Annotated in this window: 40 protein-coding genes (1 of these 40 running past the window's edge); 20 read left to right on the top strand and 20 right to left on the bottom strand. The window is 61.4% G+C overall.

Annotation, left to right across the window (positions count from 1 at the left end; genetic code table 11):
- Positions 1-126: 126 nt before the first annotated feature.
- Entirely contained in the window at positions 127-651 is a 525-nt protein-coding gene (locus SH292x_RS01320) for a response regulator transcription factor (RefSeq protein ID WP_442483771.1), read from the bottom strand.
- Positions 652-770: 119 nt separating this feature from the next.
- On the bottom strand, positions 771-2090 hold the full coding sequence (locus tag SH292x_RS01315; RefSeq protein ID WP_442483770.1) for an ATP-binding protein: 1320 nt from the start codon (positions 2088-2090) through the stop codon (positions 771-773).
- A gap of 276 nt (positions 2091-2366) precedes the next feature.
- Here SH292x_RS01315 and SH292x_RS01310 point away from each other — a divergent pair, with 276 nt between their 5' ends.
- Positions 2367-4679 carry a DUF1592 domain-containing protein gene (locus tag SH292x_RS01310; RefSeq protein ID WP_442483769.1) on the top strand — a complete coding sequence of 771 codons (2313 nt, stop codon included), beginning with the start codon at positions 2367-2369 and terminating at the stop codon, positions 4677-4679.
- A gap of 172 nt (positions 4680-4851) precedes the next feature.
- Positions 4852-6168: a DUF1552 domain-containing protein gene (locus SH292x_RS01305; RefSeq protein WP_442483768.1), complete on the top strand. Its 1317-nt coding sequence runs from the start codon at positions 4852-4854 to the stop codon at positions 6166-6168.
- Positions 6169-6241: 73 nt separating this feature from the next.
- On the opposite strand, the gene SH292x_RS01300 is transcribed toward SH292x_RS01305, so the two are convergent.
- Positions 6242-7333, bottom strand: coding sequence for a glycosyltransferase (locus SH292x_RS01300; RefSeq protein ID WP_442483767.1), 1092 nt, complete (start codon positions 7331-7333; stop codon positions 6242-6244).
- Positions 7334-7368: 35 nt separating this feature from the next.
- On the opposite strand from SH292x_RS01300, the gene SH292x_RS01295 reads away from it, so the two are divergent.
- On the top strand, positions 7369-8148 hold the full coding sequence (locus SH292x_RS01295; protein ID WP_442483766.1) for an alpha/beta hydrolase-fold protein: 780 nt from the start codon (positions 7369-7371) through the stop codon (positions 8146-8148).
- Between the two features lie 6 nt (positions 8149-8154).
- On the opposite strand, the gene SH292x_RS01290 is transcribed toward SH292x_RS01295, so the two are convergent.
- The 5 genes from SH292x_RS01290 to SH292x_RS01270 all read right to left on the bottom strand — a co-directional run bounded on the left by SH292x_RS01290 (position 8155) and on the right by SH292x_RS01270 (position 16188).
- A complete protein-coding gene (locus SH292x_RS01290; protein WP_442483765.1) occupies positions 8155-10389 on the bottom strand; it encodes a hypothetical protein in 2235 nt (744 codons plus the stop codon).
- A gap of 302 nt (positions 10390-10691) precedes the next feature.
- Positions 10692-12998, bottom strand: a complete 2307-nt coding sequence (locus tag SH292x_RS01285; protein WP_442483764.1) for a PEP-CTERM sorting domain-containing protein — start codon at positions 12996-12998, stop codon at positions 10692-10694.
- A gap of 388 nt (positions 12999-13386) precedes the next feature.
- Entirely contained in the window at positions 13387-14592 is a 1206-nt protein-coding gene (locus SH292x_RS01280; protein ID WP_442483763.1) for a molybdopterin molybdotransferase MoeA, read from the bottom strand.
- Positions 14593-14934: 342 nt separating this feature from the next.
- Positions 14935-15576 carry an MOSC domain-containing protein gene (locus SH292x_RS01275; protein WP_442483762.1) on the bottom strand — a complete coding sequence of 214 codons (642 nt, stop codon included), beginning with the start codon at positions 15574-15576 and terminating at the stop codon, positions 14935-14937.
- Positions 15577-15606: 30 nt separating this feature from the next.
- The gene (locus tag SH292x_RS01270) at positions 15607-16188 is read right to left on the bottom strand and encodes an anthranilate synthase component II (RefSeq protein WP_442483761.1); all 582 of its coding nucleotides are present in this window, start codon (positions 16186-16188) and stop codon (positions 15607-15609) included.
- Positions 16189-16613: 425 nt separating this feature from the next.
- Here SH292x_RS01270 and SH292x_RS01265 point away from each other — a divergent pair, with 425 nt between their 5' ends.
- A complete protein-coding gene (locus tag SH292x_RS01265) occupies positions 16614-17813 on the top strand; it encodes a M20/M25/M40 family metallo-hydrolase (protein WP_442483760.1) in 1200 nt (399 codons plus the stop codon).
- 187 nt (positions 17814-18000) lie between these two features.
- On the opposite strand, the gene SH292x_RS01260 is transcribed toward SH292x_RS01265, so the two are convergent.
- Positions 18001-18267: a DUF4404 family protein gene (locus tag SH292x_RS01260; RefSeq protein WP_442483759.1), complete on the bottom strand. Its 267-nt coding sequence runs from the start codon at positions 18265-18267 to the stop codon at positions 18001-18003.
- Positions 18268-18436: 169 nt separating this feature from the next.
- On the bottom strand, positions 18437-19243 hold the full coding sequence (locus SH292x_RS01255; RefSeq protein WP_442483758.1) for an AAA family ATPase: 807 nt from the start codon (positions 19241-19243) through the stop codon (positions 18437-18439).
- A 105-nt stretch (positions 19244-19348) separates the two neighbouring features.
- On the opposite strand from SH292x_RS01255, the gene SH292x_RS01250 reads away from it, so the two are divergent.
- From SH292x_RS01250 to SH292x_RS01240, 3 genes are read left to right on the top strand one after another with little or no spacing between them, the layout of a single operon-like run.
- A complete protein-coding gene (locus SH292x_RS01250) occupies positions 19349-20059 on the top strand; it encodes a 16S rRNA (uracil(1498)-N(3))-methyltransferase (protein ID WP_442483757.1) in 711 nt (236 codons plus the stop codon).
- A gap of 20 nt (positions 20060-20079) precedes the next feature.
- Entirely contained in the window at positions 20080-20571 is a 492-nt protein-coding gene (locus SH292x_RS01245) for a PIN domain-containing protein (RefSeq protein WP_442483756.1), read from the top strand.
- Positions 20552-20752 (top strand): hypothetical protein, encoded by a 201-nt coding sequence (locus SH292x_RS01240; protein WP_442483755.1) that lies wholly within the window; start codon positions 20552-20554, stop codon positions 20750-20752. Before SH292x_RS01245 ends, SH292x_RS01240 begins: the two co-directional genes overlap by 20 nt.
- Before the next feature lie 118 nt (positions 20753-20870).
- Here the strand turns inward: SH292x_RS01240 and SH292x_RS01235 are convergent, their stop codons facing one another.
- The 5 genes from SH292x_RS01235 to SH292x_RS01215 all read right to left on the bottom strand — a co-directional run bounded on the left by SH292x_RS01235 (position 20871) and on the right by SH292x_RS01215 (position 27437).
- Complete coding sequence (locus SH292x_RS01235) at positions 20871-21380, bottom strand: hypothetical protein (RefSeq protein ID WP_442483754.1); 510 nt, start codon at positions 21378-21380, stop codon at positions 20871-20873.
- An 82-nt stretch (positions 21381-21462) separates the two neighbouring features.
- A complete protein-coding gene (locus tag SH292x_RS01230; RefSeq protein ID WP_442483753.1) occupies positions 21463-22215 on the bottom strand; it encodes a hypothetical protein in 753 nt (250 codons plus the stop codon).
- A gap of 254 nt (positions 22216-22469) precedes the next feature.
- Positions 22470-23633: a GTPase gene (locus SH292x_RS01225; RefSeq protein WP_442483752.1), complete on the bottom strand. Its 1164-nt coding sequence runs from the start codon at positions 23631-23633 to the stop codon at positions 22470-22472.
- A gap of 192 nt (positions 23634-23825) precedes the next feature.
- Positions 23826-24650 carry a type III pantothenate kinase gene (locus tag SH292x_RS01220; protein ID WP_442483751.1) on the bottom strand — a complete coding sequence of 275 codons (825 nt, stop codon included), beginning with the start codon at positions 24648-24650 and terminating at the stop codon, positions 23826-23828.
- A gap of 126 nt (positions 24651-24776) precedes the next feature.
- Positions 24777-27437: a M1 family aminopeptidase gene (locus tag SH292x_RS01215; protein ID WP_442483750.1), complete on the bottom strand. Its 2661-nt coding sequence runs from the start codon at positions 27435-27437 to the stop codon at positions 24777-24779.
- A gap of 778 nt (positions 27438-28215) precedes the next feature.
- Here SH292x_RS01215 and SH292x_RS01210 point away from each other — a divergent pair.
- The 3 genes from SH292x_RS01210 to SH292x_RS01200 all read left to right on the top strand — a co-directional run bounded on the left by SH292x_RS01210 (position 28216) and on the right by SH292x_RS01200 (position 33201).
- Complete coding sequence (locus SH292x_RS01210) at positions 28216-28512, top strand: hypothetical protein (RefSeq protein WP_442483749.1); 297 nt, start codon at positions 28216-28218, stop codon at positions 28510-28512.
- A 225-nt stretch (positions 28513-28737) separates the two neighbouring features.
- Positions 28738-30570 carry a hypothetical protein gene (locus SH292x_RS01205; protein ID WP_442483748.1) on the top strand — a complete coding sequence of 611 codons (1833 nt, stop codon included), beginning with the start codon at positions 28738-28740 and terminating at the stop codon, positions 30568-30570.
- 129 nt (positions 30571-30699) lie between these two features.
- Positions 30700-33201 (top strand): hypothetical protein, encoded by a 2502-nt coding sequence (locus tag SH292x_RS01200; protein ID WP_442483747.1) that lies wholly within the window; start codon positions 30700-30702, stop codon positions 33199-33201.
- Between the two features lie 198 nt (positions 33202-33399).
- Here the strand turns inward: SH292x_RS01200 and SH292x_RS01195 are convergent, their stop codons facing one another.
- The 3 genes from SH292x_RS01195 to SH292x_RS01185 form a co-directional block, all read right to left on the bottom strand.
- A complete protein-coding gene (locus tag SH292x_RS01195; RefSeq protein WP_442483746.1) occupies positions 33400-34953 on the bottom strand; it encodes a hypothetical protein in 1554 nt (517 codons plus the stop codon).
- Between the two features lie 1242 nt (positions 34954-36195).
- Positions 36196-36681 carry a hypothetical protein gene (locus tag SH292x_RS01190; protein WP_442483745.1) on the bottom strand — a complete coding sequence of 162 codons (486 nt, stop codon included), beginning with the start codon at positions 36679-36681 and terminating at the stop codon, positions 36196-36198.
- A gap of 145 nt (positions 36682-36826) precedes the next feature.
- The gene (locus tag SH292x_RS01185; protein ID WP_442483744.1) at positions 36827-38263 is read right to left on the bottom strand and encodes a cytochrome P450; all 1437 of its coding nucleotides are present in this window, start codon (positions 38261-38263) and stop codon (positions 36827-36829) included.
- A gap of 297 nt (positions 38264-38560) precedes the next feature.
- On the opposite strand from SH292x_RS01185, the gene SH292x_RS01180 reads away from it, so the two are divergent.
- From SH292x_RS01180 to SH292x_RS01160, 5 genes are all read left to right on the top strand, one after another.
- On the top strand, positions 38561-39868 hold the full coding sequence (locus tag SH292x_RS01180) for a UDP-glucose dehydrogenase family protein (protein WP_442483743.1): 1308 nt from the start codon (positions 38561-38563) through the stop codon (positions 39866-39868).
- A 242-nt stretch (positions 39869-40110) separates the two neighbouring features.
- Positions 40111-42342 (top strand): aspartyl protease family protein, encoded by a 2232-nt coding sequence (locus SH292x_RS01175; RefSeq protein WP_442483742.1) that lies wholly within the window; start codon positions 40111-40113, stop codon positions 42340-42342.
- 94 nt (positions 42343-42436) lie between these two features.
- Positions 42437-43804, top strand: coding sequence for a hypothetical protein (locus tag SH292x_RS01170; protein WP_442483741.1), 1368 nt, complete (start codon positions 42437-42439; stop codon positions 43802-43804).
- 127 nt (positions 43805-43931) lie between these two features.
- A complete protein-coding gene (locus SH292x_RS01165) occupies positions 43932-47417 on the top strand; it encodes a beta strand repeat-containing protein (RefSeq protein ID WP_442483740.1) in 3486 nt (1161 codons plus the stop codon).
- A 78-nt stretch (positions 47418-47495) separates the two neighbouring features.
- Positions 47496-49073 (top strand): GH25 family lysozyme, encoded by a 1578-nt coding sequence (locus tag SH292x_RS01160; protein WP_442483739.1) that lies wholly within the window; start codon positions 47496-47498, stop codon positions 49071-49073.
- On the opposite strand, the gene SH292x_RS01155 is transcribed toward SH292x_RS01160, so the two are convergent.
- Positions 49018-49896 (bottom strand): ion transporter, encoded by an 879-nt coding sequence (locus SH292x_RS01155; RefSeq protein ID WP_442483738.1) that lies wholly within the window; start codon positions 49894-49896, stop codon positions 49018-49020. The genes SH292x_RS01160 and SH292x_RS01155 overlap by 56 nt on opposite strands.
- Before the next feature lie 152 nt (positions 49897-50048).
- Here SH292x_RS01155 and SH292x_RS01150 point away from each other — a divergent pair, with 152 nt between their 5' ends.
- Both SH292x_RS01150 and SH292x_RS01145 read left to right on the top strand, forming a co-directional pair.
- Positions 50049-50312: a hypothetical protein gene (locus SH292x_RS01150; protein ID WP_442483737.1), complete on the top strand. Its 264-nt coding sequence runs from the start codon at positions 50049-50051 to the stop codon at positions 50310-50312.
- Positions 50302-50883, top strand: coding sequence for a nucleotidyl transferase AbiEii/AbiGii toxin family protein (locus tag SH292x_RS01145; RefSeq protein ID WP_442483736.1), 582 nt, complete (start codon positions 50302-50304; stop codon positions 50881-50883). The genes SH292x_RS01150 and SH292x_RS01145 overlap by 11 nt, the downstream gene beginning before the upstream one ends.
- A 19-nt stretch (positions 50884-50902) precedes the next feature.
- Here the strand turns inward: SH292x_RS01145 and SH292x_RS01140 are convergent, their stop codons facing one another.
- Complete coding sequence (locus SH292x_RS01140) at positions 50903-54547, bottom strand: proline dehydrogenase family protein (protein ID WP_442483735.1); 3645 nt, start codon at positions 54545-54547, stop codon at positions 50903-50905.
- A 273-nt stretch (positions 54548-54820) separates the two neighbouring features.
- Here SH292x_RS01140 and SH292x_RS01135 point away from each other — a divergent pair, with 273 nt between their 5' ends.
- From SH292x_RS01135 to SH292x_RS01125, 3 genes are all read left to right on the top strand, one after another.
- Positions 54821-55669 carry an RDD family protein gene (locus tag SH292x_RS01135; protein WP_442483734.1) on the top strand — a complete coding sequence of 283 codons (849 nt, stop codon included), beginning with the start codon at positions 54821-54823 and terminating at the stop codon, positions 55667-55669.
- A gap of 126 nt (positions 55670-55795) precedes the next feature.
- Positions 55796-57085: a DUF1570 domain-containing protein gene (locus tag SH292x_RS01130; protein ID WP_442483733.1), complete on the top strand. Its 1290-nt coding sequence runs from the start codon at positions 55796-55798 to the stop codon at positions 57083-57085.
- A gap of 48 nt (positions 57086-57133) precedes the next feature.
- Positions 57134-57671: the 5' portion of a stage II sporulation protein M gene (locus tag SH292x_RS01125; protein WP_442483732.1), read on the top strand. It continues 470 nt past the right edge of the window; 538 of the gene's 1008 nt are visible here — the first part of the coding sequence; the start codon lies at positions 57134-57136; the stop codon falls past the right edge of the window.

Genomic DNA, 57671 nt, shown 5'->3' with positions numbered 1-57671 from the left:
AGCTTTGTGGGGAGCCGGATGGTCATCGACATCCAAATTTTTGGCAACGCACGACGAGCCAGCAGTGGCACCCGGTAAGTTCGGCGAATCGGCCTCGGAGAGGCCTCCCACAGCTTTGAGGTCGGCCTACGGGGCCAGCTTCTTTAGTTTGCGTTGTAGCGTTCTTCGCGGGATACCCAGGAGCGCGGAGGCGCGGCTTAGGTTGCCGTCGCAGTCGGCGAGGACTTGTTGGATGTGGTTCCACTCGGCTTCGGCTAGCGACGGCGGGTGGAACTCTTCGGTCGTTTCAGCGTGCAGCGCTGGCGAGGCCTCGAAGGCGGCGAGCACTTGGTCGGCGTCGGCGGGTTTGGTGATGTAGCCGACCGCTCCTTCGCGCATCGCGTCGACGGCGTTGGCGATGCTGCCGTAGCCGGTGAGCATGACGACCTTGGTGTCGGGCGAGCGTTCGCGGAGCAGTCGCAATAGCGCGAGGCCCGAGCCGCCGGGCATTTTGAGGTCGAGCACGGCACGGTCGGGGCGGAGGGTTTCGAGCTCGGCGGCGGCTTCGTCGTAGCTGGCGGCTTCGATGACTTCGTGGTCGCGCGCGGCGAGGGCGCGGCCCATGCGTTCGCGGAGCATTTCGTCGTCGTCGACTAAGAGTAGGGTGGGCATGGTTTTGGGGTGCTGGGCGGTTGTTGAATGCTCCCTCTCCCCGTCCCTCACCCGGGACGGGGAGAGGGAACAGTCAGGCGGGGAGAGGGGACATTCAAAGAAGACTCGCTCCTCTTACTTTACAGGCGGGCGGGGAGCTCGACTATGGCTTGGGTTCCGAGGCCGGGTTTGGATTCGATGATTAACTTGCCGTCGAGGCGCTCGACGACGCTGCGGGCGAGGAACAGGCCGAGGCCCATCCCTTCGCCTGGCTGCTTGGTGGTGAAGAATGGCTCGCCGGCACGCGAGAGGACGTCGGGGGGCATGCCGGGGCCGCGGTCGGTGAACGTGAGGCGGACGCCGGCGTGGAGTCGCTCGGAGGTGATGGTCACTTCGTGGTCGGAGGCGTCGAGGCCATTCTGCACCAGCCCGCGAAGTGCCTGGGCGAGCGCGACACGTGGGACGCGGAGCAGGATTTCCTCGGCGTCGTCGCCAAGGTCGATGCGCACGCGTTCGTCGCTCGCCAGTTCGTCGACAATCACGTCGACGAAGTCGGCGAGGCTCATTTCGGTGAGGGCTTCGCCAATCCATTGACCGGCGTCGAGCGACATGCGATTCAGAATCGAGCGGCAGCGTTCGAGCTCGCGCCGCACGAGCGCGAGGTCCGCAGCGATGCCCTCGGGCAGATCGCGGCCGGCGAGTTCGCGTTCGACTTCCGTGGCGACGACAGCAATCGTGGAGAGCGGTGTCGCGAGTTCGTGCGCGGCACCGGCGGCGAGCGTGCCGAGGGCTTCGAGTTTCTCGGCGCGGGCGCGTTGTTCTTCGGCGTGGCGCTGGGCGCGCTGGCTGGCGCGGAGTTCGCTAGTGAGGCGGGTCATGAACGCGACGATCACGCCCGACCCGGCGACGACGGCGACAAACTCTCCGACGCTGGCGAGCGGCAGCTCTTGCTGCGAAGCGACGCTGGTGAGCCGCGCGGGGTCGGTGAGCACGGGGATCGAACGATGGTGCCAGAACAACAGTGCCATGCCCCCACACGCGGCGACTTCGAGCAGCCACGCGAGTTTTGGTTCGAGCAGCACTCCCGCGAGCGCGAGGTTGACGAAGTAGAACACCAGGAAGGGATTGGTCTGCCCGCCGGTGAGGTAGAGCATGACAGTGAGCATCACCAGGTCGAACGTCATGACCGAGGCGATGACAATCGACGCGGTGTTCGGCGAAGTGTGCCCAGTGCGGAGTGCGCGGCGAACCCACCAATCGAGCGACAAGTTGGTGGCCGCCGTGGCGATGAGGGCAGCCATCAAGGGCTCGAACGGCAACTCGACGCCAAGTCCAAAGTGGACGTAGGAGATGGTGACCAGCTGCCCGACGATGGCAACCCACCGGAGCTTCACCAGCCACGGCCCGTTGACGGCAAGCCGCGAGGTGGGGAGATCGGCGGTGTGCGGCGAAGTGGACAAGAAAGGTTGGATGAGTGAAGTGGCGTGGAAAGCCTTCATTATGCTCTGCGTGATGAAGCGGGACGAGATGCGGGAAGCGATGGCGAATTCGCGGAGGGCGTGGCCCTCCGGCTATTGAAGGAGAAAAGCAGAAGAGGAGAAGTGGAAAAGGTGCTATTTGCCGCCGTTTGCGAGATTGGTGCGGTGATCTGTGTTTGCTTCTGCGCACGGAATGCGTCAGAATAAGGGCATCCCCCCTGCCCCGGCTTTCGGCCCTCCCCTCCGAAGGTTCCCGCCGTGCAACTCTTCCGCAAAACGCTTGTGTACTGCATTGCCCTGGTGGCCACCGCTGCGCCCACGCTGCTGTGGGCCAATGACGCGGGCATGGAACTGTTCGCCAATCAGTGCGTGCGTTGCCATGGCGACGCGGGCGCCGGGACCACGGACTATCCGACGCCGCTCGCCGGTGAGTTGTCGGTGTTGCAGCTTGCCGAGCAGATTCGCGTGACGATGCCCGAGGACAACCCCGAGTCGCTCACGCGGGAGCAAGCGCAGGCGATTGCGGAGTACATCCACGGGGCGTTCTATTCGTCGATCGCCCAGGCACGCAACGAACCGCCGACGATTGAGCTCGCGCGGCTCACCGTCAATCAGTACCGGCAGGCGACGACGGACCTCGTGGGTAGCTTCGGCTGGCAAGCGAACTGGGATGGCGGCGGCGGGCTGAAGGGGGAGTACTTCGACACTCGTTATTTTTGGGAAGCAAAAGACAAGGCGGTCGAGCGAGTTGATCCGACGATTGATTTTGATTTTGGTTCAACACCACCGGTGCCCGAGATCAAGGACCATCATCAATACAGCATCCGCTGGACTGGGTCGCTACTCGCGCCCGAGACCGGTTGGCATGAGATTGTCGTCGAGACCGAGCACGCCGTGCGGCTGTGGATCAACAACAACCAGACCGAGGCAATCGATGGCTGGGTGAAGAGCGGCGACGACGATGTCTATCGCGCGCGGGTTTATCTGTTGGGTGGTCGGCCCTATCCGCTGCGGCTGGAATTCTCCCGCGCGACGCAGGGCGTGGACGATCAGAACATTCAGGACAAGAACCGCAAAGACGAGCCGACCAACATTCACTTGCGGTGGGTGCCGCCGGGGGGTGCCGAGCAAGTGATCCCCGCGCGGAACCTTTCGCCCTCGCCGGCATCGGATACGTACGTCGTCACCACCCCTTTCCCGCCCGACGATCGCAGTTATGGCTGGGAGCGCGGCACGGCGGTGTCCGAGGCGTGGTTCGAAGCGGTGACCGCCGCGGCGATTGAAACGACCGGTTACGTGGTCGAGCATCTCGACAAACTGTCGGACTCCAAAGCGGACCAAGGCGATCGTCGCGAGAAGCTGCAGAAGTTCTGCCAGACGTTCGCCGAGCGAGCGATTCGCCGGCCACTCGATGACGAGCTTCGCACGCGGTACGTCGAACAGCAGTTCGCGAATACGGACGATTTGGAGAATGCGGTGCGGCGGTCGCTATTGATGACGCTCACGTCGCCTCGGTTCTTATTTCGCGAAGTGTCGGGCGGAAGCGAGATGGCGGACGTGGCGGCGCGGATGTCGTTTGGTTTGTGGGACAGCATGCCGGACAAAGAACTTTGGCGAGCCATGGGCGAAGGGCAGCTCGCCAGCGACGACCAGCTCCGCCAGCAGGCGACGCGAATGCTCGCCGACCCGAGGGCGAAGTGGAAGCTGCGGCAGTTTCTGTTCGCGTGGCTGCAGATGGACACGGGCGTCGACTTGAGCAAAGACCGCGAGCGCTTCCCCGAGTTCGACGCCCACACGCAAGCCGATTTGCGGACGTCGCTCGATTTGTTCCTGGACGAAGTGGTGTGGAGCGACTCGTCGGACTACCGGCGACTGTTCCTGGCGGACGAGGTGTTCCTGAACCAGCGACTCGCGCAGTTCTACGGGCTGGGGAGCGAGGTGTCGGGAGAGTTCGTCAAGGCGCGGCTCGATGATGGCCGCCGTGCGGGAGTGCTGACGCATCCGTACGTGATGAGCAAGTTCGCCCATGTCGACGTGACTTCGCCGATCCATCGCGGCGTGTTCCTGGTGCGTGGCGTACTCGGCCAACCGCTCAAGCCGCCGCCCGAAGCCGTGGCCCCGCTGCCGGCGGACCTGCATCCGGAGCTCACCACGCGCGAACGGGTGACGCTGCAAACCAAACCCGCGGCGTGCATGACTTGCCATCACGTGATCAACCCGCTGGGCTTTACGCTCGAACGGTTTGACGCGGTAGGTCGCTATCGCGAGACCGAGCAGAACCAAACGATCAACGACCAGGGCGAGTACCAACCACCCGACGGCCCCCCGGTGAAGCTGGCCGGCGCGCGGGACCTCGCTAAGTTCCTCGCCGAGAGCGACGAAGTGAGCGAGGCATTCGTCGAGCAGATGTTCCACTATATGGTGCAGCAGTCGCTCGAAGCGTACGGACCCGAGGTGCGGACACATTTGCAGCAATCGTTCGTCGACAGCGGCTACTCGATCCGCAACCTGGCGATTGAGATCGCCGTGGCGTCGAGCAAGACAGGAAGACAAGGCGCGCCGGGCCCGTAAGGCCTGTGGTAAGTTAAAACTAGAGATGGAATCAGAGATCCGAAGCTGCTGAACAGCAAGCAACACGCAAAACCTGTGGAAAGCGTCTCCGACACCCAGAATCGGGCTCGGAGAGCCCTCCTACAAAAGAGTTCCATCACACGCAATTTCATTGGCGGTAAGGACAACGGACATGGCCAGATTCAACACGCGTCGCGAGTTCTTGCGGACGATGGGACTGAGTGCGGCGGTTGCGCCGTTTATCATGAACCGCTCAAGCCTCGCGTTCTCGAACACCGAGGCGCGCAAGCAGCGGCTCGTGATCATCTTTTCGCCCAACGGCGTGGTGCCGCAGACGTTTTGGCCGGACGAGGAAGGAGCGGAGTTCAAGTTCAAAGAGAGCCTTTCGCCGCTCGAACCCTACAAGAATCGCTCGCTCATTCTCCACGGCGTCCGCGATGCGGTGACCGGGGATGGCGACGATCACATGCGGGGCATTGGCTGCTTGCTGACGGGGACCGAGCTGTTCCCGGGCAACGTCCAAGGTGGCGGCCACACGCCGGCGGGTTGGGCGAGCGGTCTGTCGATCGACCAGGAACTAAAGAACCACTTGCAGAAGAGTGAAGCCACGCGGACGCGGTTTGGTTCGCTGGAGTTCGGTGTGATGGTGCCCGAACGTGCCGACACGTGGACGCGGATGTGCTACGCGGGACCGAACAAGCCAATCGCACCGATCGACGATCCGTACCAGATGTTCTCTAAGCTGTACGGCGAAATGAAGGACCGCGAGAACATGGTGAGCATTCTCGACGACATGCGCGAGGATCTTGCTGCGGTACGAGGTTTGGTGAGCGCCGAGGATCGCCAGCTTCTGGAGCAGCAAGAGACGTTCGTCCGCGAGTTCGAGAAGACACTGAAGGCCGAGGGTGAAAGGGCTCCCAACCACGCCGAGCCGGAGCTACCGCCGGGTGTGGATCGTCAGAACGACAACATGCCCAAGCTGACGGAGATGCAGATCGAGCTGATGGTGCATAGCTTTGCGAACGACTTCTCGCGGATCGCGACTTTCCAGTTCACAAACTCTGTCGGCCAGGCGCGGATGAAGTGGATTGGCATCGAAGAGGGTCACCACACGCTGTCGCACGAGCCCGACAGCAACGTCGAGGCGATGGACCAACTCACGAAGATCAATCGCTGGTACTGCGAGCAGCTCGCGTATCTCGCCAAGCGGCTCGACGAAACGCCGGAGCCCGGCGGCGAGGGTTCGATGCTCGACAACACGACGATCGTGTGGACGAACGAGCTGGGCCAAGGGGCTTCGCACACGCACGACAACACGCCGTTCATCCTGGTGGGCGGCGGGCTCGGTTTTCAGATGGGCCGGTCACTCAAACTGGGTCAGGTCCCTCATAACCGCCTGCTGATGTCCATTGCTAGAGGCTTTGGGCACGACCTGAAGACGTTTGGGAATCCCGACTACTGTGGCGAGGGGGCGCTGGAGCTGGGTTAGTGCAATTGTCTTGTAGCTGGACTCGCAAGAGTTCAGGTGCCATCGAGGGCGGCCCGAATTCTTGCGAATCCGGCTACGATGCGAGCTCTCGATACAACTTCGCGAAAGCTTCGACGCGCGTGGCGAGTGAGAATCGCTCGGCAATCGTTCGACGCGCAGCGAGCGAGATTGTTTCGCGGTGCGCGGGGTCGGTGAAGAACTGATCGGTCACGCGGGTTCGCTCCGAGCGGCCGTCAAACGGCACCAAGTGACCATTCTGGCCATCGGCGATCCACTCGGCGTGCTGCGGCGTGTTGCTGGCGACGACGGGAACGCCGGCGGCCATCGCTTGAAGTGGTTCGGTGGTGCTGAGTTTGCCCGGCTCGGTTCCCTGCCAGTAGACTTCGAGGTGAGGCACGATGTCGGCCCAGTCGGCGATGTTGCCGAGGAACACAATGTTCTCGGGCTCCGCGGCGGTGCGGCCGAAGCGTTCGAGATTCGCCCGCTGTGGTCCGTCGCCTGCGATTAAGTATCGAAGCTTGGGATGAAGCACGCGAACCATGTCAGCGGCCCAGATGAGCTCTTTGACGCCGCTGTTCGCAGTAAGCGGACACGCGGTGCCGACGAGCCTCGCGCCCTCGGGAAGGTTGAGCTTTGACCACAACTCTTCGCGTCTGAGACGACTTTCGACATCCAAGGACACCCCGGGCGGAATGACCGCGATCTTGTAGAGTTGGACACGGAGCGACGCGGTCAGTCTGTCGGGGTCGCTAGCCACCACCCAGCGATCGGGACGGCCACGTCGCGATGTGGGACCAAAAAGTTGGAACCCACGCCGCTCCTTGGGCGACCACTCGGAAACCATCCGCCACGCACTACCACCGGCAACGGCGGTGACGTACTGACGACTTGCATCGTCCCACGTGTGAATAACACTTGGCGTACGTTTGCGAAGCTCGGCCGACAGTCGGGCGAGTGCCGTGGGGTCGAGTGACCATCGCTGATCCACGCACACCACTTCGATTCCCGCGTGAGCCGCGACACTCTTCAGGGGCCCGCGACCATCGAGCACCACGATCGCCTGTTCGAACTCGTCCGCGGGCAAAGCCCGGGCGAGCGCGAGCATTTCGCTCGCTCGCGTGTAGCGGTCTAACGAACGGACAACATGCAGGATACGATGGGGCATTCGACGAACAACGGTGGCGGAACTCGGAGACACGCATGGTACAAGAAACTTCGCCCGATGGCGCGTGGGCGAGCCTCGACATCGCGGGCCACCCGGCAAGCGTGTTCGAACCCCAAGTGCCGAATCCGCATGGATTTACGGTGTTGTACCTGCATTCGGTCGGGGGCGAGACGCTGGCCAGCGATGCGGTCTTCACGGCCGAGTTCGCTCGTCACGGCTTGCGAGTGGTTGCCCCGCAGGTGGGCGAGAGCTGGTGGAGTGACCGCCCGTTCGAGGCGTTTGATGCCGAGCGAACCGCTGAGCGGTACGTGCTAGACGACGTGATGTCCGCGATCGCCACACGGTGGAACGTCGTGCCGCCGAGGATCGGGCTCTTGGGAATCAGCATGGGGGGCCAGGGAGCACTGCGGCTCTCGTACAAATACCCCGATCGGTTCCCGGTGGTGGCGGCGATCTCGCCCGCCATCGACTACCACCAGTGGTTCGAGCGCCCGACGGCCCAAACCAATATCATCCCCGCGCTACGCAAGCTCTACCGCGATGCCGAGGACGCAAGGCAGGACACGGCGACCTTGCACATCCATCCTTTGAACTGGCCGCGGCATCAGTTCTTTGCGAGCGACCCCGCCGACCACTGGCACGAGGGAGCCGATCGCCTGGCGATGAAACTTTCGTCGCTTGGCATTCGGTTCGAGTGCGATCTCGAATCGACGGCCGGCGGTCACGGCTGGGACTACTTTCACCAAATGGCGTCGCCCGCGGTAGAGTTCATCGCCGCCTCACTCGAAAGAGAGCGGCTGCGACTCCCCGTCTAGTACCATCTAACGCTTCATCACGCGCTGGCCGGTCGGCCGCTGCTGCGTGTTGTTCGCCGTCGACATCCGACGCTGCGGATTGGTCGAAGCGGTGCCGGCGGCCGGGTTGGTCTTGGCCTGAACCTTGTTGTCGGCTTTGGGTGCCGCGTCGGTATCGCTGGCCACTTTCACCGACTCGACGAGCTTGGCGTAACGCTGCGCTTCGTTCAGGTTGCCGAGCTTCTTATGCATTGCCGCGAGGTTGCCGTAGGGCACCGCGAGGTTCTGCTTTTCAATCACGCCGCCGGTGACGGCTTGCTCGATGAGGTCGGCACCCTTCTCGGTGAGCGAGATGGCCCGCTCTTCGTCCTTCTGATCCCAGTAGGAGACGGCCATGCTCACCAAGGCTTCGCCTTCGTGACGGGGCACCAGGAGTTCCGACTGGGGAGCATCGCTCACCAACAGCGGATAGGCACGGTCGTACCACTTGATCGCTTCGGCGTGCTCGGACTGGTGTACTGCGTGCACGGCACCGATGTGGAAGTAAAGCTTGCCGACGACGCGCTCGGTCGCAGGTGACGAACGACGCTCTTCCGCCTGATCGGCCATCAGCTTGATCGCCTTCTCCGAGTACTCGAGAGCCTGCTTCGGCCGACGGCGATGATGTTCGATTTCGAGCGCGTGCTGGTACGCCACGCCGGTGGTCCATTCCAGTTGGGCGATCCACAGCGGATCGGGCGACTGGGATTTGATTTCCTCAAGCGTGTCTTCGATCTCTTTGATCAGCGGCGCGGGATCATTCGAGGGCTTGAAGTTCGCAAGGGCATCGAGTGCCTGTTCCGCCACGCGAATGCGAAGGCCCAGATCACCTTCGTCGTTCTCGATCAACTCTTCGGCGAAGGCCGACGCCCGTGAAGCCCATTGGGCCACGTTGTCCATGTTGTCGCCGGTCTCCCGCTCGGCGACGTCCGTGGCGATGGCCAGGTGCGCCTCGACGAGAATGCGTTTTGCCTCGCGACGGTCACTCGCGTTGTCGCTGGTCGCGAGCTTGTCGGCTTCGGTAATCGCCATGTTCTGGAAGCCCATGGCCTTGCTCGAAATCTCGGCGTCGCCCATCGCGGCCAACAGGCCCATCTGGTGCAAGGCGCGAGCACGAACCAGTGTCGGCACGTTCTGCGCGTCGAGCACTTGGCGAGTCGCAAGCACAGCTTCGTCGTACTGCCCTGCCGCGGCAAGCGCCCGAGCCAGTTGCTCGCGGTACGCCATGTTCTCGCCTTCGATTTCGACGGCAAGCTTGGCTTCGCTCAAAGCCTCGGCCACCTGCCCGGCGTCGGACAACGCCCGCGACAAGAGCCAATGGGCATGGGCTTCACGCGGAGCCAGCATCACGGCTTGCTTGAGATCGGTAATGCGATTGGTGAACTCGCCGTAGCTCCGCTGTTCGGCACGCAGACAGAAGGTCTCGGCGTCGAGCGGCTGGAGCAACATCTCGGAGACGCGTTCGGTCGATTCCGGCGTGATGTCGTCGGGCTCGGCCACGACCATCACGATACCACGCTCGGGATAGGCGTAAGCGGCAACGCGTCCCGTCTCGGGATCGGTAACCTTGACCGCTTCGGTGGGATCGGCGGCGATCTTCTCGGCGAGTTGTTCGGGCGCGGTGGGGGCGTGGAGCGTGATTTTCATCAGCGTCACCAAGCCATTCTCGACGAGCACTTCCACGCCGCGGAAGCTCTCGAGTTTGAACATCATGAGCTGACCGGTTTCGGTGGGCCCGACTTCTTCGGGGCTACCCCACGCATCGATCAGTTGTTTCTTGGTCGACACCCCCGGCTGAATACCATGGAACACGGCCGGCCGGGGCGCGGATGCTTCGGTCGACTCGTTGGTCGTGACCTCGGCGTCCACTTCGGTGCCCACTTCTGTGACATTCGACGCCACCTTCACGGCGGTCTTCGCGGCAGAGGGCGTTGCTGGAGGACCGAGCCGGCCATCGGGATCGGCGAGGCGTGGTTCCTTGTCGGAGATGGTGATGGGCTGAAGCCCTTCGCCTTCCTCGGCGATCATTTCTTCGGCGGTGAGCTTACGCGTGGCGACGACCACCGAACTTTCACGCGTGCCTTCCTCGGCAACGGAACTAGCAATGTCGTCCGCCATCGAAGGCGCGGCCAAAGGCACCAAGCAAATCGTGCCTCCCACCAATGCGAGCCGGAATCCGCGGCCAAGCCGCGTAACGAAGTCGAAGTTGCCGAAAGGACGCATTTGGGTGGTTCCTCCTGAACGCGTGGTGGGCCGCCCAAATGCACCTTCGAGGGATCGGCACCACCAACAATTGGCCTCCAGCGCGGGGCAACTTCCTGTCGCCTCGCTCCGCGCTTATGCGCCATATCGACTACCGCAAATGCACCGCAGCAGCAAAACTTGGCCGAATCGCCACAATCGCGAAAGTCGGCAAGATTTCGCTAGCAGTGACGGCGGAATTTCGTGGTGCGGCAAGCGCACCTCAAGCCTCCGATGCTAGCGGGTTCGATTCGCTGCGGTAGGCAGTCTACTTGCGGCGCACTTTACTTGCGACGCAGCCGCCAAGCGCCGGCCGCCACCGCTCCAAGGAGCAACAGCATCGAACTGGGCTCGGGCACCTGGGCACCACCAGCGAGGCTACCGGGAACCATGGGGGCACCGCCGAGTTGTGCGAGCCAGATGTAGTAGTCGGCGGCGTCGACGTCGCCATCGCCGTCGGCATCGCCCATCGCGCCGGTGGCACCCATCTGCAGGCCGAAGTTCATCTCCCACACGGCAAGGTCGTCTTCGTTGACGATACCATCGCCATTGAAGTCGCCACCGATGGTGATGAGGTCGCTAACGATGAGCGTGACGTCAGAATTGCTGTAATCGATGAGCCACTGCCAAGTCGGATCGGAAAGCGTGGGCAAATCGAGCGCACCAAAAGCGCCGAGCAGCAGCCCGGCTCCGGAGATGAGTTCGAACTCGTCGCCCGGCATGGGGTCGAGCGCCGCGGGGCCAGTGGTGCCGAGGTCGACTTCGAGTAGGCCACCGAGCAGAATGTTGCCGCCCACCATGACGTTGCTCAACTGGAAGCCGGTCGAGCTGGCCCCGATGCTGAGGCTGAGCGTCGAAGTGGGTAGATTGATGAAGTCTCCGAGCACGGTCATGGTGACCGCCGAGCCATCGGCACCGAGTTCGAGCACACCGAAGTTCGTCAGGTCGTTCTCGAACACGGTGTTGGATTCGCCCCGAAGCAAAATGCTGCCCGTGAGGTCGTTCAGCACGTCGCCAGATACGCGATTGTCACCGGCCGTGAAGGCCACGACGGCCTGGTTCGTAAGACCCGAGCGAAAACGCAGCGTGGCGTCCTGGCCGTTAATGACACCGGCCTGAGGACCGGTCAACCCAAAGCCCGGATCGACGCGGTTGTAGAACGTGTCCGTGGGTGCAACCAGGGTGCGCTGGAAGACGAGCTCGCCCCCCTTCACGTCGATCAAACCGGTGTTGGCCATGAAGTAAGCCCCGCCAAGTTCGGTTTCGATTTCGGTGCCGCTGGAAGTAATTTGCAGGCGCTCGCCTTCCCCAACGGTGATAATGCCGAACCGGCGATTGCTGAACGTGCCCACACCAATCTGGCCATGGCCGCCGACAATGCCATCGTTGAGCATGGCGTCGGGCGTGTTGATGCGGCCATTGGTTTCCAGCGTGACTACCGAACCCTTACCGACAATGAAGTCGGCGGGGTCGTCGGAGCCGTCTTCGCTGTTGTCGCGCACCATGTTCAATCGACCGTTGTTGCTGATCGTCAGACGGCTGGTGTTCCCTTCGCCGTTCTCGTAGTTGTTGTAGTCGTTGTAGAACCAACCGACGGTGACACCACCAATGGTGTTGAGGCGCGATCCATTGCCATCGATCTCCACTTCGCCGTAGCCGGTGATTTCGCCAGTGTCGAGCGAGCTGCCGAAGTCGCCGTCGTCGCCATCCTTGATGGCGACACCCAGCGAACCGATACCCACGCCTGCCTGGGCACTGACCAAGCCGCCTTCGAAGATGCGCAGGGCACCGGTGCCCAAAACGCCGATGAGCATCGGATTTGTCTCATCGTCTCCGCTGCCGCTGGTGTCCTGTGTGATGCCGGCCTGCGCGATCACCGAACCAACACCGCTGACGAGCACTTCGCCATTGCTGTTCTCGGCCATGCCAACATACAACGAGTCGCCGATCTCCATACGACCACCATCGAACACCTCGAGCGTCCCAGTACCCGTCAGACCTACGTAGACATCGTAGCCCTGGTCAGTCGGACGAGGTGTGGGGTCCGTGTAAACGGTTAGCGACGCCGGAAGCGTTGCGGGATTGTTGTTGTAGACGGTTCCGGTGCCGGAGATGGTGACGTAGCCGATGCCGGTGTCCGTTCCAGTAAACTCCGTGCCGGCACCATCGAGATTCACGTCGGCCTTGATGCCACCGATCACTAAGTGACCGTATCGCAACATCGATCCGCCGTTGAGCTCCAAGTAACCCACATCGGTACGACCAATCTCAATGTCTACCTTGTTTGTATCCCCTTCTTCCAGCGTGAACTGGTAATTCTGCACCGGACCAGGCGTCGGATCGAAGATCGACACCGTAAACACCTGCCAGACCTGAATGCCTTCGTTCCCTTCCATCACGCCAAAGTTGCCGGCGGGGTCGCGGTTAAAGGCTGCCGTCGTCAAGGGATTGTCGGCTGGTGCGTAATCACCGCTGACGACCAACGCCGCCCCGGCGGGCTGCACGGCCAGTCCCGTGACCAGTAAGCCGGCACAAACCCAGGTCCCCAAGCCAACGAGTGGGCGGGAGAAGATCGACGAGCGATGAATCATTACAAAATGCCTTTTCTCTAACTTCGCCCCAAACAGGGTTGGCTCGCTGGTGCCGCGCGGAGGGTCCTCAGCCGAACCGTCCCGCAAAATTGGCCCGCGGGGCGATGGCCGGCTTGGCTTGGTTTACGATCGAAGGTGGTGACGATCGAACCGATCGACGACGCTGTTCCGTTACCCGACACCACGCGATACCAACGGCGGCGCTCTCCATAGCTCTTCATGGCATCGTGAGCCATTCAGGGCGGACGGCGAGCGCAAACCAGGCAAACTGCGCGGGTCGGACCCCTTCTATAATCATCAACCTGAGTGCGGTTTGTCAAGCATTTTGCACCGGGCGAGACTCGTGGAAAGCCCGGAATTCCCGGCGTTTCGTGCAATTGCCGCCGCATTACGCACCAGGAATCGCGAGATACGCGACTGAATCGCCCGGCTGGAGCTTCACCCCCTCGCTGGGGAGCCGCACTAGGCAATTCGCCGGCACCACGCCGGCGAGGTCCGCGGAGCCGTGCCAATCGAACAGGTGAATCCGGCCCTCTTTGTCCACCCGGGCGGGCCGAAACATCTCCCGGCCGCCCCGGTACTCGAACTCGCCAGCGGCTTTGCCGGTCTGCAGCTCAAGCTCCACCTTGGGGGACACCCCTGCGAGAACCGCCAGCGCCGGGCGAACGAACAACTGGAAACACACCAGACTGCTCACGGGATTACCGGGCAGCCCAAACACCAGCCGTGGCGGGCCACCTTCGCGCGGGGCGATGCCAAACCAAATGGGCTTTCCCGGCTTGAGGGCCACTTTGTGGAACGCCTGGGTGACCCCGGCCGCTGTGAGGGCCCCGGGGACCAAGTCCTTCACTCCTGCCGAAACTCCGCCGGTGACCAGCAGCACGTCAGCCGCCAGGCCTTGGGTCACTAAGCCGGTGAGCTCGGCGAGATCGTCCCGGCCCACCGGTAGCTCCACCGGCGCGGCGTTCGCCTCGACGACGGCGGACACCAGCAGTGGGCCGTTCGAATTGCGAATCTGCCCTGCGGCTGGCCGGTCGTCGACGCTCACCAGCTCGTTGCCCGTCGCGAGCACCGCCACCGCGGGGCGAGGGACGACGCTGACCACGGCCGCCCCCGCCTCGGCGAGCGCGGCCATGACGATCGAATTGACGGTGGTGCCCGCCTTCGCCACGCACTGTCCCACCGCGACGGACGAGCCCTGCTTCAGAATGTGCTTGCCGACCGGCGGGTCGACCCAGCTGAGTCGCACCGTGGTGTCGTCGACAAGTTCGCTTTGCTCCACCGGCACGACGGCGGTCGCCCCGTCGGGCACCGGCGCCCCGGTCATCACACGAGCGACCGTGCCGGGACGTATCGGACGACGAGGGACATCGCCTGCCATGATGCTTTCGACGATCGTCCGCGTCGACGCTCGATCGCTCGCGACGACCGCAAAGCCATCCATCATCGCCTTGTTGTGTGGCGGCGAGTCGATGTCGCTCACCACATCCTCGGCCAGCACCAACCCCAGAGCATCGCGCAGCCGCACACGCGAGGCCGCAAGCCGCGCGGTGTGCGAAGCAATAAGTTCCAGCGCCTGGTCAACGGTTAACATGATGGATCCGATGTGGCCGGACTCGTAAGAGTTCGGGCAACGCTATAAGGCTATTCGAAATCGCGTATTGAAGACGGAGAACAGAAGGAAACGAAGAGAACGAAGGAACAAGACACGATGTTGAGTATAGGCGGCACTGACTCGGTAAGGACAGTTTGATGCACAGGAGGAAACAGAGAGAACGGAGGAGTCAACTGCACTCACTAGTCGTTACTCACCTTCTTCGTTTCCTTTTGTTCCCTTCTGTTCATTCTTCTGCTTTTACCTATTCCCTCCGTTGCCTCCTGGTTCCAATCGCCCGAATTATTGCGAATCCGGCTACTTCAGGAAGACGCCCCAATGCTACCGCCTTTCGAGCGCCGCCCGAAACTCGTCCCGCCATGCTTCTGACAGACCAGAGAGCGCTTCGGCGTGTTCGAGTTGGTCGCGCGTCGCTTTGGGGTCGAATCGCAAGCGGTAGAGTTCGGCGATGGTGATCGAGTTCTCGGCTCTACTTACGCACTCGATATCGTCGCCGGCCGTGAAGACGCCGGGCTCAAGCACGCGGAGGTAAAATCCTGGCCGGCCCGCTTGGTGGAACATCTTGACGATCGTTGGCATCTGCATTTTGATGCCCAACTTAAAACAGGGCTGGCGTGGCTGGGTGATCTCAAACACCGCGGTGCCGATGCGGAAGCGATCGCCAATCTGAACTTCGTCGTCCACCATGCCGCGAACGGTTAGGTTCTCGCCGAGCTCGCCCGGCGGAAGCTCGCGGTCGGGCAGATGCTCGCGCCACCACTGGTAGTTCTCCTCGGCGTAGGCATACACGGCTTTGTCGACGCCGCCATGCACGCTCTTGTCGGCTTGATCGTCGCCCACGAGGCCCAGCTCGGTTGCTTCGACCGGGCCTTCTACCGGTTTCTTGAAGATGGCCGTCGAGACCGTCTCGTTACGGAAACGAACCAGGCGTGGCCGGGCCACGTTAATCGATAGCAGTTTCATCGTGCGCACCAAATCCGTTCGACTCGCCTGTTAGACAGCCAAGAACGCCCGCAACAAATCGAAGCCGCGATGCGTTAGGAAACTTTCAGGGTGGAACTGCACGCCGTACAGCGGCAGCTCGCGATGTTGGATCGCCATGATCTCGCGGCCCCCGTGCGGCTCGTTCGCCCAGGCGGTGACGACAAACTCGTCGCTCAGCGTGTCGGGGTCGATTACCAAGCTGTGATAACGCGTGGCCTGCATCGGGTTCTCGATGCCGGCGAACAGCCCCTCGCCCGTGTGATGAATCTGATCGACTTTGCCATGCATCAAGTTCCGCGCGCGAACGATCGTACCGCCATACACCTGGCCCATCGACTGATGCCCCAGGCAAACCCCCAGCACCGGCACCTTGCCCGCCATGTGCTTGATGGCGGCCATCGACACGCCGGCTTCGTTCGGCGTGCAAGGCCCCGGCGAAACAATCAGCCGCTCGGGCTTCGACGCCTCAATCTCTTCGACCGTCCACTCGTCGTTCCGCACCACGCGAACGTCGAGCGTAGGATCAATCTCCCCCAACCGCTGCACGAGGTTGTAGGTAAACGAGTCGTAGTTGTCGATGACCAGAATCATGCGTGTAAAACAAGTGAGGTAGGTAGCCGGATTCGCCAGAATTCGGGCTGAAGTGGAAAGGACTCAAACAGGAGGAAACGGAGTGAACAGAGAAAGCGCGATTAGAAGAGCTAGAAGAGATTCAGAACAGAAGGAAACGAAGGGAACGAAGGGAACGAAGGGAACGAAGTTGGTAGTCAGACTGCTTTTCTCTTTCTCTTCGTTACCTTCGTTTCCTTCTGTTATCAATTCTTCCTGGCTCTCTGTTTCCTCCGTTTCCTCCTGTTCCTAACCGCCCGAACTCTTGCGGGTCCGGCTACGGCTGGGCTTGCGGTTTGCCTTGTCGCATTTTACTCGCCGCTCGGTGGAGCTACTAGCGTTGTCGAGCTGGGAGTGCTGTAATACTCGAACCTAAAGTCTCCCTCCTTCGCAGACAGAACATCGCCATGGCCAAGACCGCCAAGAAGACTCCCGCCGGCAAGACCTCCAATTCGCCCGAACTCGACCTGGTCATGCAGATGATGGCCATTCCCGGTGTCAGCGGGCAGGAAGCGGCCATCATGGAGTTCATCCGCAAGCGGCTGGTCGCCGCTGGTGCCAAGGCCTCGGAACTGGTCCACGACAACGCCCACACCAAAACGCCCCTCAAGGGACAGGTGGGCAATCTCATCTTTAAACTGCCAGGCAATGTCCGCGGTCCGCGGCGGATGCTGTCGGCGCACGTCGACACGGTGCCGGTGTGCGTCGGAAGCCAACCGGTCCGCAAAGGCAAGTACATCGAGTCGGCCGATCCCAATACGGGTCTCGGTGCCGACGATCGCTCGGGTGCCGCGGTGCTGCTAGTGACGGCAGAGAAGCTGCTCGCAGGTGGCACGCCTCACTTCCCCACGACTTTCCTGTGGACGGTCCAAGAAGAAGTGGGCCTCTACGGTGCCCGCTACGTCGTGCCGTCGAAACTCGGCGGGCCTAAGCTCTGCTTTAACTACGACGGCGGGTGCGCGACGAAGCTTACCATCGGCGCGACGGGTGGTTATCGCATGACCATCGACGTCTACGGCATTGCCAGCCACGCCGGCGCCGCCCCCGAAGAGGGAGTGAGCGCGATCGCCATTGCGTCGCTCGCCATCGCCGACCTGGTAGAGAACGGCTGGCACGGGCTCATCGAAAAACCGGGCGGCAAGGGGACCAGCAATGTCGGCGTGATCCAAGGTGGCTCGGCGACCAACGTCGTCACCGAGCACGTCACGCTGCGAGCCGAAGCACGGAGCCACAACAGCAAGTTCCGCGAACGGATCGTCAAAGAAATCGAGAAGGCCTTCACTCGCGCCGCGGCGAAGGTGAAGAGCTCGCTCGGAAAGAAGGGACGCATCGAGTTCCAAGGGCACTTGGACTACGACTCGTTCCGCCTGCCGGACAACGATCCCTCGATCCAGGCCGCGAAGGAAGCGATCGAAGCCGAAGGGGGCAAAGCCGAACTCTCCATCAGCAACGGCGGCCTCGACGCCAATTGGCTCGCCGCCAACGGTGTCCCCGCCGTCACGCTCGGCTGCGGCCAAAAAGACATCCACACCGTCAACGAAAAGCTCGACATCGAGCAGTATGAATTGGCGTGCCGACAAGCGCTAAGGTTGGTGACAGCGGAGTAAATCGCTTCACCAACAATAGCCGAGGACCTACGCGTCGTCGGACAGAAGCCGTGGAGAGATCCCACCTCGTTCCTACGCTCTGCGTAGGAACACACTGGACGACCGCTCTGCGGTCATTCGTGCGGTAGGGCCGCGAAGCGGCCGAGCATGTGTTCCCACGCGGAGCGTGGGAACGAGGCAACAAAGCCTAAATCCCCAAATTCGCCAAGCCATCCGCCAGACGTCCCAGCGCCTGCGCGAGCTGTGGGTGTTCGGCTTCGAAGTCGGTCATCATTTCGCGGAGGCTGTCGCTCGACGGGGCGTTTTCGCCGGTGGGCTTGTCGCCGGTTAGCAGATGGGCGATGTCCTGCATCACGGTTACCAGCATCTCTTTGGTGGGCGCGTCGACGGTTTCGACGGTGCTCAGCTCTTGATGCAGTTTGGTCAGTTCGCCACGAAGTTTGTCCGCGTCCATCTCATCGCCCTGAAGAAGGTCACTAAGGTATCTAGCTCTATTGTAGCAGAGTTCCGCGGGGCAGCGAAGCAAAGGCGTAGCCGTGGCGAGCCGGGAGCGTTAGCGACCGGAGTTTTAAACTGCTAAAGCGATTTACCTCCGGGCGCTGACGCTTCCGGCTCGCCTGTGATTAACCTGCGACCTTCGTCGGCCAAGCCACTTGGTGGGCCGCACTTTCGACGATGCCGGTGTCGATGATTGCCACGCTCGACGCGGCACCCACCACCATCGCGAAGTCGGCGAGCCTCGCCACTTGCCGCGGCACGCCGTGGGACAGGCTGTGCAGCAGTCGAAGGGCGTCTTCGGTGAAGACTGGCTCCAGACGTCCGGCGGACATTAGGGCGTGTTGCAGGTAGTCGACCGTCGTGTCTTCGTCCCAAGCGTAGAGTTCGATTCGCAGGTCGATCAGCTCGAGCAGCGTGTCGGGCCAGCGCGAAGATTCTTCGGGCGTCGCGGCAAGCACAATGGTCCATGCCGCTCCCGCCATGCCCGCCACCCGGACGAGGCGGACGAACTGCTGGCACAGATCGGGGCCGGCCTGCCCCGCGTCGTCCACCAGCACCATGCCGGTCTCGCGTCGCCAAGCGTGCTCGGCCGCGGTATCCGCCAAACGCTGCCACAGTCGCGAAACGCTATCGCCCAGCGTTGGCTGCGCGTCGAATCCACACGCCACCTGCCACAGCCACTCGCGGGGCGTCATGCCAAACGCATCGACTTCGCCCGTGTAGCGACCATCGCGCACACGCTGACGTTTTGCTTCGCCCAGCACGATCGACTTCCCCATGCCCCGCGGCGCGACCAGCGCACCGAGCGGACGATGTTCACTCGCCAGATAGTCGATTCGCGCGAGCGCCTCCTGCTGAGGCGGGGCGGGATACGCCTCGCCTTCGGGGCGGTACGGCGAGCGATCGAGTTTCCAGTGACGCAGGTAAGACATGGAAGTTGCGATTCGTAGCTGGGGATTGGGATGCGCGCACTCAGTCGTCATAATCGGCCCTCAAAGCAAGCAATCTTCAACCCCATTGTGCTAGCACGCCCCCTCATGTCCGACCGCTACTACCTCGCCACGCCCCCCGCCGATGGCACCGCCACGCTCGACGCCGCCGAGGCCCACCACCTGCTGCATGTCATGCGGGCGAAGGTCGGCACGGCGGTCACACTGTTCGATGGCCGTGGCGGTGAGTACGACGCCACGATCGCGAAGTGTGGCCGGAGCGAGGTACTGCTGTCGGTCGCCGAGCGTCGCGAAGTGAATCGCGAGCTACCCGTCCGAATTACGCTAGGCGTCGCGATTCCCAAGGGGGATCGCCAGAAGTGGCTCGTCGAAAAACTCACCGAACTCGGCGCGGCGAAGCTGGTTCCGCTCTCCACCGAACGAAGCGTCGCCGATCTCAAGGGCAAGTCGCTGGAGAAGCTTGAGCGCAGCGTAATCGAAGCCAGCAAACAGTGCGGCCGCAACACGCTGATGGAAATCACAGAGCCTGTGGCGCTGGGCGAGTTCCTAAGCACCTCTAGCGACCTACGACTCATTGCTCATCCGTCCGGCGAGTCGCTAGCACACTCGAAGCGAGGTGAAGCGAAAGAAGTGGCGATCTTGATCGGGCCCGAAGGAGGTTTCAGCGACGCCGAAGTCGACGCGGCCCGCGCCGCCGGTTGGCAATGCGTCGGCCTGGGGGCGAGCATCTTGCGGATCGAAACCGCGGCGCTGGCGATGGTGGCCGTGGTGGGTTTCGGTATTGGCGGTGCGCGTTAGCCGCGTGCTAGAATACGTATATGCCACTCGTTTACATCGAAACATCGATCGTTAGCCACGCGACAGCTATTCGTAGCTCGGATCCCGCGATGGCTGTGCTCCAGGATCAAGCGAAGCAATGGATGCAGGAACAGTCGAAGCTCTATGACTTAGTGACTTCGCAGTTGGTCTTATCTGAAGCTCGTCGGGGAGATCGAGATGCGGCACGAAGGCGATTGGAGATGCTGGCTAACATACCGGTGCTAGATGATAACCCGGATGTCGAATACCTAGCTGACCAGTTATTGTCTCGTTCGCTAATCCCGAAGAATGCTCGCTTAGATGCTCTACATGTCGCATCCGCAGCCCTGGCAGGCGTACAATACTTACTGACCCAAAACTGCCGGCATATTGCGAACGCCCACGTACTCCCGCGCGTCTACAAGCTGTTGGACGAATTGGGCGTCGCGGGGATGTTAATTGTCACCCCCTTTGAATTTCTTGGTGGAAACGATGACGAATCCAATTCTTGAAGAGCTGTACGAAGCGCGCCGTCAGCTACAAGCTGAACATGGCCAGGACCTCAAGGAGTTTTTGCACGAGGGTCTTCTGGAAACCATCGCATCAGGGCATCCTGTCGCCAAGATAGAGCAAAAACGGCTTCGAACGGCGTGCGAAGAAACGAACCAGCACGAATCCACAACGGCGCGTTAGCGTCAAACCATCGCAGCGCGCCGGGGCGTCCTCGCCCCCAGAAACTCAACAAGCCAAGAGTTCGCGTAGCTAAATCGCCTCACGTCCGGGGTCGGGGAGGACCCGGCTCACACGAAATTTACTCGTCCACCTTCTCTGCTTCAGTCCGCTCGATCGTCCCGAACAGATTCCCACCATGATTCGCGCCGGACCAGTGACCTGCGTAGTGTCCCGCGTGGAACAAGACTCGCGCGCTGTAGGTGCCGAGGCCGGGGAAGCCGATGTTGTCGACCACGATCACCGGCGTGTCGCCCGCCCATTCGACGGGCAGCGTCATTGGCAGCGTGACGTCGTTGTTGCCGTAGCGGATCCGCGACTTGAAGAGCCAGTTGCCTTTGTCGTCCAGCTTGCGGACTTCGACCAAGTCGTAGCGATCGCCCTGCAATCGCGGCGGGCCCTCTGCATCCGCATCGGTGACGGTAAAGAAGCCCTTGAGCGTCGCCCCGGTGAGCGACTTGGCAAACGCTGTTTCGCGATCGTTCATCTCGACCGCGGGCTTCTCGGGCTCTGGCTTAGGAGCCTCTTGAGCGATGGCCGGGCTCCAGCACAATGCTACAACGGCAACCACCAACATCGACAACGGTTTCATCGCTCATCTCCATCGCTCAGGGGATCGATCGCAACATTCTGGCTGCTTTCAATCTACCCCTGTGACGCGTGGCGATCTAGCGCTACCGCAGCTTGCGGATCGGCTGATAGTACCGAGCCGTGTTGTTGTAGTGAGTGCCGTGACCGGTGCCGGGAACGCCGCTTTGAGGCTGAGGAGCCGAGTACGAGGCGGCCCGCACTTGGTACTGCAAATTGTGAATCTGCCGCTCGGCCGAGTTGTTGACCTGCGCCTGATCGAGCGCGGGGCGAACGTACGCGAAGTAGTTTGGCAGCGCTTCGTTCGACTCCTCGATGAACAGATTAAGGTAGGGGCTGATCGTCGGCGCGGCCGTCACTCGGCCTTGGAACGGCTTAACTTGCTGCCGCACGGCGGGCGGAGCCGACACGCCACCACCCGACGGACGCTGCGGCAACTGCGCGAGCGCACGTGCCGAGGTGTTGCCACCGTAGAAATCGACCACGTTGCGAACTTGATTCGGCAGGTGCGCCGTCGACTCGGCCGGCAGTCGCTGCATCGGCGAAGCGGGCGACACCAATCGACGCGGCATCGCTGGCGCGGCTTGCGGGATCGCAGGTGGTACTTGGGCTGCCGGTGCTGCCGGAACCGTCGGTGCCACTTGGACTGGCGGTGCCACGGGAGCCACCGGGGCGACGGCTGACGCCTGCACCACAGGGGCCGAGGCCTCCGCCGATTCTTCGACAATGCGAGCCGTCCAGTTAGGCACCGCGGGTGGAGCGTCGTTGTCCGCCCCCAACGCTAGCGTCCCACCGCCGAGCACCATCGCCACGCAGCATAAAGTCCACTTGGTCGTCACGGCGACCTCCCCACAAGATGAACAAGATGAACAAGATGAATCGAGACAAGCATCCGCGGCACGCCTTGGTGCACCGCTACGGATCCACTAATCGTCACGGTCGGCGTGGAGACTTTGAAGGAGTTTCCGGCTTTCAAAATTTAGAGGGCCCCAGTGAGCCGGGCCGTCCCCGGCCCCGGAATGCTAGAAGCGGGCAAAGCATGGCCTTGGGCAACGTTTCCGGGGGCGAGGACGCTCCGGCTCACTTGCACCAACTAGAGCATTGCTAGCAGCGTCCTCTTCGCCTCGATGCCGTCACCGCTCGCGAGGTAGATGAGCGCCCCATTTATGGCTCGCACCTGTTCGTCGGTGAAGGGCACCGCCGCGCCGACTTCGAACGCCGCGGGAACGACAACATTTGCGATCCGCGCGAGCAAGTCGTCGATCCCTAACCGCGTCGTCGCCGCGGTGAGAACGAAACATTCGTTCGCGCGATCTGCCAGCTGTTCGCACTCTGCCGGAGTGAGCAAGTCGACCTTGTTAGCGACTTCGACCATCGTTTTGCCAGCAGTCCACGCGTCGAACTCGGTGGCCGCCGGTTCGCCAGCGATCCACGTACGCGCGTCGTCCACTCGGAGTACCAGATCGGCCGCCGCGATCGCTTCGCGGGCCAGCTCAATGCCGGCTTGCTCGACGCCACTCGTCGCCAGTCGCAAGCCGGCGGTGTCGACCAGTTCGACGGCCCAGCCATCGATCGCGGTGGTCGCCGTGACTAAGTCGCGCGTCGTGCCGGGTTGGTCGAACACGATCGCCCGCTCGTAACCCACCAACGCGTTGATCAAGCTGCTTTTGCCGACGTTTGGCGGACCGGTGAGTACCACCCGTGCCGGGCGCGTGAGCCGCTGGCCGAGAGACCAGCGATCGCGGAGCGAGTGCAATGCTTCACGAGCTTTCGCGGGCTCGTGGTCGACGAGCGTCGCGATTCGTTCGATCTCCGCCGCGAGCCCTCCGTTCAACTGATCAAGCAGCACCAATGCGGCCTTCTCGGTTTGCACACGACCGAGCATCTCGTGCGCGGCGGCTGCGATTTTGTCCTTCGAACGCCCGGCTAGCCAATCGCGTTGCTCAACCGCCTTGCACCCAGCCGCGACCAGCGAATCGACAATCGCCCGACTCGCCGCCACGCCGCCGTGGCAGTGCACTTCCACTCGACCCTCCAGCCGCGTGATGACCACTTCCTCGCCCGGCTCACCACTCCAGCGCCCAAACGCGATGCGACGCAAAGGTACTTCGCCCAGCCGCCTACCACTCGCCGCGGTGAACAACGGCTCGACCAACTCCACCGCCTCTGCCCCATCGACACTCACCACCGCAATCGCGCCACGCCCCGCGGGGGTCAGCACGCAAACAGTCGTTGGTTTGTTGGAGAGAGAGAGCATGTCGCAAAGAAGACAGAAGAAAGAAAAAGAATGGGACGCGGATCGGCGCGGATTTGGCAGGATGAACGCGGATTTGTAGAAACTAGTAAGCGATTAGACGGCGAGCGACACGAGTATCTTCTTGAACTAGATCCGCGACAATCCTGCCCAATCCGCGTTCATCCGCGTCCTATTCTTTCTTCTTCTTTCTTCCTACCCCGCCGCAATCGCTAACCCAGCCAGTACCAAGTGGGGAATGTATCGCACCGTGTAGTCGGGTGAGCCTAAGAGTCGTGCCATGTCGGGGGAGGTACTGCCGGTGACGAATACTTGGGGCGGATTGACTAGTCCATCACGCTGGCGGGCGATCAGCTCGCGGACCGCGCCGACCGCGCCCCAGTACAAACCGCTTTGAATCGCCGCCGTGGTGTTGGTTCCAACGGGGGGTGGCGACTTGCCTTCTAGCTGTGGCCTTACGGCGGGCAGCGCGTCGGTCTTGGCATGAAGCGCATCCGCTGCCGTACCTACGCCAGGCAGAATCGCTCCCCCTTCGAACGCGCCATCCGCTGACACCAAGTCAACCGTAATCGCCGTCCCAAAGTCAATGACAATCGCGGGCGTGTTTGCGCGGCGGATCGCGTTCGCCGCGACCGCCGTCGCGAGTCGATCGATGCCGACGCGGGCAGGCTCGTCGGTGCGGTTCTCGATCGGGAAGTCACTCCCCGTTAGCTGCCGCAGATGATTCCAAGCCCCACCCGAGTACTCACGCAGGAACTCGGCCAGCACGTTCGCACCAGGTCGATTCACGCTCCCCACTACAAACGGCGTGCCCGGCAACACGAACTCCGCTAGCCAATCGGCCAGCGGCGCGATGTCGTACGTCCCTGGTGCATCGCCCGGCGAAACAGCCAGCGTCTCCACCGGCTCGGGCAACCCGGTAGTACCCACGGCCGAGTTGATAACAGAGTCGCGATCAAACCGCCCCAGCTTCATCCGGCTGTTGCCAATATCGACGGCGACAAGCGACTGGAGTTGCATGCGGGACTAACCACGGGGAGCACGGAGGGAAAATGACCAAGGACGAATTAACAATGACCAATGAAGAGAGAACTGTCTATTCCCCTGCATTGGTCATTGAGCTTTGGACATTGGTCCTTCCGACGCCTAGGCTTTCTTCTCCGCCGGCGCGGCTTCTTCGGCCTTGGGGGCGTCTTCTTGTGCTTCGCCCTTGGCTTTGATGGTGTCGAGTTCCTTGCGGAGCGTCTCCTGCTCCTTCCGCATGTCGCCAATCAGTTTGCGGAGCTCGCGGACTTCGGCGGGGACGAACGGGGCGTCTTCTTCCAGTTTCTTGATCGCACCCTTGGCGACCATCTGGTCCCGGCCAATCCCTTCGCGACTCACAAACGTGGTCAGCGCCGGAATCGACTGCGGATCGCCCAGCTCGCCGAGCGCCTCGATCGCACCTACACGCACGCGGCGTGCCGGGTCTTGCAGCGAGGTTTCGAGCAGCACGCGGACTTGGTCCTTGTCGTCCGATTCCTTCCACAGCTTCGCGAGCACCGACAGCGCCTCGGCGTAGTCGCGATCGACGAACTGCTGGCGGTCTTGTTGCAAAGCACGCAGCACCTTACCGCGCAGCTCGGCATCGCCCGTCTCGCCCAGGGCCTTGATGGCGGCCGAGGCGATGAGGTTGTTGAAACTGTCACGCTCCATCGCGGCCTCGATCTGCCGGCGAACGTCCTCGGCCGGGTACTTGGCCATGCCGCGAATCGCCACGGCGACGATCGCCGGGTTCTTCTCGTTGGCGACCACTTTCTCCAGCACGTCGAGCGACTCGGGGCGATAGATCTTGCCAATCTGCTCGATCACTGCCAAGCGAACGCGGGCGTCCTCTTGCTTGCCACTCGCGGCCAGCGCCTCGAACGACTCGTCGGTGCCAATCTTCTCCAGCGACTTCGCCGCCTGGATCCGCACGCCATAGAACTCGTCGTTGTTCAAAGCTTCCTTGAGCAGCCCCACGGCCTTCTGCGTCTTGTCGTTGCCCAGGGCCTTGGCGGCGAGCAATCGGCCGATCATGTCGTCTTCGAGCACGATCTGCTTCTCGAGCATCGTCATCGGTTTCTCGAAGTCGACGTCCGCCAGCACGGTGTACTCGGGATCGAAACGCACCACCTCGGGCTGAGCCGCGAGCGGCACGAAGAACTCCTGCTTCGCCTTGGTCAACTCGATGGCATGATCCACCGGCTTGCCATCGACGATAAAGCGGAGCTTCGTCGGAATCTCGAACAGGGCACGCTTGTCATTGACTTCCTGCGTCTGCTCGATGGTCACCTGAGCCAGCTTTTCCTTCGGCAGCCAGTTGTAGCGGACCTTCAGCTTCGGCGTGCCGGGACCATAGACCCATTGATCGAAGAACCGATCGAGCTCCTTGCCCGACACTTCTTCGAGTGCCGCGATCAGGTCGGCGGTCACCACGCTCGACTGGCCGTTTTTCTCCAGGTAGTGGCGAATGCCCTTGCGATACAGGTCCTCGCCCAACTGGCTGCGGAGCATGTGCAGCACCCAGCTTCCCTTGGGGTACGCCCGGAAGTCGAACTGCTCCCACGCATTGTCGTATCCGCGGTACACAATCGGCTTGGGGTTGTCGGTCTGCGGCAGGACGTCGTCGGTCGCGTCGCCCCACAGGCCGTAGAGCATCGCGTCACGGCCCAATTTGTGGCCATCGTAAAGGTGCGTGTAGTAGCTCGCGAAACCTTCGTTCAGCCACAGATGAGCCCAGTCCTCGCAGGTCACGTAGTCGCCAAACCATTGGTGCGCCATCTCATGGGCGTCCAGGTTGCGGCTCGAATAAATGTTCTCCGTCTCGTCGGCGAAGATCGTGTTGTGGTACAGCGTCGTGATCGACGTGTTCTCCATACCGCCACTGGTGAAGTCGCGAATCGTCGCCTGGTCGTACTTGTCCCACGGGAACGGCATACCGATCTCGTCTTCGTAGAACTCCATGATCGTCCGCGTATCGAGGAACGCGTTGTCGGCGTGCTCGGCGAGCGTTGGCTGGGCGAAGAAACGCAGCTTCACGTCCTTATGCTGATCTTCCAGCACATGAAACTTGCCGGCCACCAAACACACCAGGTAGCTGGCGTGCGGCTTGTCTTGCAACCAGTGCACGCGCTTCATGCCGTCTTTGGTCTCTTCCGAAACCACCCGGCCGTTCGACACCACCTTCATCTCCTCGGGCACCGTGCAAATGACTTCGGTGGTCGAGCGCTCGTTCGGATAGTCGAAGCAAGGGAACCAGTGCGGCGCCTCGTGCGTTTGGCCCTGCGTCCACACGTGCGTGTCCTCGGCGGGATAGCCAAGCTCGGGCGTGCGGAAGTACAAACCCTTCTGCGGCTCGGCCGTGTAGGTAACGGTCACTTCGACCTTCTTCCCCACCGGCACGGGCTCGGCGAACACCAAGGTGAGCTGATGATCGGTCACCACGTAGTCGGCGAGCTTCTCGGTCGATTCGACCTTCGAAACATCCAGCCGCTCGGCGTCGAGCGTCACTTGCTCCACCGGCTTCGAAATCGGCGCGAAGGTCAGCGTGGTCACGCCCGCGACGGTTCGCTTCTTGAAGTCAGGCACCACGTCGATCTTGATGTGCTGGACGTCCACCACGCGGTCGGGGGCGTACTTCCGCCCACTGGCATGGGTCATCGCCTCGGCGGCGAGCTCCGAATGATCCCGCCCGCAGTACCGGCAGATCATCCCCGTGGCCCCCCAAGCGGCGGAGCCACTCACGAGCACAGCGGCCAACAAACCCAACATCAAACGATTTCGCATCGGTGCAACTCTCGGATTCAAAGTGGCAAGTATTCAAAGCTCCGCCCGAGTGAGGGACACACGAGAGTCCCCTCTCCCCGACCCGCGCTGAGGGTCTGGGAGAGGGGGCTCGAACCTCAGGAGGAACTAGATCAACAATCTCAAGGCAGGACATTCGGCAGGACCGGCGGAACCAACCCGCGCGGAGTCCACCCAGTATATCCTGCCACCCGCCCGGCCGCGACGCGCGGAGCCAGGCACAATTTTGCGCAGCTTCCCAGCAGTTTCCGCCCGCGCCCATGAATTCTAACGAATAGGCCTCCTTCCCCTACGACACACCCCGCCAAGGGGTTCACGCGACCCCAGCGCTCACAGTCCCCTCTCCCCGTCCCGGGTGAGGGACGGGGAGAGGGGACTCGAACCCTGAGGGCCCCAGTGAGCCGGGTCGTCCCCGACCCCGGACCAAGCAGCCACATCCCGAACCAAAACCCACGACTCCCGTCGCGGGCTAACTCGAAATCGCCCTTTCCCCTTCCGCTCCCCCTTTTTCATTCGCCACCCACCAGCTTCGCGTCCCCTCTCCCTCGACCCTCACCGGGTCGGGGGAGAGGGGACTCTGGCTGCCCCCCCGAGTGGAGATTTCCCACTAGCTCCCCGAAGCCCCACGCGTCACGATGACGCTTAGCGCCCCATGCCTCGCGTTAGTGCGAGCCTTGTGGCCAGGTAGGCTGCAACGCGCGTGAGTCGCCCTAGGCTCGCGTCGCTTCACTCTTCTCCTTACTTTTCCAGGAGTCTACCGATGGAAGCCTTAATTCCAATTCTCATCCAACTCGTGGGTGGCGCTGCCGGCGGCAACGTGGTCGCCGCGCTCTTGAAGAACATCAATCTCAATAAGGTGATCGCCACCATCACCGGCCTGATCGGCGGCGTCGCCGGCGGCCAGATTGCCAATGTATTGCCCATGCTAGAGGAACTCATGAAAGGCGACGCCGGCATGGCCGCCAACGGTGGCATCGCCGCCGGCGGCGGTGCACTACTCACCTTCATCGTCGGAATGATCCAAAAGTCGATGGCGGGAGGCACCCCCTCGAACTGATCAAATCCAGCCACCCCTACTTTCACACCACAGCCTGCGACTAAGAGCTAGTCGCAGGCTGTTCTCGTTTGTAATGCCAACTTCACCCTCCCTCCGGGAGGGTCGCGCTATAAGCGCGGGGAGGGAAAAGCTGCGAAGTTTCACGTACAATGTCTGCCGTAACCGTAGGCCGCGATCAAGCTCCGCGCCGATCCGGCACTTAACGCCATGCCCCTTACATTTCCCATGCGCAAACGCCTCCTCATCGCCACCGGCGTCGCCCTCTTGGTGTTCGTCGCGTACTTCGCCTGGCAAATCGCGGGGCCTCCTGCGCCAATCATCGTCTCGCCGCAAACCACCGTCATCACAGCGCCACTCGCCGACGATGGTCTCCCCGACTACTCCGCCTACCTGCTCGGCAAGATGAAACAAGGCGTGACGCCCGAGAACAACGGGGCGATTCCGTTTCTTAGAGCGTTGTGGCCGGCGCAGGTACCGCTTGAGGGACAAGCACCACTGTGCAAAGAACTGGGTATGCCGATCCCGCCGCAGGATGGCATGAAAGAACTAGACATTGACCAGGCTTTCTGCGAGAAGCTCCTGAAGCACTACAAACGGGAATTCGGCCTTAACCAAGGCAGCAACATCGCTGCGAGCGAAGTGCCTCAGGATGAGGAAACGGAAGAAGGGGGCCTCGAAGAATCGGATCCGGAGTCGGATCTCGAAGCCTGGATTCAACTGGACTTGTTTGGGCACATCCAGGATCAGCCATGGTCCGCCGCTGGGATTCCGTTAGTCGCCAAGTGGGTAGAGGATTACGCCAGTGAGTACGATCTGCTCCACCAAGCGGCAGCGAAAGATCACTTCTACTTGCCGCCGACGGAACTGCTCACCGACCCCGAGATTCCCCTCTTCAGCATCTTCGACAGCAGCATGATGTCCGTGCGGACGGCGATGCGCAGCTTGCTAATCCGCGGTTACATGCGATTGGGGTCTGGCGACACGGCCGGCGCTTGGGCCGATTGCAAGGCGATCTACTCCCTATCACAACTTGCTCCAGCTTACTCAGCGAGAATCCGCTTCATTCCGATTGCCTGTGAAATGTGCGCTCACAGACTCACCACAAACATTCTTGCCTCCGACGATCTCACTCCTGAACTTGCCGAACAAATTCATACCTTTTTGATGAGCCTTCCACCCCACGACAGCATGGGCGAAACCATTGACGAGCATGAGCGGTTGCTGTTCGTCACGGGAGTACTCGACTTGGCGGGTGTGCGGAAGTCCAACACCAAGAATCCGGGCAGTCTGCGAAAGAGCTTCGGCCCGTTAGAACCACTCTCGCACCTGGCCATGGACTGGAACACCATGCTCACGCTCGGCAACGAGTGGTACGACAAACTCACCGACAATTTCAAACTGCCTTACCAGGAGCGCAACGCAGCCATTGACGTATTGGAGGCGGAAATCGACGCCGCCGGCACACCCACCGTGGGAGTCGTCGTCACCAGCGCACTGAGTCGCGACGCGCGGTCACGGCACGTCGGCAATGCCATCGCGAGTCTGTTAGTACCGGGCTTCTCTGCAATGGCGGACAGTGTCGATCGCGCCAATGCCGAGTTACAGCTTCAACAAATCGCCACCGCACTCGCTGTCCATCGCGCAACCCTCGGCTCGTATCCTGACTCCCTCTCCGACATCGACAAGTCGCTGCTCGCCCAGCAGACTGTCGACCCTTACGGCAACGCCGTGGTTTATCGCCGCACATCGGATGGCTTCTTGCTCTACTCCCTCGGTCCCAACGCCAAAGACGACGAGGGTTCAAACGGCCCATGGTCGATCTACAAAGGCCACCGCGCCTCCGTCACTGAAGTCGAAGACGATCGCCTCCGCGCTGCGCTCGGCGAACCACCACGCCCCGAGCCCGAAGAGTCTGAAGACGATAGGGAAGCCGACGACCTGTTCGACGCTTCGCCACCCCTCGACTTCCTCACGCCCCCCGAAGACTCCGACGACATCGCCATCCGACTTCCTCTCCTCCCGCGCCCCCTCCCGAAGTTCAATCCGACCACCGAGTGACGGCACCCACTCGCGATTAGTCCCTTTACCCCAAGCGCGCCGGAAAACGTGGACGCCATGAGTCAGGTGGGTTACGATGGTCGCACCACTCGTCGACCCCCTCGCCCGCTCCTATAGAACTTCGGCCACATGCTCCGTTTGCTTTCCGTTCTCGTCGCGCTCGTCGCATTCACTTCTGCGTCCATCGCTCGCGCTCAAAGCGACCCCGCGAACTTCGACACCGTCATCAACCTTCCCGGCGACACGCTGCCCGTGGAGATTGGTTCGTCGACGCAGCTCAACGTCAACGCGGGGGGCGCGCTCCCTGCCGATTTTCTCGCCGGGCTCGAAGATGGCACTAACACCAACACCGAGGTCAACATACTCGGCGGCGACGTCGGTCCCTACTTTGTTTCCATCAACTCGGTGGTCAACATCACCGGCGGAACGCTCTCCGACTTCTTCGCCGGCGGGACGAGCGTCTACAACATGTCGGGCGGCACCATCACCGGCGATCTCGCCGGACTGTACGACGACACGCAGTTCAACCTCTCCGGCGGAACCATCGACCTCTCGCTCGAACTCTACGAGGGGACCGAGATGAACATGACCGGTGGCACCCTACTCGGAGGCGACACCGGCGTCGTGGTCGACACCGGCAGCACCTTTCAAATGTCGGGCGGAGTGCTCGGTCCGGGTGTCCGAGTGGGCAATGGCGGCGAGTTCGAAGTGAGCGGCGGTGCCATTGGCGGACGATTCACCGCGAACAACTCGGCAACCATTCGTATCACCGGCAACGAATTTCGCCGAAATGGCACCGCCTATACCAGCAACACCATCATCTTGAACCCTGCCGACACTTTCACCGGCACACTGGCCGATGGCACGCCGTTCGTCTTCAGCCTGCCGGCGGGTGACGCGTTGTCCACCATCCAATTGGTACGCGTGACACTACCCAGCGCCGGTCCCAGCCCGCAGGTGATCAATGCCGAGAACCCCGTGGGCCCCGCCGGACTCCGCGTTGGTAAAACGCTCACGCTGCAAGAAGGGGGAAGTCTCGGCGGCCTGTTTGCGGTGACCGAAGGCACCCTGAACATCGAGGGAGGCACCGTTGGCCATGGCCTCGAAGTCGCTCGCAGCACGGTGAATATCACGGGTGGCACCATCGGCGTGGGGCCCGAAGTGGACCCCAAGTTTCGTATCATCTCGACCAGCGTCGTCACGATGTCGGGGGGAGTGATTGCGAGCGATGTCGAAACCTACATCGGAAGCCAATTGAGCGTCAGCGGTGGAACGATCACGGGAAATGTCGAAGCCGCAGGGGGAACCATCCAGGTGACCGCAGGAAACTTCAATGAGTTCGTCTTCCGTGGCGGAACCACCGGTACCATTTCGGGTGGCAACTTCGAGAGTGTCTCGGTTGGAGACGCCAACTCCGTGCAGATTAGCGGTGGCAATCTGGGGCACTCGTTCCTTAGTATCGGTGGTGGCGCCCGACTCATCGGCGGCGAGTTCAAACGCAATGGCACCAACTACACAAACTCCAGCGTTGGCATCTCCACAGAGGACGTCTTCACCGCCACGCTCGCCGACGGGACGGTGGTCATCTTCAGCCGCGAAAATGGCGATAATCTAACCAATGTCTTGCTAACGCCCGCCACGCTTCCCCCCATCGATCTCAACCCCATGGTGGTCGACTCACCCACGAGCGTTGTCCCCAAAGGCCTTCGCACGAATCAATCGCTCACCCTCCGCGAAGGTGGCACGCTGCCTCGGCACTTTGCGGCGGTGAGTGCGACGATCAATATCGAGGGAGGCGAAGCCCTTGCCGGCCTTGAAGTCGCATCGTCCGCGGTCAACATCTCCGGCGGCACCGTCACCGCCTTAGCCGCCCACCAGCAAAGCCAAGTCCGCATCTCCGGCGGAACTTTCAAAAGCCCCGACGACTACAACGCCTCGACCTACCTCGCCACCAAGAGCAATACCGTCGTCACCGATGGCGTGTTCGAAGACACCTTCGAAACCGTCGGTGGCACGGTCGAGATTCAAGGGGGCACCTTCGAAGGAATCCTCGATTTATCGTGGGGCACCGTTGCTCGCGTCCGTGGCGGCGAACTCTCGGGCCTCACGGTCGACCAGGACTCCGAGCTCCACCTGATTGGCTCCCAGTTCCTCATCGATGGCGCCCCCATCCCCGGTCTTGTGCTTAACCAGCGGAGAACGATCAATCAGCGGACGGGGTCGTTCACAGCCATTCTGGCAGATGGTTCCGTCATTGATTGGGAGTCGCTGGGACCAGTCGACTCGGTAAACATCAGTTTCGACGCACTCTTTACCGTCACCCCCATCCTCCCCGGCGATTACAACGGCGACGCCGTGGTGAACCTCGCCGACTACACGGTGTGGCGTGACCGACTTGGTAGCACCGCGACTCTCCCCGGCGACATCACCCCCGGCACCGTCACTCAGGCCGACTACGATGTCTGGAAAGAGCACTTCGGTCAGGTCTTCCCACCAGCCTCGCTCGCCAGCACCACGCAAGTCCCCGAGCCAGCCGCCTGGATGCTTTCCGTCGCCGCGTTAGCACTTGCTTGCCTCTCTCGTTCCCACGCTCCGCGTGGGAATGCATGCCCGGCCGCTCCGCGGCACTAGTGCCAACGCGGTGGCACGGACACTCGGCCGCGTCCAGCAGCGTCACTTCGCCGACTCACCACGGCCGTGTGTCCGTGTGCGCAGCACAAGAGGCGACACCCGACCCCAGCATCAAGAAGTGCAGCATCTGCTGTCGCAAGCGAATGGCAAGCGAGATCCTTCAGTCGCCTAGGCTCCTTCAGGATGACAATAGTTCCTTCACTCCACACGCACTTCCAGCTTGGCATCCATCCACTTCGCCTTCGGCTGCCGGTCGGCCAAGGTTACTTCTAGCTCATTCGCGCCCTGCCGAAAATCGTCCGCGCTGACCTCGAACTGGTACCAGTCTTTCTCGACTTTGCCAGGCCGCAGTTCCTTGTCATTCAGGGCAAAGCGTAGCGGCACGTCCGATTCCTTCAGCCCTCGCACCTGAAACGCCAGAGTCAGCCGCGCGTTCTTGGGCAGCTTCTCGGCAATGTGTAGCGTCGCGCGCTGCGTGTCGCTGCCGCGAAACTCGCGGGGGTTCGCCGGGTTCAGCGTCTCGATCTTTTGCCACTCGGCGTAGGGCAAGTTACCACCGTTCGCACGATGCGCGCCGCGGAACGAAGCAAAGTAGTCGCGGTCGAGCTCGGCGAGCTTCGCGGGGTCGCCCAGCTCGCGCCAATGCGGGGCGGTGGGCTCAGGACCGTTGAACATCAGCACGCCATCCATGCCCGACGCCCAGGCCTCCAGCGCCCGCGCGCGAAACACGGGTAGCGTCCCTCGCATCGCCTGAGCCACCGCCGGGTCGTCCGGGTCCTTCACCCGGCTCTCGTCGAGCGACGGATACGCCAGCACTCCGTAACGCTTGGCGAGCTTCGCCGTATAGTCCCACTCGTTGAGCTGAAAATAGCTGCTCGTCACCAGTCGATCGACGAGCCCCGCAGCAAGCCACGCTTCGAGGTCCAGGCCAATCGCGCGGCAATACTCGACCGAGTCGGGGACGCGTATCGATACGAGTAGCGGACGCCCTCGCTCGTCGCCGATCCGCTTGGTCATCGCTCGCACTTTGGTCACGAGGTCGGTCATCTGTGCGAGTTCTTCGGCAGTCGCTTTCTTGCCTTCGTAGGTCGAACGGAAGAACACCGGATGACGGAAGAAATCGAGATGCACACCGTCGATGTCGTAGTTGGTGCATCCCTCGGTGAGATACGCGAGTACCGAATCGCGAACCACCGGCTGCGAATAATCGACCGCCGACCACGCCCCGGTGACCGGCTTCTTGAACTTGGTCTCCATCAAGCACTCGGGGTGCTGGTGCTTGAAGTCATTCTGCTCGAACCGCCAAACGCCCATCGCGTGCTTCGTCGAGTGATCGTGCACGTCGTTCATCCGCACGCTCTCGAACACCTCGAGGTCGTTCTCTTTGCAGAACTTCACCGTGATGGCGAGGGGATCGGTCCCAAGATCGAACAAGTCTTGCAGTCGATTGTTGGGGTACTCCTTGGGGCAATCAACCAGCGGCTTCCACACCTTGCTCTGCCGCGAGCAAGTCCCGAATCCACCATTGGTGCAGTAGTAGATGGAGTCCACGTGGGTCCCCACGAGATCGGTGGTCCGTCTTCGAAGATGGCTCTCCACCAGCGGCTCGTCGAATCCTCGCATCGCCTCGTTGCCATCATTGTCGCAGATGATCCGCGGAGCCTTACGGTCGGCGGGGTCGGCAGCAAACACGTTCGCCGCTAACAACATGGCGATGGCTATCGTGAAGGTCGCAAGTTTTCGAGGGGACATATATAAGTGCCTGAGAGAGGACCAAGTCGCAGCACTGCCGCAGGCCACGACGCAAGTGCATACTACGGTATACCATACCAAGACGCAAGCAAATTTGGCGGAGTGGCGTAAGCATCCTGCTCGCCAGCTTCCAGCCGCGGAGCGGCGTCAGCGCATAGCCAGGGGCGCGAGCCCCTGGACCAATCGCCCCCACACCGAAGGCCGCGGAGCGGCGACAGCGAAATCACCTTTGGCCTCAAACCACTACAACGTCCGCCGGGCACCCCACTCACTCCAGCTCTCTCTCTCTCTCTCTCCGAGGCTGGAGCTCGCTGTCGCCGCTCCGCGGCTCACGGTCAAACGTTGCCCATCCAACCAGGGGCTCGCGCCCCTGGCTATGCGCTGTCGCCGCTCCGCGGCTGGGGAAAACGAGGCAATTTTTCCCCACATTCTCCTCAGAATTCCCGGTCCGAAAACTATTTGCGAGAAAATGTACGTTTGTCCAAAAAGGGACTAGAAAGTACGCGCGCCTGTGGTAGGTTGATGACTGTACATATAAGTAGGCCGGATCAAGTGGAGCGCCGATCCGGCAAAGGACGCTAGAAACGAAGGAGAAACTGAGCCATTTAAAACACGCACACGCCATCCATTTACTAGCCACGAAGTGGCGCGCTTCGATAGCCCAGGACGAAGTCCTGGGAACTCGTCCATAACGCCGCGATAGTCCCAACGGGACGCGCTACCGGCGCGCCACGCGTGACCGTAGCGCGCTCTTTCAGAGCTGGCAATCACCATCTCATCACCCTACCCAGGGCTGCGCCCTGGGCTATCGAAGCGCGCTCCGTTGGAGCTAACCGCTTCGCGTCTTTGCGCCTTTGCGTGAGACAAGAACCAAATCAAACGCGAGAAGCAAACGGCGATATCGCGAGCGCCAACAACTGCAAACCGCCAAGCGCCGGGTCGGCGCGGAGCTTGACCCGGCCTACTAGTCGCATGGACCGTTCACTCGCAAACTCAGCCCCCACCCCAGCCCTCCCCCGAGACGTCGTTGCGATCAAAGTGTTACCGACGAGCAACGTACCCCGCGCAACGACTTGGGGGAGGGAGTTAGAAACATAAAGTCGCACCTGCGGTTTACCCCTGCGACATTACTCTTTTCAGTCCCGAGAGCAAGCAATGAATTCGACCGAGAAAACACGATGTTTTTTGACGCACGCGGCCTCGCGCAAAAAGAATAAAGTCGCACCCAATGAAAAAGTCCTTCTACTCCTTCACCGGCTTTGTTTCGGGTGTTGCTCGGTCGCGAAGGAGGTCAAAGCCATTCGCGCCGATCACGTTGAAGCCACCATCCTTGTTGTCGTTGGTGAAGCCGTCGTAGGCGTTCTTTGCCAGATAGACGTGCACGTGGTCACCCACGGACGGCAGGCCTCGGTGACCGTTGGTGCTGGGTGGTACGGCACCTTCGCCAGTCCACTTCCGAGTCCAATAACGGACGTATACCGGGGCTGCTTCGGGCTCGATATCACCCTTCGTACAACGTTCGACGGCGATCTCCGCGACGTATCGAGTAACTTGCCAGTCGCCGGACTCTTCCTGGTAGGAATAAATGGCGAGCACGTGGCCGTCGATGACGTGGGTGGCAGTTTCGAAGAGCTGCTCGTTACTGAGGTCGACCTTTTCGGCTTGCGCCAACCGACCTGCCGACGTGAACATGAACACGACCAACGCCAATACACATAACCTTCGCATGTCTCTTATCCTTTGCTGTAGAACGCGCATCAGCCCAAACGCTGAAAAGCTACAGCGATAGACGCGAAGCCGAACCGAAAGTTCCGCCATGCAAAAAATTGAAGGCCCAATGCTGGGAATTGATCATTTACGGCAAACCCGCCAACTAGCGAGGTTGCGTGGGGCGATGCGACACCCGCTCGGCGGGAGGCAGATCAACCAGCGTGGTCAGGTTGCCGGTGATGGGCGTGCTCTCGAAACGCCCGTCCGCTTCGTGCAGCGTCACGGGGCATGGGCCCACGGGGGCCAGCATCGTGCCGTGGATCATCGCCGACAGGTCGGTGCCGACGGGGACTTCGAGACGGAATCGCTCGAACAAACGCGGAATCGTCGTCCGCAGGATCTCGAGTGCGAGCGGCCCGCCGAGGCACATGCGAGCCCCTGCACCGAAGGGCAAGTACTCGTACGTCGACGGCTTGATGTCGAGCCAGCGCTCGGGGCGGAAGCTGCGAGGGTCGCTGTAAAGCTGCGGCAAACGATGCGTGATGAACGGCGTGAAAATCACCGGCGTGCCTGGCGGGCAGTCGAACGGACCGATCTTCACCCGCTGGCTGGTGACGCGCTGCGAGTACGCCGAAGCGGGGAGCACGCGCATGCTCTCTTTGATCACGCGGTCGAGCAAGCCTGTTTGCTCGCTTGCCGGGGCGTTGAACTCGTCCGCCAGGTCGGCCATCACGTGCGGGTGCTGGGCAAGGAGCAGCAGTGTCCACAGGTGCGAGTGAGCGGTGGTCATGTGCGCGGCACCAAACAGCACGCACGCCTGGCCCACGAGTTCCTCGTCGGTCAACGTGCCGTGCACGCCGTTGCCGCGAACCAGCAGCGACAGCACGTCGATCGCTTCGGCGTGGTCGGCGATTCGCTGGCGGCGCGAGGCGATCATTCGTGTGACCGAATCTTCGAGCTCCACAGCTTGGGCGAGGAGCGACTCGTAACCGGCATCGAACGCAGCGCTCGGCACCAATGCTCCGGTGCCAATTTCATGCATCGTACCCACCCAGTCGGCGATCTGCTCGCCGAGCAAGTAGGCGTGCTCGTAGTCGTCCATGCCAAACAGCAAACTGCTGGTGACGCCAAGCATGTAGCGGGTCATCTCGTCGGCGAGGTCGATCGTCTGACCCACCTTGAGTTGATCGAGCCACTCGTCGGCGAGCGTTTCGATGATCGCCTGATAGCCGGAGATCGCGCGGAGGCCGAAGGGTTCTTTGACGATGCGACGGTTGCGAGCGTGTTGGTCGCCATTCATCCCCAACAGACCGGACGTGAGCCGGCGCTGGCTGGAGTTCTTGGGACCACGAACGGGGAAGAATCGGCCTTGGTACGTATCGGTATCGCGGAGCACCTGGAAGTTGAGCGCGGGATCGAACAGGAACACCAACCGTTGACCACCGTCTTCGATGGCGGCGATCGGTCCGAACTGTTCGTGGAGCGACAGCAAGTGACCCAACACGTCGTCCGTGAACTGGCTCAGCGGCAGCCGAGCCACGGGATCGCCCGACGAAAGGTCGCCAGTCGCAAACGATGGTGTGGAAAACGATGCAGACACGCGGGGAGGCTCAACTTCAAAAGGTGCAATCATCTTCGCCTTAGGGGTCAGCGAGGCACGCAGAATACCTCACACTCATCCCTATCGACCCAGTTTACCTACAATATTGATATTCTGCACCCTTCCAGGTCCAAGGAAGTGCTAGCAGGCCGGAAATACGGGAAGAATCGTAAAAACAGGCAATTTGCCGGTGGTCGGTCGACGATCGGGGCCGGCGGATTATGATAAGAGGCTCGGAACACCTTACTCTATACACCTACCTAATTCCCGCCTTTGGTCGGGGGAGCACTGCCCGCGATGAAAATCGCCGTCATCGGAACTGGATACGTTGGCCTGGTCACCGGAACTTGCTTTGCCGACAGCGGCAATGACGTGACCTGCATCGACATTAACGAGAAGAAGATCGAAGGCCTGAAGCGGGGCGAGATTCCGATCTACGAACCCGGGCTCGCCGAGCTCGTCGAGCATAACGTCGAGGCGGGACGGCTCAAGTTCACCACCGACAGCGCAGCCGGCGTGAAGCCTGCCGAGATCGTCTACTTGGCGGTCGGTACTCCTCAGGGAGACGACGGTGCCGCGGACCTGTCGGCGATGTGGAGCGTGGTGAAGGGGATCGCCCCGCACCTGCGCGAGGATGCGATCGTCGTCACCAAAAGCACGGTGCCCGTTGGAACCAACGCAAAGATCTTCGCGATGCTCAAGGAGTTCACTGGTCGCGAGTGCGACGTGGCGAGCAATCCGGAGTTCCTGAAGGAAGGTGCCGCGATCGAGGACTTCATGAAGCCCGACCGCGTGGTGGTGGGCGTCCGTCGTCAAGAAGTCGCCGACACCCTACACATGCTGTACGAGCCGTTCCTTCGCACCGAGAAGCCCTTTATCTCGATGTCGCCCGAAAGCGCCGAGATGACCAAGTACGTGGCGAACGCGCTCTTGGCCACGAAGATCAGCTTCATCAACGAGATGGCCAACCTCTGCGAGCGGATGGGTGGCGACATCAACGACGTGCGTCGCGGCATTGGCCACGACAGCCGCATTGGTTTCGCGTTCCTATTCCCCGGCGTGGGTTACGGCGGAAGCTGCTTCCCGAAAGACGTCCGCGCGCTCACCGCGATGAGCGTCGACCATGGCTGCGTCCCCACGATCCTGCGTGCGGTGGACGAAGTGAACGAGCGGCAGAAGTCGGTGTTCACGCACAAGCTTGAGGAGCACTTCGGTGGCGACCTCAAGGGCAAGTCGATCGCCATCTGGGGCCTCGCGTTCAAGCCGCGGACCGACGACATTCGCGAAGCGCCGGCCCTGGTGCTCATCGACTGGCTGCTCACCAAGGGCGCGAAAGTCCAGGTGCACGACCCCGAAGCGATGGAGAACGTCCAGGCCGAGCTAGGGGACAAGATCACCTACTGCCCGCGGCGGATGGACGCCCTCGAAGGGGTGGACGCGCTGGTGATCATGACCGAATGGAAGGACTACCATTCGCCCGACTTCGCCGAGATGTACCAATTGATGAAGTCGCCCGTGATCTTCGACGGCCGCAACCTGTACGAGCCCGACCGGATGAAGCGCCGCGGGTACAAGTACTACAGCATCGGCCGCCCGGCGGTGTAACGGCTAGCCGCAGCTTGGACGGTTTAGCGTCCCCTGTTTCGGTTTTGCTTGACGGTCTTGTAGGGCACTAATAGACTCAAAAGTTATGGCGCTGCCCGGCTTTACCGCTGGGCGGGAACGGCGCCGGCAAGCTTGCCCCCTAGTCCCACGGCGGAGAGTGCCTTCCAGCATGCTCCGCTCCCCCGGCAGCTTTTGCGATCGCAAGAACCGCGCCGCGAGCTTCCGAACCCGGAACAGACGTAATGAATACGTTGTCGATCGAAGAAGATCGTAACGCCCGTGCGCGCAGTCGCCACGCGGGTTTCGTGAGTTGCTGCGCACTGCTCTTAACGTTGAGCTGCTCAGGGCCAGCGCAAGCGACGGGAATCCCTGTGGATGGATTCTTGCCGCTGGTGGGAATCACGCTTACGAACGAATATGTAGACGACTTTAGCTTCATGCCTGTCGCTTCGACCTCGCTTGGCGGCTCGCCTCTGGGTTATGGCCAGCGCGTCTACGATTTGGCTCTATTGGACACTGGTGCTGCTGTATCGGTGATGAGTACGGCCGGCAGCACGGCGTTCAATATGCGTGGCAGCTACCCTGGAAACTCAGACGGCTATCGAGGGACCGAGACGATCACGATCGGTGGAGCTTCGGGATTTTTGGAAGCCGAGATCAACGATTGCCTCGGCATCTATGCTGCGGGACTTCAGAATCGCACGACGCAGGCAGGGGCGCTGGCAATGAACAACAACGCCTTCCTGGGGCAAACGAATACTTCGGTGATTACGGTGCCTCCCGAATCGGACCTCCCCAATGTTCTCGGACTGTCGTTCGCGAGCCAGTATGCAACACGTATCCGCAATAGCCTGCCGCAGGTGTTCGAGAAAGACGGCAAGACCGTCCGCAGCCCGGCCGTCGACTTCCAACCCTTAGGCAGTGAGGGCATGGGTATCACCCGCAAGGCGCAGCTTTCATTGTTAGGTAGTTCGCCCTCGACACCGCTGCACTTTCCCAACCTAGTCGAATTCGACATTGATCGCCCCTGGGAAAATCCTTCTCAGCCGACGGTAGTCCAAGGAGGCCACTTTATCGGTGCCACGTTTAGCAACGAGGGGGCGTCCTTCAATTCAAACTTCTTCCTCGATACCGGTGCCAGTGTTACCGTACTCTCGCAGTTCAAAGCCTTGGAGATGGGCTTCGACGTAACGCTCGACACGCCCGAGTTCACCATCGCCATTGTTGGTTCGGGTGGCACGCTGAGCGATGTCCCAGGCTTCTTTGTGGACCAACTCACGATTAATGCCCTCGGCGGCGAGGTTGTCCTCCAGAATGTCCCCGTCATCGTGCTTGATGTCACCAACGTCTCCAATCCCGGCAACGTCGTCGATGGCATCATCGGCATGAACGTGTTTCAAGGCCGCGACATTGTGATCGACCCGAATCCTTCGCTCGGTGGCGGCGGGGCGAGTCCGGGGCTCTACATCAGCGATCCCGTGACCACCAACTTCAACTGGGCGAGCTCCGCTGCCTCTGCACCATGGGCGACCGCGGGATCGTGGAGCAACTCGGCCGTGCCGGCTTATCTTGGCATTGCCAACGTGCGTCATGTCTCGGGTAGCAGCCAGGTCGCCACGATTGCGGGCGAGGCTCAGGCGTTTGAAGTCAACATCTCTGGTGGCAACTCCGGCCAAACCATGACCCTGCGAATGGAGAGCGGCAGCAAGCTTACCACCTTCTCGGGCATCAACGTCGAACCAAACGGCGTGTTCGAGCTTAACAACTCGATCGCCGACGCCCAGTTCATCGAAGTTCGCGGTGGTGGCAAGCTCACCGGCAGCGGATCGATTCGCACCGGCAGTGGTTCGATCGCCGGGCAAGTAGAAGTCGTCAGCGGCACGGTTGCACCAGGGCTCGCGACGGCGGGCAGTGAGATTGGTTCGATCGACATCGCGGGGCGATTCTCGGTAGCTCCTTCGAGCACCGTCCAGTTCGATCTCGCGAGCCTCACGACCGGCATGGAGCATGACGAGATCATCGTCGATGGCACGGTCTCACTGGCCGGCACGCTGGAAGTTTCGCTGGTGAATCAGGGAGGCAACTTCGCCAACCTCGGCGTTGGCAACTCGTTCACGCTCATCTCCTCCACCGAAGGGCTTGGTGGCCAGTTCAGCACGCTCTCGCTGCCCGCTGGTTACACGTGGGACGTCGACTACACCGATACCGACTTGGTGCTCACGATCACTTCGTTGATCGAAGCGCTCGATGGCGACTTCAATAGCGATGGCAAGGTCGATCTCGGCGACTATACTGTATGGCGGGACAACCTTGGTGGGTTATACTCGGCAAGTGACTACCAGCTTTGGAAGAACAACTTCGGCCGTTCGATTGGCGATGGTTCCATTTCCACGGCAACCGTACCCGAACCCGCCACGTGGCTCGTCGGGCTGATTGCCGTGGCGTCAGCGATTGGCCTTCGGCGAAGGAACTAGTCACGGCGAGAGCCATGGACGAACGCGAACAGGCACGGACGGAGAAGTAGCGACAGTCTCATCACCACGCCCCGAACCGGAAAGTTTTTGATCCGTGTTACTTCGGTGCCAATCCGCGACTCACTACCTTTCGCGACGATGGATGTTCGTGGCGATGGCTTGGTGCACGTTCGCGTCGCCGGCGTGGTCGCTGACGATCAACTTGCAGTTCAGCGACAGCAGCGTCTTTGCCAGCGATCCCACGGCCCGGGCCACCATCGAACAGGCGGCGGCAGACATTAGCGCGGCGCTCACTTCGCCGCTAACTCCGGTTAACCAAGAGACTTTCAACAATCCTCAGGTTGGTCGCCAACAGTACCGATGGACCCACTCGAGCAATTCTGGCAGCCATACTCTCAACTCTACGTTCGGATGGAATTTTACGTATAGCTTGAACGGATCGACGGTCCACGTCCCAGCAACGACAGTCGCAGCGAATAACATCGAAATCTTTGTGCGCGGTCAGAATCTTTCGGGCAACACCCTTGGCACGGGCGGACCTGGCGGCATCTCGTTCGCTTCGCAGTTTAGTGCAACGAGCTCGATTAACCAATCAACGTTACAGAATCTCTTCTCCCAGCATATTAGCTACCACCAAGGTGCCGCAGAGAGCGAATTCCTGCGTGGCGAAGGTCCGGTGATTTCTACGCTGACGGGGACCGCGTCGCTCGACTTTGGCGGCGGCATTACGGCTTCTGCCCCCTACTCCGTTTCCTACGGACCGACGTACGGCACGCTGGCGCTCGACACCAGTTGGGGAGCTCAGCAGTTCACCCAGTACTGGCACATCGACCACTCGACACCAGTTGCGGCGGGGAAGAACGATCTCTACTCGGTCGCGCTGCACGAGATACTGCACGCGATTGGCGTTGGTGCGTCCGAGACGTGGACGAGTTATGTCAGTGGTTCGAATTGGACCGGCCCGGAAGTGATCGCCGAGCGTGGGTCGGGTAGCAACCTGGTGACAGCCGACCACGTGGCATCGGGCATCATGAGCCGCCGGATCACCGATGGCGCGGCGCAGGAAGTGGTGATGGACCCGACGATTTCGCTGGGCACCCGCAAGTACCTGACGACACTCGACCTCGCGTTCTTGCGTGACCTCGGTTACTCGACACAAACGTATGAGTTCGGCGTCGAAGGCGATTTTAACGACGATGGCGTCGTCAATCTCGCCGACTACACACTGTGGCGAGACAATCTCGGCGCGACGACCGAGGCGGCGATTAACTTCCGCGGCAACGGGGGCGGTATCACGTCGGCCGACTACACGCTCTGGAAAACAAACTTCGGCGACATGGCGGCGGGGGCGAGTGGGCTAACGGGCGGGGCACCAGTCCCAGAACCAGGGGGCGTCTGGTGGATAGCCGTTGCCGCCGTTGCGATGGTCACGTATAGGGGTATTTCCTGGAGTCGCCGATAAATTCTTCGCTCTTTGCTTGCCTCGCCGGGTGCCGGCGGTTAGGCTGGGACGACTAATGTACGGAGTAACCCTACCAGGACGGTTTTGATCGACATCTCGCTTGCTGCATCGTCCTGGGGGTAGAGTGATGGAATTGGTTCGCACCGCGCTAGCATTTAGCGCCGTATTCCTGTGGTGCTGTGCCGCCAGTGGCGTGACGGTCAGCTGGGACGATGGTGGTTCCGACAGCGGCTGGTCGACTGCCGCGAATTGGTCGCCCAACGGAAGTCCCGCGGGCATGGAAGTGCTGATCGGGGATCTCCCCGCGGCACTGGGTGACACGACCTTCGTCGATGCCGCGTTTTCTATTGCGAGTCTAACTCACACCAATGGTGCGGATGTTGATACGGCGAAGTTCACGCTCACGGTGAATGGGCAAGTCGCGGTCAACGGAGCGAATTCGACCTTCGTGGTCAGCGAGCACGGCAATGGTATTGGCACCGCGTCGGCGATTGTGAAAGACCTCCGCGTCGAGAACGGCGGCGCTCTGCAAATGGCAGGTGGTCGATTGGTGATTGCCGACTCCGCGGCGGGGGGAGCCAACGTCGCGACACTAATTACAGCCAGCACGAGCTTCGTCTCGGGCTACGGACTTCTGCTGTTCAACGAGACAATCGACGCGGGGCCCCAACCCGTCTTCACCAACAACGGCACGCTTCAATCGCGGCAGCCAAATACGGGAAGCCCACTGACGCATCGCACGTTGACGCTTGAGGCAACTCATGTCGACGCGAAGTTCGATCTCGATGGCATCACGGGTGATGGCGTCGTCAAGATCGGCGAGAACACGACACTCGCGCTGCGGGGCGAAGCGCTTGCGTTTGGTGGCACGCTTGAGATGTCTCCCGGCGGCATCCTGGACCTCGATCGCGATCATACCACCAGCGGGGCGACGATCCAGATCAATGCGGGCAGTCCAACGCCGGGCATCCCTGCCATCGCGACAGTTCGCGGGGGTCGTTGGAATCTTGGCGGTGCTAGTCCCAACGCGGCGATCCTGAACGTAAACACGGGAACACTGGTCGTCGAAGAGGGAATGAACGCCGGAGCCGGAACGCAGATCAATTTAGCCGGCGGCACAACGCTGGTGTTTCGGGACCTGACGAGCGGTGGTCCAACGCTTTCCGATCTCAGCACTGGCATTAACCTCGGTGGTGCAGCGGCGACGGTGAAGATCGATGGCACGGCGGTCCGCATTAATACTCCCTCGTTCGATTGGGACGGTCCCGAAGACGCTACTTATCTCATCGAAAACAACGGCCGCCTGATCGTGTCGGCGAGCGACATCTCGCCCTCGCCCACCGACGATGCGTTCAATGGGCTGATTCACGTGAATCATGGAACCTTGGAAGCCAACATTACCGGCGGCTGGCGGCTGGGCGGAACGTTGCGGCTGACGGGCACCAACTTGGTTACGCCCCAAGCAGCGGTCGAGTCGGGTACCACGTTGACCGTTGATGGCGGCAAGCTCGAAGCGACTGCCGGACTCACTCAGGTGAGTGGGCCCACCGTCTTCACCAACAAGGCAGGCACCGGAACCACCGTGGCGAGCGGTGCAGCGCTTCGCTTGGCGGGCAACGTGACCTTCCAAGGAAGCAACGCCCACACGGGAGCCGGGACACTCGACTTCCGAGGTGGAACGTTCGCCGTCAACGGTCAAACACAGCTTCAGATGCAGACGGGGACCGTGGTGCTCGATGGGGGAACCAGCACCGCGGAACTGTGGCAAATCAACGCGCCCCTGTTTGTCGAAGCTCACACGCTCAGTCCGTTCGGCGACGCGGCTGGCGGGGACACCATGTTCATCAGCGGACCCAACGGGAGGTTGTACGTCGATGTGTTTGGTCCCGCGAACAAATGGACGCTCGGCGCGAATGGCATCATTAACATTCAGGGCCACGCAAGTAATCCCACGTCGCTGACTGGCGACCAATTGGAGGTCGAGGGACGGATCATCGCTACTAACTCAACACGGGTCGAATCCAGACTTAGCGTCTTGCCGACGGGTCGCGTGACGGTGAGTGGAGTCACCGGCCGGCTCGAACTCGGTGGGGGCAGTGAGGCCAGCCCCAATCTAATGAGTGGTGGTCTGATTGATGGCGATGGGCAGCTTGTGACTGGTGCTATTAATACCGCGCTGCGTGGATTTGGCACCATCGATACCGATATCCTATTCGAGGGCAACTCGAACCTCTGGGCGGACAACGGCGCCCTCGCGCTCAACGGCGAAGTGCTCGCTGCCCAGACGGTCGGTACCGCGAGCACGATGGGTACTCTGCAATTGGGCCAAACGCTCAACACGGCGAACTTCTCGGCACTCGAACTCAACGGCGGGAACGTCACCAGCGTCGGAACTGTCGGAGTTTTGAATAGCGGGATCACTCGCGGACATGGAATGGTCTCCGTGCATTCGTTGGTCAACAACGGGGTGCTGCATGGCCTCGGCACCACCGCGCAAACCCTTGTCATTTCCACCGCCAATCCGATTGATCTCGATGGAACGTCCACCACGGGTGAGTTATCGGTCCGCAGTGGCAACCTGACCATCGCTTCCCCCACTTCCGACACCTTCGGGGGCAGTGCCTCGATTGGAGCAGGTCGCCGACTCAAGCTCGAGCATGGCTGGACGGTGGAGCCCACGGGGGTGGTAAACCTCGAGGGTGGCAGTTCGAATCGCGCGATCCTTGATAGCGCAAGTGCCACGTCGTTTATCGACGGAATCGTGAACGTCACGAACTTTGGGCGCATCGAGGGCAACGTGGTGCTTGGCACCGGTGCCCAGGTGCGTACGCCGCTGGTTGCCGACACGCTCGAACTCGCCGACAACTCGACCATCGAAACCGGTGTGGTCTTCACCGGCGCGGGCAAGGTGCACAATCTTCAGACGGGGCAGCTCACGCTTGAACCCGTTGCCGCGGTTGGCGTCCCGCTCACCAATCATGGCGAGATGACCGTCGAGGGCACAGCGTCTCTGCGATCGCTCACCCAATCGGCCACTGGCACACTGATGGCAGTGATGAAGAGCACGACCACGTTCGCGCAGGTCACGTCGGTGCACGCGGCAACCCTTGGGGGTGCGCTCGACCTCGAAATCGCCCCCACGTTCACGCCGGCGGTTGGTAATACGTTCACACTGCTCACTGCCGCGAGTGGCATCTCGGGTTCGTTCGCCACGGCCGCCCACGAACTTCCCTCGCCTGGTGCAGGGCTCGCTTGGGAGCTCGATTACACCGGTACCGCCGTGCTGCTTCGTGTCATCGCCGGCGAAGGCCTGCCGGGCGATTTCAACGACGATGGCGTCGTGAATCTCGCCGACTACACGGTGTGGCGGGACAACCTCGGCGCGCCGAACGAGCTGGCCCTCAACGGCAATGGCAACAACTCGGGCTCCGTCGACGCGGGCGACTACAACCTGTGGAAGTCGAGTTTCGGTTCTGGCGGGAGTCTCGCGACAGTCGACACCCACCAGGTTCCCGAACCCGAGAGCGGGTGGATCATTGCGTTTATGGCCCTGATCCTATCGATACCCGCAGGCGTTTCTCGTTACTGCGCAACGACCTCGGCGGCTTCGTAGCGGACGAATAGACTCAGTACTTGTCGGCACCGCGAGCGCGTTGCCACGAGTCCTCCGCCCCCGCCCGCCACCATCGTCATGCTCAGTTGCCTGATCCGCGCTCTCGGAGTCGCCGCCGCCCTTGTCATTGCCACCGGCGCGAGTGCACAGACGCAGGTGAACGGCATCGACGTTTCCAAATGGCAGGGGACGATCAATTGGAACTCGGTCCGCAACTCGGGCACCGAGTTCGCGTTCATCAAGGCGACCGAAGGGGTCAACGCCATTGATCCGACGTTCCATCAAAACTTCGTCGGCGCCACCAGCGCGGGCGTTTTGGCTGGGCCTTACCATTACGCGCGGCCCGACAGTTTCTTTACCGATCCGACCGATGCGGTGAGCGAGGCGAACGATTTCCTAGAGGCAATTGTTCCGTACTACGAGCAAGGTTCGCACTTGCCGCCGGTGCTCGATGTCGAGGAGTTCTCGTTCACCCCCCCGGGCGGTGTGACGATGAAGAACTTCATCTCGGGCTGGGTGCAGGACTTCAGTGATACCGTGCTTGATACGCTCGGCGTGCGGCCGATCATCTACACCAGCCAGTCGGCAGCGAACTCTTACTTCACCCCCAGCATCGCCAGCAACCACGATCTATGGATCGCGTGGTGGAAGCCCAACCCCACGGACGATCCTCCCGTGCAATCCGACACACCAAGTTGGGGTCCCGCCCCCTACTGGCAGTGGACCGCCACGGGAAGTGTGGCAGGCGTTTCGGGCAACGTCGATCGCGATGTGTTTTTCGGCACGCGTACGCAGCTCGAACAGCAATTGATCACACTGGTGGAGTCCGAGCCAACGATGATCGAGGACTTCGAGGACGACGAAGGTTACTTCAACCGCGCGGTGACGTTCTCAGGCACGACAACCGGAGTCGCCGCGACCAGCACCGCCAATCGCGTGACCACCGAAGCCCAAGCGGGCATCGCTTCGCAGGAACTCGTGATCAATGGCGACGCCGGAGGCTGGACCGTCAGGCATGTCGCCGGCATTGGGACTTACGCCGCACCGGAGGGGAACCTCGAGTTCGCCACTCGCGGCTACATTGGGTTCTGGCTCAAGACCGACGATCCTGGAGTATCGGTTCGCCTGGCGCTCGACGCCCCCGCGACCGCCGACCGCAGTACGGCGAAGAACGTGGTCGCGGATGGCCAGTGGCATTTATACGAGTGGTCGCTCGACAATGACGACGAGTGGGAAGCATGGGTCAACGGCGACGGCACGATTGACGTTCCGACGGCCACCATCGACTCGATTCAGTTCTTCGGCACGGGGCAGGCGACGCTGTACCTCGACAGCATCGCCCACAACCCGATGGGAAGCCTGATGCCCGAAGGCACGCTGCCTGGGGACTTCAACGGCGACGGCGTCGTCAACCTCGCTGACTACGCGGTATGGCGTGACAATCTGGGCGCGTCGAGCGAGAGCGTACTGGCCTTCAATGGCAACGGCTCGGGCGTCGTCGACGCTGGCGACTACGCACTGTGGAAGTCGAGTTTCGGCGCGGGCAACTCTGGCAGCGTCTCGTCCACCGCGGTGCCCGAGGGGGTGAGCGGCGTCTTGCTTACGATGCTGCTGGCGATTGCTCCATGGGCTCGCCGCACTTGCTGCAAAAGTTAGGGTCGACGTCCCACGACGCGAATCCACACGACATACAGACGTTGTCGGGATCCTGCGTGCGACGTTGCGACATCACTTCGGCACTAAAGAGGCCGATCGGCACGATGATGATTGCGTAGCCTAATAGCATGACAAACGATGCAATCATCTTTCCCAAGGGCGTAACGGGGGCAATGTCGCCGTAGCCAACCGTGGTCAGCGTGACGATAGCCCAGTAGACACTTTCGGGAATGTTATCGAACCCGCTGTCGGCATGGCCTTCAACGAGATACATCACCGTTCCGAGGATGATAATCGTGCACATGATCACGGTGATGAACACCGTGATCTTTGGCCACGTTCGTTTAAGCGAAAGTAGCCACGTCTGGCCTTCACGAACATGATGAGCCAACTTGAGGACTCGGAAAATACGCAGTAGCCGCACCGTACGAATCGTGGCGAGCGACTGCGCCCCCGGCAAGAAGAACATCAGGTAGCTTGGGAGCAGCGAGATGATATCGACCACGCCGAAGAAGCTAAACAAGTATCGGGCAGGTCGATTGACGCAGGCGAGTCGCGCTATCACCTCGATCGTGAATAGCACCGTGATGATCCACTCCACCACGTGCAACTCGAATCGCCATGCCTTGCGGTAGCTCTCGATACTCTCGAGCATCACCGCGATCACGCTGACGACAATCACCACGAACAAGGCGAAGTCGAACGTCCGCCCAGCGAAGGTGTCGTGCTCGAAGATCACGTCGTACCAACGCTTCTGCCACTCCGCGGGCCCAGGGCCTAGGCGTTCGCGCTGTTCCGGATGTGGTGGGTGGGGTTGGGTCATAGGGGAAGTGTAGCTTACGCCGGGGGGCGTTCCAACAACTGTAGAACGGGCCTATTGCCCACCGCTTTGAGCTAGGATCTACCAAGAAACGTGGTAGAATTGGAAGGGCAGCGAGCCTCTCTAACAGCACTCTGAAGTCACCTCCAACGCCCATGTGCGCCCTCATCCCGCCTGCCGACGCCGCTCCGCCGAGCATCAACCACTTGCCAGTGGAGAAGCGTGTCGAACTTTGGTACGAACTTCTTGACGAAGCCGATGCGCTCGTCAAATCGGGCCTTCGACATCGGATTGGCCCCGATGGCGACCTCCAACAGGCTTATCGGGAATGGTACGCTCGTCAAATGCAGCAGCACGACCAGGAGCAGTTCGCGATGCTTCGCCGCTTGGCGCAATGCGAGGCTAGCCATGGCGGGTGAAGCCGTACGTGATGTTTTGAACTTCCTTGTAAACACTTTGTCGCCGCTCCCTTCACAGTTTGCACTGGCGGGAGGAATGGCACTTGCCGTTTGGGGCTATCCGCGCGCAACACGAGATGTCGACTTACTGATTGGCTTGGAGTCGGAAGACTTCGAATCCGTGCTTGAGATGCTCACAGCTCATGGGTGTCGGACGAAACACCAACATCCGCTCGTCCAAATCGGTTCCTACCACATCGCGCAGTTTCTCTACACTCCGCCCGATGAAGTGTACGACGTGCAATTTGATTTGCTTCTAGCCGAGAACGATCTTCTCCGTTCCGCACTTCGGCGAGCGGAACTGCGCGAGATCCCAGGTCTGGATAGGCCGCTTCGTGTACTCGCTTGCGAAGACCTCATACTTCTTAAATTGCTCGCTGGGCGTTTGCTAGACCTCGCAGACGTGGCAATGTTATTGCGTGAAAATCACGAAATACTCGACATGCAATACCTCGATCAATGGTTGGCAACAACAGGGTTGGGCGACTCCTATCAAGAAGCTCGCCGGTCTGCATTTCCGGACATCGCGTGAACGAGAGTTTCTCCAGCCGTTACTCCGGCTCATCGCGCTCTTCTTCCGAACGGAAACCTAAATTGCCGTAGCGGTGGTAGCGGTAGGTGACCGACTGTTCGCGGACGTACCACAATAGTTCGACACGGCCGTGCGGCGAGACGGGTGTATCGGCGACGTACGTAAGCACCTCGGCGGCTGCCGATCGAATTACCTCGGGCACGCGGTCGGGCGCGGCGTAGCGAAGGCGACCCGCGATGCGATTGCGAACCGCCTCGGCAAGCTGCACGTCCGACTCCTCGACGAACTCAATGGCGGCCGCCCACGAGTCGGTCTCTTCGTCGAGCCTGCTTACCAGTTCTTCGAGCGAACCATTCAGTTCTTGGTCCGGCGAGCTAACAATCACGCGTGCCCCCGCGGCCTGTGCTGCCGCCACGCGGGCGAGCACGTCGAACGGCGTGTCGCGTGAGTCGATCCGCACCCGCACCATCTCCACCGGTAGATAGCGGCGCAAGTTGTCCTCGCCCAGAAGTCGGAAGTCGTCGTGCGAAGGCTTGAACTCCTCGTTCGCCCAGCGGTCGTAACTCGCCACGGCCGATGCAAGGCCCAAGTCCCCCTCCTCGTCGAACGCATGCACGAGTTCGGCGAGCAACGTGTTGGTGACAACCTGGGCGCGGGGTTCGTCGTTCGGCACGTTGTCGAACTGCATGAGCTGCGCGACGTAATTCGGTCCGCCGGCCTTGATGCCGGGGCCGACGTTGCTCTTGCCCATCCCGCCGAATGGTTGGCGAAGCACAATCGCGCCGGTCGTCGAACGGTTGATGTAGAGATTGCCGGCGCGAATGCCGGCACGCCACATCTCGTGCTCGCGATCGTCAAGGCTCTCGAGCCCCGAAGTTAGGCCGAAGCCCGTGGCATTCACCAGCGCGATCGCTTCGCTGAGCGATCGCACGCACATGACGCCGAGCAGCGGGCCGAAGAACTCGGTGGTGTGCGTCAGCGAACCAGGCTGGACATTCCACTTGATGCCTGGCGAAACGAGGTGCGGATTGTCGTCGACGCCGATGTCCGGCATGACGGCCCACGACTCGCCTGGTTCGAGTTCTTTGAGGCCCTTCTCCAGCATTCCACTGGGTGGACGAATCAAGGGACCAATGCGTGTTGGCAGGTTCCACGCGCTGCCAACCTTCATGCTCTCGACGGCGTCGCACAGCACGTCGCGGAAACCACGATCGTGATACACCTCGTCTTCGAGCACCAGGAGCGAAGTCGCCGAGCACTTCTGCCCGCTATGACCGAACGCGCTCGCCACGACGTTCTTGATTGCAAGGTCGCGATCGGCGAGCGCGGTGACGATCGTCGCATTCTTGCCGCCCGTCTCGGCGAGCAGGTTCATCGCGGGGTCGACGTGCAACAGGTGCATGGCGGTTTCGGTTCCGCCGGTGAGCACCACGACATTGCCCGCCGGGTGCGTGACGAGTTGTTGGGCAACCTCTTCGCCATCGCAGTTCACTAGTTGCAGTGCCGTGCGCGGTACGCCCGCGTCCCATAGGCACTGGCACATTTTGTAGGCGATTAGCGCGGTGTCGCTGGCGGGCTTCAGGATCACGGTGTTGCCGGCGGCAAGGGCCGCCGCCACACCGCCGCACGGAATGGCGAGTGGGAAGTTCCAGGGAGAGACGACGACCACCACTCCCCTGCCCTGCGGCGCGAGGCCGGCGAGGTTGTAGTAGTACGACGCAGTTTGGGCGTAGTAGCGGCAGAAGTCGATCGCCTCGCTGATCTCGGGGTCTGACTCGGTGAACAGCTTACCTCCCTCAGCCATCATCACACCCAGCAAATCGCCGCGTCGCTCGGCGAGCAGGTTCGCCGCGCGGAACAGCACATCGCTCCGCTCGCTCGCACTTCGCCGCCGCCAACTATCGGGATCGGCCACGGCGGTCGCCATCGCTCGTTCGGCGTCCTCGGGCGTGGCAGCGTGAAAGCGACCCACCACGAGTTCGGGCCTCGACGGATCGATCGTTTCGACCACCGCACGATCGCCGACGATCTCTTCGCCCGCAATCACCAGCGGTACTTCGCCAGCGCGCTGGGAGTGTTGGGGTTGCCACTCGCGGACGATTGTCTCGGCCCACTCGCTCTGTTGCGGTAGCGACCAGTCGGTGTTGGGTTCGTTGCGGAATGGCGACGCGGGGCTGGAGACGGGAGACTGATAGTTCGATGCGCTGCGACGATCCTGCGTGCGGCGAGGTTCATTGCGGAGTGACTCGGCAAGGGCGAACGAATCGCGAAACTGGTTTTCGAGCCGCTCCCATTCCGGAGTACCGACGCGAACATGGAAGGCGTGCCGCAAGAAGTTGTCTGGCCCTGTGTTCTCGTCGAGCCGGCGCACGAGGTAACCAATCGCACTAACGAAGTCGTCTTGATGGGCTGCGGGGGCGTAGAGCAATAGGTTGCCGGCGAGCTCGAACAGGGCTCGACGTTGGTGATTCGCCATTCCTTCGAGCATCTCGAATTGCACGCGGTCGATCATCCCCGCTTCGTGCGCGGCGATAATTCCGTAAGCAAGGGAAAACAGATTGTGCGACGCAATGCCGACGCGAACCACGTCGCGGTTCGCGGGCAATAGCGCCTCGTGTAGCATGCGAATGTAGTTAGCGTCGGTGTCGTGCTTCGACTTGTACGGAGCTTGGGGCCAGCCCTCGATACTGGCCTCAACGCGTTCCGACTCCATGTTCGCCCCCTTCACGAGTCGCATGGTGATCGGCGCGCCGCCGGCTGCTACACGCCGCCGAGCCCATTCGAGAAGCTCTCGCTGCACCAAGTACGAATCGGGAATGTACGCCTGGAGCGCAATGCCCGCCTCGACATTCGCGAGGCCCTTGCGATCGAGCGTCCGCATGAAAGCGTCCGCCGTCAGGTGCATGTCGCGGTACTCTTCCATGTCGAGGTACACGAACTTGGGCACCACCGTTCCATCGGCCCGGGTGAAGGTACCCCGCGCGGCTGCTCGGAACAACAGTTCCAGCCGATCACACAGCTCGGCAACGGTCGCCTTGCGCGCGAGCGCCGAGATCTGCGAGAAGATGGTCGAGATCTTCACGCTGATCACTTCGATCTCGGGCCGCTGCAAGACTTCGAGGTACTTCTCGAGCCGGCGCTGAGCGTCGCCTTCGCCCAGCAGTGCTTCGCCCAAGTGATTCACGTTCATCCGTACGCCTTCACGGCGGCGCTCGGCGAGGTGCTCGGCCAGCAACTCTTGCTCGGCGGGCAGGATGACGTTCGCCGTCTCTTGCTGCATTTTCTCTTTGACCAGGGGCATCGCGACGCCGGGCAGGTACGCGCCGAACGATTGGAAACCGCGCAGCAGTGTCCGGTCGAAGGTGCTGAAGAACCGAGGCACGCCCTGCACGTCGAGGATGTGAATGAATTGATTCGCCGACCGCCGGGCTTCTTTGGAGCGGAACGTTTGGTCGGTCATCTGCGTGAGCGTCGCTTTGTCGTGCGGGCTCTGAATCATGCGATCGAGCTCGGCCTGCTGCCGACGCTCGGCCGAAGTTTGGAGTTCCTGCGCTCGCTGTTGCAATCGCCGCGCGAGCTCGATGGCTTTGGCAACGAGCGGGTTCTCGCCATCGTGGGAGGTGGGCTTGAGCTTCTGGAGCGCGGCGGCAAGTTCTGGCTTCATCGTTGCAAAAGGCGCGATAGAGTGAATTAAGTAGGGAAGGCTGCTCGTGCGAGCCGGGTCGTCTCCGACCCCGGAAACTCAACCATCTTCACGATTTCCGGGGTCGAGGACGGCCCGGCTCGCCCACTTTCTGGAATGGCAGTTCTTAATTCTCCGCGGATTTGGAGTTTCGTCTATCCGGCGTCGGCGGTTCCTGGTTTTCTGTTGGTTGCAGTGGGCCGGGCGGTCGTCGATAATGCGTATCTCGTTATTGATTCCTGTCGGAGTTACCCCTTGCCCAGCACGTCGGACCAATTGGATTCGCACATCCGCGTCGTGACGCCCGAGAACATCGCGTTCGAGTACCGCGTCGCAAGCCCCTTCGAGCGGGCGGTGGCCTACCTGATCGACGGCATCATCATGACGCTCGCCATCGCGGCCATCGGGCTAGTGTTGATGCTCCTGTTTGGGCTTCTGGGGGGATTCGAGTTTGGTTTTGGTATGCTGCTGGTGGCTTGGTTTGTCATCAGTTGGTTCTACGGCGGCGTGTTCGAGACCTTCTGGAACGGCCAGACTCCCGGCAAGAAGTCGATGGGCCTACGCGTCGTCCGCACCGATGGCAGCCCTATTAATGCCGGACAGGCGGTACTGCGGAATTTCCTCCGGGTGGTCGATAGCCAGCCCGCCAACACGCACCTCGCCGGCTTGGTGGCCACCGCGATGAACCGTCGTTATCAACGCCTGGGCGATCTTGCGTGCGCGACGATGGTGATCGCAGAGGATCGCTCGCGAGCCACGCGGTTCAACGAGATTGCGGACGTGATGGTCGCACCGATCGAGAACATGCTGCCACCCGGTGCCCTGCCAAGCCGCACGCTCGCCAAGGCGATCTCGCAGTACGTCGACCGCCGGCGGTACTTCGGCCCCGCGCGACGCGCGGAAATCGCTCGGCATGTCGGCGAGGCGTTCGTCGAGAAGTACAACCTGCCGCCGGGTATCGACCACGACGCCCTGCTGTGCGTGCTCTACCGCCGGGCGTTCCTCACCGCCCGGGCCGAAGAACAGCAGGAACTCGAACGGCAAGTGAACCCGTACCTGCTCCCAGAGGGACAGCGGGAGTTCGAATTGCCAGCGATGAAGTGATCGTCGAACCGAAGAGTTTTATCGATGGTCCGATAAGTAGCGCGGCTCAGCGAATCCACTACCACATTCCTTCCCACTCCACCGAGCGCGACCAGCCAGCTTGTACCAAACCCAGGGGGTAAAGACATGACACCATTTACCAGCACGAAGCGAACCCACAATCGACTCTGCTTTCCCGGCATGCGAATACTCAGCCTATTGCTCTTGAGTATCGTCGCTAGTCCGTTGTTGGCAGCAGAGGAGACGGCTACGGCCAGCGCAAAGTTTGATGCTTCGCTCATTGAGAACGATACCGTTACGATCACCCTCAAAAGCGGTGTCGAGTACGAAGACGTCGAAGTCGCACGCGTCACCACGCACACCAAGACCGGCGCACCGCAACGGCTTATTGGCACCCTGAAGAGTGGCACCCGGCGGACCTTTACCTTCGCGAGCATCGATGAAGTGACCAAGGGCGAAGAGATCGTGTTCAAGAACACGAACTCGGGTGCCACCAAACCGAAAGCCAAATCCAAGAAGGAAGTCGACGAAGAGGAAGCCGCCAAGCAACACGAGCTATGGCTTGCTCGATTGCAAGCACGTGGCGTCAAACCTTGGGGCGAACTGACCGAAGAGGACCACGCCAAGGCCATCGCGGTTCACAAAGAGCGGTACGAAAAGGCGGCGAAGCTCATGCCGACGCTGCAGCTATACGAAACCGAGCATTTTCTGTTCTGCTCGAACCTCCATCCCGAGCAGGTTCGCATCTTCGTCGCCTCGCTTGATCGGATGTACGAGTGGATGCAGCAGACCTACGGCGTCGACCCCGAGAAATCGGTCTGGCGGGGCAAGGCTTCGGTGTTTGCGTTTGCCCAGAAGCAGGAATTCGTTGCGTTTGAGAAAGAGTTCTTGGACAACCCCGACACGGGCTTCGCGATGGGCTTATGCCATAACGACTGGGAACGCAACGTCTGCATCACGTGCTACACCGGAACCGATCCGGAGTATTTTGGCGTGCTTCTGGTCCACGAAACGAGCCATGGCTTCTTGCATTGCTTCCAAACCCAGGCCCGCATTCCGAGCTGGGTGAACGAAGGGATGGCCGAGGTGATCGCCTCGAAGATGGTGCCGACAAGCGGCGCGGTGCAACTCAAAGAGAAGCGTTTTTTCGAAAGCATGAGGACCATCCAGCAGCCTCGATTGGGCGAGTCGTTTTTTGTGGTCGACCAGAACATTCCCGCCGACCGCTACGGCGGGGCCTCGAGCTTGACGCGGTTCCTCATTCAGACCGACCAAGAGAAGTACGTGAAGTTCGTCAAATTGATGAAAGAAGGCATGGAGTGGGAAGAAGCCTTGTCGGCATCGTACAATGCCAACAAAGACCAACTGGTGAGCGCCTACGGACGCTGGCTAGGCTTACCTCACTTGCTGCCGTAGCCCTCGCCGTCAGCGCACACAACGCGTCATTTACCCTTCGCCACCGCCATGAAAGCAGCAGAACTCGTTGAATCGCGGATGGTCGACTGGCGGAAGCTGGAGCAGGCCTGCCTGCGCCTGGAGAGTGGCGGGCGGCGCGATCGACTCAGCCCGCAGCAGCGGGCCGAGTTCGGGGCTCTGTATCGCGCGGCGTGCGCAGACCTCGCCCTCGCCGACGCTTACCAGCTACCTGCGGCCACAGTTCGCTACCTCCACCAACTCGTCGGTCGTGCGCACAACCAGCTTTACCGCAGCCGCCGGTTTGAGTTCAGCAAATGGTACGACGAGATGTTTCGCAAAGTCCCCCGCCGACTGTTCCACGACGGGTACTTGCGCATGGCGTTCGCCGTATTCTGGGGCGTGTTTCTTGCGGCGGCCTTTCTATCCAGCAAATGGACCCCGGTGCATCATTTCAGCGAATCGATTCTCGGTCGAGACGGGGTCATGGAACTGGAGAACAACTGGGCCCAGCCGGCCTGGGAAGGTGGGCACACGTTGAGCAGTCGCGGAGAGTACATGGGTGGATACGTTGTTCACAACACGACCA

This window comes from Aeoliella fuhlenseeensis, assembly GCF_052161615.1.
In the GTDB taxonomy this organism is placed as follows: domain Bacteria; phylum Planctomycetota; class Planctomycetia; order Pirellulales; family Lacipirellulaceae; genus Aeoliella.
The sequence above is the reverse complement of the archived record's forward strand: the minus strand, read 5'-3'. Positions and strand labels throughout refer to the sequence as shown.

Bases quoted from the DNA above. Each gene is read 5' to 3' on its own strand.
- SH292x_RS01320 (WP_442483771.1), bottom strand. From the start codon at position 651: ATGCCCACCCTACTCTTAGTCGACGACGACGAAATGCTCCGCGAACGC.
- SH292x_RS01305 (WP_442483768.1), top strand. From the start codon at position 4,852: ATGGCCAGATTCAACACGCGTCGCGAGTTCTTGCGGACGATGGGACTG.
- SH292x_RS01300 (WP_442483767.1), bottom strand. From the start codon at position 7,333: ATGCCCCATCGTATCCTGCATGTTGTCCGTTCGTTAGACCGCTACACG.
- SH292x_RS01295 (WP_442483766.1), top strand. From the start codon at position 7,369: ATGGTACAAGAAACTTCGCCCGATGGCGCGTGGGCGAGCCTCGACATC.
- SH292x_RS01290 (WP_442483765.1), bottom strand. From the start codon at position 10,389: ATGCGTCCTTTCGGCAACTTCGACTTCGTTACGCGGCTTGGCCGCGGA.
- SH292x_RS01285 (WP_442483764.1), bottom strand. From the start codon at position 12,998: ATGATTCATCGCTCGTCGATCTTCTCCCGCCCACTCGTTGGCTTGGGG.
- SH292x_RS01280 (WP_442483763.1), bottom strand. From the start codon at position 14,592: ATGTTAACCGTTGACCAGGCGCTGGAACTTATTGCTTCGCACACCGCG.
- SH292x_RS01275 (WP_442483762.1), bottom strand. From the start codon at position 15,576: ATGAAACTGCTATCGATTAACGTGGCCCGGCCACGCCTGGTTCGTTTC.
- SH292x_RS01270 (WP_442483761.1), bottom strand. From the start codon at position 16,188: ATGATTCTGGTCATCGACAACTACGACTCGTTTACCTACAACCTCGTG.
- SH292x_RS01265 (WP_442483760.1), top strand. From the start codon at position 16,614: ATGGCCAAGACCGCCAAGAAGACTCCCGCCGGCAAGACCTCCAATTCG.
- SH292x_RS01260 (WP_442483759.1), bottom strand. From the start codon at position 18,267: ATGGACGCGGACAAACTTCGTGGCGAACTGACCAAACTGCATCAAGAG.
- SH292x_RS01255 (WP_442483758.1), bottom strand. From the start codon at position 19,243: ATGTCTTACCTGCGTCACTGGAAACTCGATCGCTCGCCGTACCGCCCC.
- SH292x_RS01250 (WP_442483757.1), top strand. From the start codon at position 19,349: ATGTCCGACCGCTACTACCTCGCCACGCCCCCCGCCGATGGCACCGCC.
- SH292x_RS01245 (WP_442483756.1), top strand. From the start codon at position 20,080: ATGCCACTCGTTTACATCGAAACATCGATCGTTAGCCACGCGACAGCT.
- SH292x_RS01240 (WP_442483755.1), top strand. From the start codon at position 20,552: ATGACGAATCCAATTCTTGAAGAGCTGTACGAAGCGCGCCGTCAGCTA.
- SH292x_RS01235 (WP_442483754.1), bottom strand. From the start codon at position 21,380: ATGAAACCGTTGTCGATGTTGGTGGTTGCCGTTGTAGCATTGTGCTGG.
- SH292x_RS01225 (WP_442483752.1), bottom strand. From the start codon at position 23,633: ATGCTCTCTCTCTCCAACAAACCAACGACTGTTTGCGTGCTGACCCCC.
- SH292x_RS01220 (WP_442483751.1), bottom strand. From the start codon at position 24,650: ATGCAACTCCAGTCGCTTGTCGCCGTCGATATTGGCAACAGCCGGATG.
- SH292x_RS01215 (WP_442483750.1), bottom strand. From the start codon at position 27,437: ATGCGAAATCGTTTGATGTTGGGTTTGTTGGCCGCTGTGCTCGTGAGT.
- SH292x_RS01210 (WP_442483749.1), top strand. From the start codon at position 28,216: ATGGAAGCCTTAATTCCAATTCTCATCCAACTCGTGGGTGGCGCTGCC.
- SH292x_RS01205 (WP_442483748.1), top strand. From the start codon at position 28,738: ATGCGCAAACGCCTCCTCATCGCCACCGGCGTCGCCCTCTTGGTGTTC.
- SH292x_RS01200 (WP_442483747.1), top strand. From the start codon at position 30,700: ATGCTCCGTTTGCTTTCCGTTCTCGTCGCGCTCGTCGCATTCACTTCT.
- SH292x_RS01195 (WP_442483746.1), bottom strand. From the start codon at position 34,953: ATGTCCCCTCGAAAACTTGCGACCTTCACGATAGCCATCGCCATGTTG.
- SH292x_RS01190 (WP_442483745.1), bottom strand. From the start codon at position 36,681: ATGCGAAGGTTATGTGTATTGGCGTTGGTCGTGTTCATGTTCACGTCG.
- SH292x_RS01180 (WP_442483743.1), top strand. From the start codon at position 38,561: ATGAAAATCGCCGTCATCGGAACTGGATACGTTGGCCTGGTCACCGGA.
- SH292x_RS01175 (WP_442483742.1), top strand. From the start codon at position 40,111: ATGAATACGTTGTCGATCGAAGAAGATCGTAACGCCCGTGCGCGCAGT.
- SH292x_RS01165 (WP_442483740.1), top strand. From the start codon at position 43,932: ATGGAATTGGTTCGCACCGCGCTAGCATTTAGCGCCGTATTCCTGTGG.
- SH292x_RS01160 (WP_442483739.1), top strand. From the start codon at position 47,496: ATGCTCAGTTGCCTGATCCGCGCTCTCGGAGTCGCCGCCGCCCTTGTC.
- SH292x_RS01155 (WP_442483738.1), bottom strand. From the start codon at position 49,896: ATGACCCAACCCCACCCACCACATCCGGAACAGCGCGAACGCCTAGGC.
- SH292x_RS01150 (WP_442483737.1), top strand. From the start codon at position 50,049: ATGTGCGCCCTCATCCCGCCTGCCGACGCCGCTCCGCCGAGCATCAAC.
- SH292x_RS01145 (WP_442483736.1), top strand. From the start codon at position 50,302: ATGGCGGGTGAAGCCGTACGTGATGTTTTGAACTTCCTTGTAAACACT.
- SH292x_RS01140 (WP_442483735.1), bottom strand. From the start codon at position 54,547: ATGAAGCCAGAACTTGCCGCCGCGCTCCAGAAGCTCAAGCCCACCTCC.
- SH292x_RS01130 (WP_442483733.1), top strand. From the start codon at position 55,796: ATGACACCATTTACCAGCACGAAGCGAACCCACAATCGACTCTGCTTT.